Source organism: Pseudomonas sp. 1 R 17, assembly GCF_900067035.1.
GTDB lineage: Bacteria > Pseudomonadota > Gammaproteobacteria > Pseudomonadales > Pseudomonadaceae > Aquipseudomonas > Aquipseudomonas marginalis.
Map to the genome: position 1 here is coordinate 111,089 of NZ_FKLB01000018.1, position 57,002 is coordinate 168,090.

Sequence of the window (57,002 nt, forward strand, 5' to 3'; positions counted from 1 at the left end):
TTCATCGCGGTGCAGTCCAGGGTTTCCCGGCTGACGTCGGCGGCAAAGCCGTTGCCCGGCAGTTCGACGACGGTCAGGCACACGCCGCTGACGGCGATGCTGTCGCCCAGCTTGACGTCGCCGAGGTCGAGCTTGCCGGTTTCAACCAGCAGGCGCACGTCGCCGCCCTTGGGGGTCATGGCGCGGATGCTGCCGATGGATTCGATAATGCCGGTGAACATGGCCTTCTCCTGGAAAACGGTGCGGGCACTTGAGCGCCCGGTCAGAATTATACGCTCGCTGCTGGCACAGGGATGGCAGTGACTCGCCAGTCGTCGCCTACAGCGCGCATTTCAGTGATCTTGAGTTGGGGAGCGTCGGCCAGCTTCTCAAGTGGCCAGTCCAGCAAAGGCCGGGCAGCGGAGCCGAGGAACTTGCCGGCGACGAAAATCACGTATTCGTCCACCAGGCCCTGCTGGGCAAACGCGCCCGCCAGGCTTGGGCCGGCTTCCACCAGTACGTCGTTGACGCCACGGGCGGCCAGCGCCACCAGCGCCGAGCGCAGGTCGACCTGGCCGTCCACGCCCGGCACCACCAGGCACTCGGGGCCACGGGGGAACTGGTTTTCCGCAGTGACACAGGTGATGACCAGCGCCGGGCCGGCTTTAAAGAACGGTGCGTTGAGCGGCACGCGCAAACGGCCGTCGATCAGCACACGCAGCGGCGGGCGCGACATGGCCAGGGCCGTGGTGGCGTCGTCCAGGCCGAGTTCGGCGGCGCGTACGGTCAGGCGTGCGCCGTCGGCCAATACGGTGTCGGCACCGGTCAGCACCACGCTGGCCTCGGCACGCAGGCGCTGCACGGCGGCGCGGGCGGCGGGGCCGGTGATCCATTGGCTTTCGCCGCTGGCCATGGCAGTGCGGCCGTCCAAACTCATCGCCAGCTTGACCCGCACAAACGGCAGGCCATGCTCCATACGCTTGAGGAAGCCCTTATTCAGGGCCCTGGCTTCACCTTCCAGCACGCCGCTGCGCACCACGATCCCGGCCTGGGCCAGGCGCTGCATGCCGCGCCCGGCGACTTCCGGGTTGGGGTCCTGCATCGCTGCGACCACCCGCGCCAGCCCGGCACTCACCAGCGCATCGGCGCACGGCGGGGTGTGGCCGTAGTGGCTGCAGGGCTCGAGGGTTACGTACGCCGTGGCGCCGCGCGCCTTGTCACCGGCAGCCCGCAAGGCATGCACTTCCGCATGGGGCTCGCCGGTGCGCACATGCCAGCCTTCGCCGACAATCTGCCCAGCGCGGACAATCACGCAGCCCACACGCGGGTTGGGGTGGGTGGTGTACAGGCCGTTGCGCGCCAGTTCGAGGGCGCGGGCCATGTAATGGGCGTCCAGCACAGCCTGTTCAGCAGAAAGTGGGTTCATTCTTTGACCGGCTCACGGGCCAGGCGGTCGATCTCTTCGCGGAACTCGTTGAGGTCCTGGAAGCGTCGATACACCGAGGCGAAACGGATATAGGCGACTTCGTCGAGCTTTTGCAGCTCGCCCATCACCAGCTCTCCCACCACCAGGCTCTTGACCTCGCGTTCGCCGGTGGCGCGCAGCTTGTGCTTGATATGCGCCAGCGCCGCCTCCAGCCGCTCGACACTCACCGGGCGTTTTTCCAGGGCGCGCTGCATACCGGCGCGCAGTTTTTCTTCGTCGAAAGGCTGGCGGCTGCCGTCGGACTTGATCAGGCGCGGCAATACCAGTTCGGCGGTTTCGAAGGTGGTGAAACGTTCACCGCAGCCAGAGGCCAGGCATTCGCGCCGGCGACGCACTTGATCGCCCTCGGCGACCAGACGCGAGTCAATGACCTTGGTGTCGTTGGCACCGCAGAAGGGACAGTGCATGGTGGCAGGCAACAAAAAAAGGGAGGGCCATGGTAGCGCATCCCTGTGGCAAGACAAGCCATAGCCTTTACGGTATATAGGCAGGCCTATATGTTTCTTATATTTCAAGCCACGGATTTTGTCCTTTTCTGGAGCCGTACATGCAGTTACGACCACTTGTTTTGCTCACCGTGTTCAGTGTCCTGGTCGCCTGCAGCAGCGAAGCCCCCAAGCCGGCCGCCCCTCAACCGACGCCCGCACAAGAGAAAAAAGTCCCCGGCATTGAAGACCTCGGTCCCCTGCCCGCCTATCAACGCGAAATCAGCGGCAGCCTCACCAACGTGCCGGCCGGCGCCGAAGTCGAGATGGCGCTGCTGGTGATCGATGACCGTTCGCGCCCGCAACAACTGTTGGCGAGCAGCGTCTTGACCGGCAATGGCAAGCCCCTGGCCTTCCGCCTGCGCTACAACCCCGAGGCGTTCCCAGCCGGTGCGCGGGTTGAATTGCGTGGCCGTGCCAGCCAATCCGGCCAGTTGATCCTGCACCTGCCTGCCGTACGCATCACCCAGGCGATCACCCAGACCACCGGCCCCCTGGAACTCGTCAAGGCACCATGACGCCGCCGCTGGACTTGCAGCGCGCCCTGAGCGCGCTGATCGGCGACGCCCAACTGCTGCCCTGCCCGCTGCCGGATACCACGCTTTCATTGTGGCTGCTGGATGCGGACAACATGGACCGCGCCTTCAGCCCCGAGGAAACCCGGCGCATCCTGCATGAACCGCCCTACTGGAGTTTTTGCTGGGCCAGCGGCTTGGCGCTGGCGCGGTATCTGGCGGCGAACCCGCAATGGGTGAAAGGTAAGCGCGTGCTGGATTTCGGCGCGGGCTCCGGTGTGGCCGGGATTGCGGCGGTTAAAGCCGGCGCGCTGGAAGTGGTGGCCTGCGACCTGGATCCGCTGGCGTTAGCGTCCTGCCGGGCGAATGCCGAACTCAACGGTGTGGAACTGAGTTACTCGCAGGACTTTTTCGCCGAAGCCGACCGCTTCGACCTGATCCTGGTCGCCGACGTGCTCTACGACCGCGCCAACCTGCCGTTGCTCGACCACTTCCTCAGCCGAGGCCGCGAAGCGCTGGTGGCGGACTCGCGCGTGCGGGACTTCCAGCACCCGGCTTATCGGCGGCTGGAGATACTCGATGCACTGACGTTGCCGGACCTGGCCGAGCCTTGGGAGTTTCGCAAGGTGAGCCTGTACCATTCGCGGCGTTAAAGCTGCACCTTACAAATGTTCAGCAATAGATTGGTTAAGACAACGAAAAGAGGCGCATGGAAAATGCCCTCCTTTCGCACGCGGCTTGGACAATCGACCTGCATGCTTTTCCAAACAGTTTCACTCATTGCTGACCACGCAACCCGCTTGCAAAAAAACGGGCAGCTCACTAATCTTTGCGGCAATACACCCGCCATGCCTCTGGTTGCGTCAGTAGCCAAGCACAAATTGTGCGGGTTTTTTATGCCCGGTATTTTTTGGGTATGAGGACATTCAGCAAACCCGCCATTGACGTTCCTGCCCAGCTTGAGCTGCTCAAGCACCGCGGATTGAATGTTCAGGACGAGGTTGGCGCCGCGTCTTTTTTGCAATCGGTCAGCTTCTTTCGGCTCACCCCCTATATGCGGCCGTTTCAGCAGCCGGAGGATGTCAACCATCGTTTTCGTGACGGTAGCCAGTTTGAACAGTTAACTCGTCTCTACGACTTCGACCGACAGCTTCGCTTGCTGACCATGGATGCCATCGAGAGAGTCGAAATAGCATCGCGCTCGGCCATCAGCAACCACATGGGGCCCGCCCATGGCAGTCACTGGTATATAAACTCGCAGATGTTCCATCAGATGTTCGATCATCAGCGGCTGCTTACGACGCTGTCCCTCAAACAATCCACAGCCATGCGTCACTTCCAGCGCGAATGCGAGAGCATCGATCGATTGCGCGCGGACGACATGAGAAAACGCCTCCTTAAACGCCAAAGAGCTAAAGAAAGCTACGCCCGTTACTACCCAGCAACCTACGTCCACCCACCTCTTATGCCAGGCTGGGCCATGTTGGAGGAACTGACGCTGGGTGATTTATCCCACTTATATAAGGGCTTGGCGAAAGACGCGGATAAAAAGGCCATTGCCAAGCGCCTGGGACTTGCGGCCCCCCTCATGCAGTCCTGGCTGCACACCCTGACCACCATTCGAAACATGTGCGCCCATCATTCACGACTGTGGAACCGAGAGTTAGGCATTCGTCCCGAACTGCCAAGGAAAGCCAACTTCTTATGGCCGGGACAGCTCTTTCAGCCAGGGCCACACACCCGCATTTTTGCAGCACTCTGCATTCTGAATCACTTGATGCATCAGGTGAGCCCCCACAGTCACTGGGATCAACGCCTGCATCGCCTTATTTACGAATTTCCGGAAGTTAGCCTGAAAGCGATGGGCTTCCCTCTCGATTGGTATCAGGACCCTTTTTGGCATGCGCTTTGAAACAGAACACCCCGCTGCTTCCGGTAGCCTTCGCCAGCCCTTATAGTTGCCCCATTCCCGCTTTATTCGAGACGCCCCATGAGTGAGCCCACGCCGTACATCTTCGACGTCACCAGCGCCAATTTCGACCAGGCCGTGATCCAGAACTCCTTCGAAAAACCCGTGCTCGTGGATTTCTGGGCCGAGTGGTGCGCGCCGTGCAAGGCGTTGATGCCGATGCTGGCGCAGATTGCCCAGAGTTATCAGGGCGAGTTGCTGCTCGCCAAGGTCGATTGCGAGGCCGAGCAGGACATCGTCGCGCGCTTTGGCATTCAAAGCCTGCCGACGGTGGTGCTGTTCAAGGATGGCCAGCCGGTGGATGGGTTTGCCGGGGCGCAGCCGGAGTCGGCGGTGCGGGCGCTGCTGGAGCCTCACGTGAAGATGCCACCACCGGCGGCGGCTGACCCACTGGAGCAGGCCCAGGCGCTGTTTACCGATGGCCGCATCAACGACGCCGAGGCCGTGCTGGTGGCGCTGCTGGGTGAAGACAACACCAACGCTGCCGCGTTGATTCTGTACGCGCGCTGCCTGGCCGAACGCGGTGAGTTGGGTGAAGCCCAAACCGTGCTCGATGCAGTGAAGAGCGATGACCACAAAGCCGCCCTCGCCGGCGCCAAGGCGCAACTCACCTTCCTGCGCAAGGCCGCCGACCTGCCGGACACCGCCGAGCTGAAAAGCCGCCTGGCGCAAAACCCGCAGGACGACGAAGCCGCCTATCAACTGGCCATCCAGCAGCTGGCGCGCCAGCAGTACGACGCGGCGCTGGAAGGCTTGCTCAAGCTGTTTATCCGCAACCGCAGCTACAGCGAAGGCCTGCCGCACAAGACCTTGCTGCAGGTGTTCGAGCTGTTGGGCAATGATCACCCGCTGGTGACCGTGTACCGCCGCAAGTTGTTCGCCGCGCTGTACTAATCGCCGATCCAACTGTACAGCGGCGTATCCCCGCCGCTGGCCACCTTGACCTTGGCGCTATGGCGCAGGCGCACCAACAGGCGCTTGCCCGCCGCGGCATCCCCCGCCAAACCTTCCAGTCGATCAAGCAGTTCCAGGCCGCTGAGTTGCCCGGCGTTGCGCAACAGGTCCTGGGCGTTCTGCCACAGATCATCGTTCGGCTTGACCGGCGCTGCCGGCGCGGCGGTCGCGCTTGCCACTGGCGTCGCCTGCAGCTGCGCGCCGAGTCGTGCCCAATCGCCGTCGTCCAGCTCCAGGGTCAAGTCCACCGGCAGGTCGCCGATGGTTCCACGAATTCGCAACATCGTCCTTACTCCTGCATTTTTTCTGACGAGCATGCTCCCATGCGGCTTGCGCAACGCCAAGCGGGCGGGCAAACTCTCGGCACTATTGTTATAAGATCACATAACAAAACTTTCATCTCCTGGAGCTTTCCCATGCGCCGTCTGTTGCTTGCTTTGCCGTTTGCCCTGTTGCCACTCGCCATCGCTCATGCCGCCGACGAGCATGACCACGATCACGAACACGGCAGCCTCGGCGCCCACGAGCATGGCGTAGGCCGCCTTAACGCGGTACTCGACGGCCAGGCCCTGGAGCTTGAACTGGACAGCCCGGCGATGAACCTGGTGGGCTTCGAACACCTCGCCACCAGCGCAGCCGACAAAGCCAAGGTCGCCGCCGCCCGCAAACAGCTGGAGAACCCACTGGCCCTGTTCAACCTGCCCAAGGCCGCGGGTTGCGTGATCAGCTCCCAGGAACTCAACAGCCCGCTGTTCGGCGACAAACCGGAAGCCGACCACGACGACGATGATGATGACCACGACGCCAAAGACGGCGCCCACGAGCATCATCACGATCACAGTGAAATCCACGCCCACTACCAATTCACCTGCGCCACGCCGACCGCCCTGGGCAACCTGGACCTGACCCAGGTGTTCAAGACCTTCCCCGCCACCCAGAAAATTCAGGTACAACTGATCGGCCCGAGCGGCCAGCAAGGTGTTGAAGCGACGGCCACAGCAGCCACCCTGAAGTTCTGAGTGCCCATGACCCACCCATTGATCGAACTGTCTGACCTGGGCTTTAACTGGCCCGGTCACCCACAGTTGCTGGACATCCCCGCGTTCCGCCTGGAAGCGGGGGAAACCCTGTTTCTCAAGGGGCCGAGCGGCAGTGGCAAAACCACCTTGCTCGGCCTGCTCGGCGGTGTGCAGAAGCCCAGCCTGGGCAGTATCCGCCTGCTCGGCCAGGAGCTGACCGAACTTTCGGCCGGCGCCCGGGACCGCTTTCGCGTTGACCACACCGGCTATATCTTCCAGCAGTTCAACCTGCTGCCGTTCCTGTCGGTGCGCGAGAACGTCGAGCTGCCCTGTCACTTTTCCAAGCTGCGCGCGCAACGGGCAAAGCTGCGCCACGGCAGTGTCGACACAGCCGCCGCCACATTGCTGGCGCACCTGGGCCTGAAGGATAAGGACTTGCTGGAGCGCCGCGCCGACTCGCTGTCCATCGGCCAACAGCAACGGGTGGCCGCCGCCCGTGCGCTGATCGGCCAACCGGAGTTGGTGATCGCCGACGAGCCCACCTCGGCCCTGGACTACGACGCCCGCGAAGCCTTCATTCGACTGCTGTTCGCCGAATGCCGCGAAGCCGGCGCCAGCCTGTTGTTTGTCAGCCATGACCAGAGCCTGGCGCCGCTGTTCGACCGTAACCTGTCGCTGGCCGAACTCAATCGCGCCGCCACGCCCGCAGAGGTTTGAGATGTATCTGTTTCGTCTAGCCATGGCCAGCCTGGCTAACCGCCGCTTTACCGCGATCCTCACCGCCTTCGCCATCGCCTTGTCGGTGTGCCTGCTGCTGGCGGTGGAACGCGTGCGCGTTGAGGCGCGCAACAGTTTCGCCAGCACCATCAGCGGCACCGACCTGATCGTCGGCGCCCGCTCCGGTTCGGTCAACCTGCTGCTGTACTCGGTGTTCCGCATCGGCAACGCCACCAACAACATTCGGTGGGACAGCTACGAGCACTTCGCCGCCAGCCCCCAGGTGAAATGGGCGATCCCGATTTCCCTCGGCGACTCCCATCGTGGCTACCGCGTAATGGGCACCAACGAATCCTACTTCGAGCACTACCAGTACGGGCGCAAGCAAAACCTGGAACTGGCCAGCGGCCGCGCCTTCGCCACCGACCCGTTCGAAGTAGTACTCGGCGCCGAAGTCGCCGATGCCCTGCACTACAAGCTCGGCGACAAGCTGGTGCTGGCCCACGGCGTGGCGGTGGTCAGCCTGGTAAAACACGATGACAAACCGTTCACCGTGGTCGGTATTCTCAAGCGCACCGGCACGCCGGTGGACCGCACGCTGCATATCAGCCTCGGCGGTATGGAGGCGATCCATATCGATTGGCACAACGGCGTACCGGCCCAGGGCAAAGGCCGCATCAGTGCCGACCAGGCGCGCAACATGGACCTCACCCCGCAAGCCATCACGGCCTTTATGCTCGGCCTGAACAACAAGATTTCCACCTTCGCCCTGCAGCGGGAGATCAACGAATTCCGTGGCGAACCGATGCTGGCGATCCTGCCCGGCGTGGCGCTGCAAGAGCTGTGGAGCATGATGGGCACCGCCGAAAAAGCCTTGTTCGTGATCTCGCTGTTCGTGGTGCTGACCGGTTTGATCGGCATGCTCACGGCGATCCTCACCAGCCTCAACGAACGCCGCCGCGAAATGGCGATCCTGCGCTCGGTGGGCGCGCGGCCGTGGCATATCGCAACCTTGCTGATTTTCGAAGCCTTCGCCCTGGCCCTGTCCGGCGTGATCGCAGGCGTGGGCTTGCTGTATGTGTGCATCGCCGCATCGCGCGGGTATTTGCAGGCCAATTACGGCCTCGACCTGCCGATGTCGTGGCCCAGCGAATATGAATGGACCTTGCTCGCCGGTATCCTGGCGGCAGCGCTATTGATGGGCAGCGTGCCCGCCTGGCGCGCCTACCGACAATCCCTGGCCGATGGCCTGTCCATAAGGCTGTGAACAGCAGCTGTACGTTTCAAGCTACAAGCCTCAAGCGAATCGGCTTTTACTTGAAGCTTGCAACTTGCAGCTACCCACTGAGGAGTCTTCATGCGTCGCGCTCTGTTTGCGTTATTGCTGCTGGTGGCCGTGCCGGCCTGGGCGGAGGACCAGCCCAGGGATTTGTCCTGGCAGGAGATGATCCCGCCGGACGCGCCACCGGAAATCCCCAATATGAAACCGCTGCACAATCTGTCGAACATGGCCGATGCCTTGTCCGTCGAAGCGGCACCAGCGGCCAAGCAGGATCTGCCCAATGCGCCGGTGGTGCAGAGCCTCGATGGCCAGCACATCCGCCTGCCCGGGTATATCGTGCCGCTGGAAGTCAGCGAAGAAGGCCGCACCACCGAGTTCCTGCTGGTGCCGTATTTCGGCGCGTGCATCCATGTGCCGCCACCGCCATCGAACCAGATCGTGCACGTGAAAAGCGAACTCGGCGTGAAACTCGATGAGCTCTACCAGCCGTACTGGATCGAGGGTGCGATGCAGGTCAAACCGTCCACCAGTGAACTGGCCGACGCCGGCTACCAAATGGATGCCGAGAAAATTTATATCTACGAACTGCCGGAATAACGCTGATCGCCCTTTCATTGAGCTGAGTCAACAGACCGGACGGAACGATCTTTACCATTGGACGTACAACTTCTAAACGTCCTCTGGAGCTCCCATGAACAAGTCTCTGCTCGGCGCGTCCCTCTTCGCCCTCGCACTCGCCGCCCCTGCCGTCCACGCTCACGAAGCGGGCGACATTCTGATTCGTGCCGGTGCAATCACCGTGAACCCGAAGGCAGACAGCGGCACCGTCAAAGTTGACCAGGGTCCACTGGCCGGCGCCAACCTGGGCGGCAAGGCGACCATGAGCAGCGACACCCAGCTGGGTTTGAACTTCGCCTACATGCTCACCAGCCATGTCGGTATCGAACTGCTGGCGGCCACGCCGTTCGAGCATGACGTGAAGCTTAAGAACACCGCCCTCGGCGCCGCCAACGGCAAGCTCGGTACGCTGAAACACCTGCCGCCGACCCTGAGCGTCGTGTACTACCCACTGGACAATAAATCCCCGTTCCAGCCGTATGTAGGCGCCGGTATCAACTACACCTGGATCTACGACGAACACGTCGGCAGCCGCGCCTCCGAAGCCGGTTTCAGCAACTTCAAGGCCGAGAACTCCTGGGGCTGGGCTGCGCAGATCGGCGCGGACTACATGATCAACGACAAGTGGATGATCAACGCCCAGGCGCGTTACATCGACATCAGCACCAAGGCCACCGTGGAAAACAACGCCGTGGCGCCTGGCACCCGGGCCAAGGTCAATGTGGACGTGGACCCAATGGTTTACATGGTGGGTATCGGCTACAAGTTCTAAGCAACACTGCATAACCAATGTGGGAGGGGGGTTGCTGTGGTGAGGGACAAGTCCCCATCACCACAGCAACCCCCCTCCCACATTTTGCTTTGTGTCGTGTCAGCTATGGCGGTAGAACCGGTCCAGCAACGCCGGTAACCCCGCTCGCCACGCCCGCGGCTTGATGCCGAAGGTGTGGAGGATTTTCTTGCAGGCCAGCACCGCATGCTGCGGTTCGTCTGCCGCATCCGGCCGTGCCGCGTGGGCCTGGGCGGTGGGCGCTTCGATGGCCAGCGCATGGTAGCTGCGCGCTTCGGTGAGGATCGCCTGGCCCAGCGCCAGCGGCGTGGTCGCCTCATGCCCGGCGTAGTGGTAAGTGCCCCACAGCGGCGCCGCGCAATCGAGTTGCTTGAGCACCGAGATGATCACCCGTGCGGCATCGTCCACCGGCGTCGGGTTACCGCGGCGGTCGTCCGCCATCAACAACTCATCCGGTTTCTCGGCCCGGGCCAGGAAGCGCCCGAGGGTGCCGTCGACGCTGTCATCCAACAGCCAGCCAAAACGCAACAGCACATGTTGCGGGCACGTCGCGCGCACGCTCTGTTCGATCCGCCATAACGCCTGGCCGCGCAGGCCCAGGGGCACCGGCTCGTCCTTTTCGCTGTAGGCGGTGGCGCGGGAGCCATCGAACACGCGGTAGCTGGACGGTTGCAGCAGGGTAATGTTGTGGTGCTGGCACAGTTCAGCCAGGCGCTCGATGGCGAACTCCTGGGCGGCCAGGCGGGTTTCGCTGACGGCTTCGGCCTGGAACCAGTCGAAATAGTAGGCGAGGTTGATCAACGCATCGGGACGGGTGTCGTCGAGCAATTGGGTGAGGCTTGCGGCATCCCAGCCGTCTTGGGGCGGTTTGGGTGCGAGGAAACCAATGTCTTCCTCTGCACCGAGGCGAATCAGCGCCTGCCCGAGGGCATTCCCGCCGCCCAGTAACATAAGGCGCATTCGCATAGATTGAGCAGGCCCGGTCTGTTTGGAACGATGGTTATGGTCGGCAAGCCCGTGAGGCGTGCCGTAGGTTTATTCCAGAATCGTTGCATTTTGCGGGTTTGTAGCGCAACCGTCACGGATAAAGTGCGGGGTTGCAACTTGTTGGAGTGGGCTGCATAACTTAGGCATGAACCTTCCTGAATCAACCGACACGGTCTTGAACGGCTTCCACCCCGCCGTCAGCACCTGGTTCCGCCACACCTTCCCTTCGGTGACCAGGGCCCAGGCCCAGGCGTGGCCGCTGATCCGCCAGCGCCGCTCGACGCTGATCGCAGCGCCCACCGGCTCCGGCAAGACGCTGACGGCCTTCCTCGCGGTGCTCGATGACCTGGTTCACCAGGGCCTGGCCAACGGCGGGCAACTGCCGGACGAGACGCTGGTGGTGTATGTGTCGCCGCTCAAGGCGCTGTCCAATGACATCCAGATCAACCTGCAAACCCCGCTGGCCGGGATCACCGAGCATTTGCAGCGCCTGGGCCTGCCGCCACTGGTGATCCGCACCGCCGTGCGCACCGGCGATACCCCGCAGAAAGACCGCGCACAGATGCGCAAGCGCCCGCCGCATATCCTGGTGACCACGCCGGAATCGCTCTACGTGCTGCTGGGCTCGGACTCCGGCCGGCAGACGCTGGCCAGCACGCGCACGGTGATCGTCGATGAAATCCACGCCATCGCCGCCAGCAAACGCGGCAGCCACCTGGCCTTGAGCCTGGAGCGCCTGCAAGGCTTGTGCGCCGAGCCGCTGACCCGCATCGGTCTGTCGGCCACGCAAAAACCCATCGAAGCGGTGTCGCGCTTTCTGGTGGGCACTGAGCGAACGTGCGACATCGTCGACATCGGCCATGCCCGCCCCCGTGACCTGGATATCGAAGTGCCTCCGGTGCCGCTGTCGGCGGTGATGGCCAACGATGTCTGGGAGCTGGTCTACAACCGCCTCTCCGCCCTTGCCCGTGAGCACCGCACCACGCTGATCTTCGTCAACACCCGGCGCCTGGCCGAACGCCTGGCCCGGCACTTGAGCGAGCGCCTGGGCAAGAGCGCCGTCGCCGCCCACCACGGCAGCCTGGCCAAGGAGATGCGCCTGGACGCCGAGCAACGGCTCAAGGCCGGCGAGCTGCAAGTGCTGATCGCCACAGCGTCCCTGGAACTGGGGATTGATATCGGCGATGTCGATTTGGTGTGCCAGATCGGTTCGCCGGGCTCCATCAACGGCTTTCTGCAACGGGTGGGCCGCTCCGGGCATCAGGTCGGCGGCACGCCCAAGGGGCGCCTGTTCGCCACCACCCGCGACGATCTGATCGAATGCGCCGCCCTGCTCGATTGTGTGCGGCGGGGAGAACTGGACACCTTGCAGATCCCGGTGGCGCCCCTGGACGTGCTGGCCCAGCAGATCATCGCCGAGGTCAGTGCCCAGGAGTGGCCGGAGCAGGCCCTGCTTGACCTGATCCACCGCGCCGCGCCCTACGCCACCCTGGATGAACGCCACTATCAGGCGCTGCTGCAGATGCTCGCCGAGGGCTACAACGGGCGCCAGGGTATCCGCAGCGCGTACCTGCACCGCGATGCCCTGACCCGCACCCTGCGCGGTCGCCGTGGCGCCAAGCTGACCGCCGTGACCAGCGGCGGCACCATCCCCGACAACGCCGACTACAGCGTGTTGCTCGAACCCCAAAGCCTGAACATCGGCAGCGTCAACGAAGACTTCGCGGTGGAAAGCATCGCCGGGGATATCTTCCAGCTCGGCAATACCTCCTACCGCATCCTGCGGGTCGAGGCCGGCAAAGTGCGGGTCGAAGACGCCCACGGCCAGCCGCCGACCATTCCGTTCTGGCTCGGCGAAGCGCCGGGGCGCAGCAATGAGTTATCCGCCGCTGTCGCGCGTTTGCAGGGGCAACTCGACACCCTGCTCAGCGCCAGCCCCGGCGACCTGCAACCGGCGCAAGAGTGGCTCACCGGCACCCTTGGCCTGAACCGCACCAGCGCCGAACAGATCCTCGACTACCTGGCCCGCGCGCGCCTGGCCCTCGGCGCGTTGCCGTCCCAGGACACGTTGATCATGGAGCGGTTTTTCGACGAATCCGGCGGCACCCAGTTGATCATCCACACGCCGTTCGGCAGCCGCATCAACCGGGCCTGGGGCCTGGCCTTGCGCAAGCGTTTTTGCCGCACCTTCAATTTCGAATTGCAGGCGGCAGCCAGCGAAAATGCGATCGTGCTGTCGCTGTCCACCAGCCACAGTTTCGAGCTGGATGAGGTGTGGCGTTACCTCAACAGCAACAGTGCCGAACACCTGCTGATCCAGGCGGTGCTGGATGCGCCGCTGTTCGGCGTGCGCTGGCGCTGGAACGCCGGCGTGGCCCTGGCGCTGCCGCGCTTTACCGGTGGGCGCAAGGTGGCGCCGCAGATCCAGCGCATGAAGAGCGAAGACCTGATCGCCAGTGTGTTCCCCGACCAGATCGCCTGCCTGGAAAACCTCGCCGGTGAACGCGAAGTACCCGAGCACCCGCTGGTGGAACAAACCCTCGATGACTGCCTGCACGAAGCCATGGACAGCGACGCCTGGCTTGCCTTGCTGCGGCGCATGGAGCGCGGCGAAGTGCGCTTGATCAGCCGCGACCTGCCGGCGCCCTCGCCCATGGCCGCCGAAATCCTCAGCGCGCGCCCCTACACCTTTCTCGACGATGCACCGCTGGAAGAACGCCGCACCCAGGCCGTGCTCAACCGTCGTTGGAGCGACCCACAGAGCACCGACGACCTGGGCGCACTGGATGCGGACGCCATCGCCGGCGTGCGCGAAGAGGCCTGGCCGGCGCCCCATGGCGTGGATGAAATGCATGAGGCACTGATGAGCCTGGCGTGCATCGCCAGCCACGAAGTCACGGCGCAATGGGCCGAGTGGCTGAACGCCTTGGCCAAGGCTGGCCGCGCCTTTCAGTTGTCCAATGGCCTGTGGGTCGCGGTGGAGCGCCTGGGGTGTTTGCAGGCGATCTACCCCAACAGCTTGCCGTTGCTCCCCGGCTTCAATGAGCCCTGGACCTTTGACGACGCGCTGGTGGAACTGCTGCGTGCGCGCCTGGGTGGCTTCGGCCCGCAGAGCATTATCGAGATCGCCGCGCCACTGGCCTTGCCGCTGGCCGACATCACCCAGGCACTGGCCCGCCTGGAGCAGGAAGGCTACGTGCTGCGCGGTCGCTTCAGCCCCGGCGCACTCGAGGAACAATGGTGCGAACGGCATCTGCTCGCACGCATTCATCGCTACACGGTCAAGCGCCTGCGCCGGGAAATCGAGCCGGTGGCGCTGCAGGATTTCATGCGCTTCCTGTTCGATTGGCAGCATCTGTCCGATAGCACACGTGGCCAGGGCAGCGCGATGCTGCCGCAGATTGTCGGCCAGTTCGAAGGCTACGCCGCCGCCACGTCGGCCTGGGACAGTGACCTGCTCAGTGCGCGGCTCAAGGATTACTCATCGACCTGGCTCGACGAGCTGTGCCGCAGCGGCAAGCTGGTGTGGACGCGCTTGAGCAACAAGTCCGGCGCCATCGCCCTGCGCAGCACGCCGGTGGTGCTGTTGCCGCGCAGCCAGGTGGCATTGTGGAGCGGGCTCACCGAACCCACCGATAGCACGACGCTGTCGCCCAAGGCGCAGAAAGTCCACCTGGCCTTGCGCGAACACGGCGCGCTGTTTTTCGATGAGCTGGTGCACGAAGCCCATCTGTTGCGCAGCGAACTGGAAACCGCCTTGCAGGAACTGGTCGGCGCCGGCCTGGTGAATGCCGACAGTTTTGCCGGGTTGCGCGCACTGACCACCCCGGCCAGCAAGCGCCAGGCGCGCAGCAGTCGGCGCGGGCGTGGGGCGTTTATCGGCGGCATGGACGATGCCGGACGCTGGGCGCTGATTCGCCGCCCATCGACCGCCGCCGGCCCGCACTCGGCCGAAACCCTGGAACATGTGGCGATGACCTTGCTGCGCCGTTATGGCGTGGTGTTCTGGCGTTTGCTGGAGCGCGAGGCGGATTGGTTGCCGAGTTGGCGCGAACTGCTACGCACATTCCATCGGCTGGAAGCCCGGGGTGAGATTCGCGGCGGGCGGTTTGTCAGCGGGCTGGCGGGTGAGCAGTTTGCGCTGCCGGAGGCGATCCCATTGCTGCGCGAGGTGCGGCGCCGCCCCCATGACGGGAGTTTGATCGCCGTGTGCGGGGCTGACCCGCTGAACCTGGTGGGCACACTGTTGCCGGGCAGCAAGGTGCCGGCGGTGAGTGGGAATCGTGTTGTGTATCGGGATGGGTTGCCGGCGGCGGTGATGGTGGGGGGCAAGCAACAGATATTGCTGGATGTGGATCAGCAGTCAATACGGGACAAGCTGATCCAGCACCGCGCAAATCCGTAGCAGCTGTCGAGCCCCGGCGAGGCTGCGTCGGCCGCGACTCGATTCTGAATCGGCAGCGCGCCTGACGCAGCCTCGCTGGCGCTCGGCAGCTGCTACGGGGTGGAGGATTATTGAGTACGCGGCTGCTCCGTCAACACCACCGACGCCGGCACCTCTTCATCCGGCTCATCCACCTGGGGTGTACGCTTGGGCAACAAAACCTGCTGTGGATAAGTCTGCGCGAAGTGCACCTCATCACAGTTATCCACAAGCTTTTTCAAACGCTGGTTGAACGCACGGCTCACCGCATATTGCCCACCCGACACGGTACGGAACTGCGCCGTGAGCACCACGCCATTAAGGTCCATCTTGTCGACGCCAAACACCTCCAGCGGCCCTTGCAGGTTGTACTTGAGGAACACATCGTCGCGGATCGACTGCCCGGCCTCGCGGATCAGTTCCACGGCCTTGTCCACATCGGTGTCGTAGGTGAACTGCACCGAGAAGAACGCATAGGCAAATTGCCGCGACTGGTTGGTGACCGCCTTGATCTGCCCGAACGGCACCGAATGCACAAAGCCCTTGCCGTCGCGCAGGCGCAGGGTACGGATGGTCAGGCCTTCGACGGTGCCGGCGTGGCCGGAATCAAGCACCACCCAGTCGCCGATGGACAAGGTGTCTTCGATGATGATGAACAGGCCGGTAATCACGTCCTGCACCAATTGCTGGGAGCCGAAACCAATCGCCAGGCCGACCACACCGGCCCCCGCCAGCAACGGCGCGACGTTGATGCCCAGGTTGGCCATGGTGGTGATTGCGCAGATCACCACCAGGATGATTTTCACCGCATTGCGCAGCAGCGGCAGGATGGTCTTCACCCTTGTGCTGGGCTGGCGATTGGAGCGTTTGTTCACCGGCGGTTTCAGCGCTTCCTGGATCGCCGTGTCGAGCACCACCCAGAACAACCAGGTCATCAGCAGGATCAGGCCGATGCTGCTGAGGGAATCGCTGATCGCGCGTCCCACCGAGTTGCGCTGGGCGAATTCGAACAGCGACACGCCCCAGATCCGCCCGAGTATTTCGATAAAGGCGATGGCCATGACAATGCGCAGGATCGCGTGCAACAGGCTGAGAAAACGCTCCTTGTAGGCACTGCTGCGCTGGATAGCCACCTGGCTGCGGGACTTGAACAGGTGTTGCAGCACCGTGCTCAGGAATACCGTGCCGATCAACAGAATCGTGGTGAACAGCGCGCAGCGCAGGGCTTTCTGGTTGTCGTCGCCGGCGCCGATCAGGTTGATCGCCGAGACCAGCACCATCAACAGGATCGGCCAGTACCAAAGGCCGGAAAATATCCGCAGCGACTGCTGCAACGCCGGGTGTTTCAGGCGCTGGGCCAGCGGTCGATTACGGATCAGGTGGGCCACCGGGCGGCGCAGGCGCACCACCAGCACGCCAAAGATCACCGCCGCGAACAGGCCGGTAAACACCGCGATACTGCTGGTGATATTGCCCCCGAGCTGGCGGGCGATCTGCGGACTGGTCAGGGCGTCGCTGAGGGCGGCGAGGAAGCCGATCAGGAACAGGGGCTTGGGGCAGTAGTCGCGAATGATCTGCACCGCCGGCCGCTTATGGCCGACGTTGAACATCACAATCACGCACAGCAGCATCGACGTGGAGAAGATGCCGCTGCTGGTCGCATAGGCAAAGCACAGCGCCAGTGCGCGACCTATGGACGTGGGCAGGAAGTGACTGACATAGAGCGTCAGCGGCAGGCAGATCAGCGCCGGGATCGTGTAGGGCACCACATAACCCAGCACGCCTTGCAGGCGCCCCCGCCGTTCGATGAAAGGACGACGACTCAGGCGCAGCACGATAAACCGCCCCAGCAGCGTCAACCCAACGAAGGCACCGACCCACACCCCGGACAGCAGCAGGAAGTCGCCGGCCACGCTCCACGGCGAACGCTCCGACGTCTGGTCAACCAACCGGCCGACCTCATCTGCCGCGCGGTCCGCGCGCAGGCGCCAGGCATCAACAAGGTTCTGATTGAGGTCGAGCTTGTTCTGCACATCATCGATGCTGGAACTGATGGCACCGAGCAATCCGCCCTCTACCAGCAACTCCGGTTTGGCCGGTGCTTCGGCTTCCGGCGCGGTGGCAGCGGCGTACAGTGCGCCGCTGCCGCAGAACAGCAGCGCGCCGAGCAGTAATGCAGTCTTTAGATTCAGCAAAACACCGGGCTCCTTCAGAAGGGTCTGTAAGGAACTGACGAATTTGAGCACTGATCGTTCCCCTGTTTCAGCATCTTTGCCGCTTGGGCAACTATCAAATGCGGCCTGCATGCCGGGGTGAGGCGTGGTGGCCTTCGGCACAGTTTTGAACCTGCACCGTCTGTAGGACGGTGGAAACTTTCGCGCAAATTGCACGGTCATCCCAAAACGGAGGTCAATCGACCCACATCGACGGGAGTAACCATGGCGGCGATTCATATCGGCATTTCCGGCTGGCGCTACACGCCTTGGCGGGGGGATTTCTACCCCGAGGGGCTGACCCAGAAACGCGAGCTGCAGTTTGCGTCACGGGCCGTCAACAGCATCGAGATCAACGGTTCGTTCTACGCTCTGCAAACTCCCAAGCGTTACGCCGAGTGGTATGCCCAGACGCCTGAAGACTTCATGTTCAGTGTCAAGGCACCGCGCTACATCACGCATATCCTGCGCCTGCAGGATGTGCACAAGCCGATGGCGAACTTCTTCGCCTCCGGAGTGCTGGAGTTGAAAGACAAACTCGGCCCGATCCTGTGGCAGTTTCCGCCCAGCTTTAAATTCGATCCGCTGCTGTTCGAAGCCTTCCTCGCCGAATTGCCCACCGACACCCGGCAGGCCGCCACCCTCGCCCACCAGCATGAGCCGCGCCTGAACGGCAAGGCCAGCCTGCAGGCCCACGGCAAGCGCGCCCTGCGCCACGCGGTGGAGATTCGTCATAACAGTTTTGCGGTGCCGGAGTTTGTGCAGATGCTGGATAAGCACGGCGTGGCGTTGGTGGTGGCAGACACCGCCGGCAAGTGGCCGTATCTCGAAGATGTTACCGCCAACTTCATGTACTTGCGTTTGCACGGCGACAAGCAGCTGTACGCCAGCGGTTATACCGATGAAGCCCTCAAGCGCTGGGGCGATCGCATCGAACGTTGGGCCCACGGCAAGCAACCGGCCGATGCGCACCTGGCCGCCCCGCAGCACAAACCGCGCGCCCGCAAACAGCGGGATGTGTTTTGCTTTTTCGACAATGACATCAAAGTGCGTGCGCCCTTCGATGCACGCCACTTGCTGCAGCGTTTCGGGCTGGACAGGCAGCTTTCCACCGAGCCCGGCAAGTTGCCTGAACCGGGGGTGTTGCCATGACGCATCCGGAATGGGTCCCCATTACGCCCACCGTCGCCATCACTCGCTTCACGGTGCTGACGGTCAATATCCACAAGGGCTTCACCGCCTTGAACCGACGCTTCATCCTGCCCGAGCTGCGTGAAGCGGTACGCAGTGTGGGCGCTGATATGGTGTTCCTGCAGGAAATCCACGGCACCCACGAGCGCCATCCCCAGCGCTACAGCGACTGGCCGAACATGCCGCAGTACGAGTTCCTCGCCGACAGCATCTGGCCGCAGTTCGCCTACGGGCGCAACGCGGTCTACCCCCATGGCGACCACGGCAATGCGTTGCTGTCGAAATTCCAGATCGTGAGTTACGACAACCTCGACATCTCCCAAAGCGGCCATGAAAACCGTGGCCTGTTGCATTGCGTGCTGCGCTTGCCTGGCACCGGACAGGAAGTGCATGCGATCTGCATCCACCTGGGCTTGCGCGAGGTGCATCGCCAGCAGCAATTGCGCTTGCTGGAGCAGCGTATCAGCGAGATCCCGGCGGATGCGCCGTTGGTGGTTGCCGGCGATTTCAATGACTGGCGCCAACGCGCCGACCTCAGCCAAAGCGGCCTGCAGGAAGTCTTCATGCAGGCCCACGGTAAACCCGCACGCACCTTTCCGGCACGCCTGCCGCTGCTGGCACTGGACCGCATCTATGTGCGCAATCTAAAGATTCATCACCCCAAGGTGCTGACCACCCGCCCCTGGTCCCATCTGTCAGACCACGTGCCCCTGTCGGTGGAGATTGAACTATGAACATTGCCGTTGAGCACATTTCTACCGACCAGCCGCCGGATGAAGCCAAGGCTCGCGACCTCGATTACGGCTGGCAGCCTGACAACCGGCTCGAGTTGCTGGAGAACGGCGAGGCGTACTTTCCCAAAGTATTCGACGCCTTGCGCGGGGCGCAGCGGGAGATCCTGCTGGAGACCTTTATCCTCTTCGAAGACAAGGTCGGCCATGAGCTGCAACGCATCTTGATCGACGCAGCGCAGCGTGGAGTCAAGGTGGTGGTCAGCCTGGATGGCTTTGGCTGCGGCGAACTGAGCCGCGCTTTTCTCGGCGAATTGGCCCAGGCCGGGGTGGCCGTGCAGATGTTTGACCCGGCGTCCAAGACCCTGGGTATTCGCACCAACTGGTTTCGCCGCCTGCACCGCAAGATCGTGGTGGTGGATGCCACCGTGGCGTTTATCGGCGGGATCAATTTTTCTGCCGATCACCTGGGGGATTTCGGCCCCGAGGCCAAGCAGGATTACGCGGTGCAGGTGATAGGCCCGGCGGTGGCCGACCTGCATCATTTCGCCCTCGCCCAAAGCGGCCGCCAGGTGCGTACGCGGCGCGGTTGGCGACGGCGCCAGCAACGGCCATCGCCTTGGCCGACCGATACAGGCGAGGGCCTGGTGCGCTTGATTTACCGCGACAACCTGCAGCACCGCGACGACATTGAAGAGGCCTACATCCATGCCTTGAGCAAAGCCCGGGAACGCGCGGTGATTGCCAATGCCTATTTCTTCCCCGGTTACCGCCTGCTGCGTGAGATCCGCAATGCGGCGCGCCGTGGCGTGAAGGTGCAATTGATCATGCAGGGCCAGCCCGATGTGCTGCTGGCCAAGCTGGCCGCGCGCATGCTCTACGACTACCTGCTCAAGGATGGCGTGGTGATTCATGAATATTGCCAGCGCCCGCTGCACGGCAAAGTCGCGCTGGTGGATGACGAGTGGAGCACCGTGGGTTCGAGCAACCTCGACCCGTTAAGCCTGTCGCTGAACCTGGAGGCCAACGTGCTGATTCGTGACCGGGCGTTCAATCAGCACCTGTACAAACGCCTGGACGTACTCGCCAAGGAGCATTGCCAGACCATGCCGGAAAACCGCAAGCCGCGCCTGTGGCTATGGCGACTGACCGTCGGTTTCCTGGTGTTCCATGTGATGCGCCACTTCCCCGCGCTGACCGGCTGGTTCCCGGCGCACAAGCCACGGTTGAAACCCTTCGAGGCTCGAACCCATGACATCTGAAGCCAACGGTTCACGCTTAAAGCGCTGGAAGAAACCGCTGACCGTGGCGTTCTTCCTGTTGCTGATCGTGCTGTTCACTCTGCTCGCAAGGCGTATCGACTGGAGCGAAGTGTTCCACACCCTGGGCGATTTCAAGCTGCGCACCCTGCTGATCGCGGGCACGCTGACGTTATGCAGCTTTATCGTCTACGCCTGCTTCGACTTGATCGGCCGCACCTACATTCGCCAACCGCTGCGCTGGAAGCAAATCCTGCCGGTCGGAATCATCAGCTATGCGTTCAATCTGAACCTGAGTGCCTGGGTCGGCGGAATCGCCATGCGCTATCGGCTGTATTCGCGGCTGGGGGTGAGCACTGGCAATATCGCCAAGATTCTCGGGCTGAGCCTGGCCACCAATTGGTTCGGTTATATGGCATTGGCCGGGGTGGTGTTCAGCAGCGGCCTGGTGACCATGCCGCCGGGCTGGAAGCTCAGCAGCGGCGCCCTGCAGGGCGTGGGTGTGCTGTTGGTGCTGGCGAGCCTGGGCTATCTGGCGGCGTGCCAATTCTCGACAAAGCGTGCATGGTCGATTCGCGGCATCGAGATCAACCTGCCGTCGCTGCGCATGGCGTGCCTGCAGTTGGCATTGGGCGCGTTGAACTGGTCGCTGATGGCCGCGGTGATTTTCACCTTGTTGCCCGCCAAGCTGGACTACCCGCTGGTGTTGGGCGTGCTGCTGATCAGCGCGATCGCCGGTGTCATCACCCATATCCCCGCCGGGCTCGGGGTGCTGGAAGCGGTGTTTATCGCACTGCTGCAACATGAAGCGTCGCGCGGCAGTTTGCTGGCCGGGCTGATCGCCTATCGGGCCATTTACTTTATCCTGCCGCTACTGATCGCCCTGGTGATGTACCTCGGTGTCGAGGCCAAAGCCAAGGCACTACGGGTGAAGAAAACACCAGCATGATCGCGTTACTGGGACTGGATGATGCTCAACCGTTCCCCCACTACCATCTCGGTGATCCAGTCCACCAGGATCGAGGTGTAGGCCTGTTGTGACACTGGATCGCTCAGGGAGTGGTCGGCACCATCGATGATGCGGTGCGTCAGGGAGTGCGTGTGCTGGCACGCCGCGCGGTAGCTCATGATGGTGGCGTGGGGCACATGGTCATCGGTTTCCGATTCGACAATCAGCACATCACCGGTAAATTGCGCGCAGGCCTGCAGTGCGCGGTTGGTTTCGGCGTGCACCAGCGTGCTGCGGTAATCCATCAGGTCGGCCTTATCGAGGTCACGCTTGGGCTTGAGCCATTCCTGGTCGCGGTACAACGCAGGCACGCGCAGCGCCAGCCAGCGCACCGGGCGCAATGAGGTGAGAATCGCCGCCAGGTAGCCGCCATAGCTGGTGCCCACCACCGCCACCGCCGAGGTGTCGATGGCCGGGTGCGAGAGCAGTCGGTCGTAGGCCGCCAGCAGATCGCGCAGGTTGTCTTCACGGGTGACGCGGGACAACGGGATACCTGTGCCCGCGTGGCCACGCAGATCGAACGTCAGGCACACGCATCCCAGCCCGGCGATACCTTTGGCGCGCTCCAGGTCCCGCTCCTGGCTACCGCCCCAGCCGTGCACGAATAACACCCCCGGCACCTTCGATTTGGGGCTGAGGAACGTGCCGCTCATCTGTTCGTCGTCGATGTCGATCGCAATGCTTTCGCTTCTAGCCGTCATAAGATTTAACCGTCACGTACTTGAGAAGAAAGTCGCTGTGTTCCGCCGGGCCTCGGTACACCTCGATAGCATCCGCGGGCAGCGCCTGGTCCACGTAGGTTTCTACCGAAGACACCTGAATGGCCTTGAGGCCCGGGTGGTTGATAAAGCTCTGCAGCGCCGCGACTTCCGCGCTGCTGGCGCCCCCCATGCGCCAGGATTGTTCAAGCACACCACTGCGCCGCTGGCCGTCGCTGTCCAGGCCCTGGGCGATATCGTAGTTGCGCCGGGACGCGTAGAAACCCGGGTAAGCCTCATCGGCGGCCGCGTCGAAGACCTGGGCTTGCTCGATGGCTTGGCGCACGTCGCCGGGCAGCTCGAGCTTGAGCAAATCGTCATAACCGCCAGGCACCACCAGCAGGTTGGAGCCACCGTAGACCTCCTCGCCCTGTCCGTCCTGGGTCAGGTATTGCTCGCCGCAGTAGCTGATGACGTGATCGCCGATAAAACTCTGGCCCACACTATGGGTGACCACATCGTGCAGGTCTTGTTCCAGCACGACGCCTTCGCTGAACATCCGGGCCGCTTCGGGGCGCGCCAGCACGGCCTCGAACTCATCCAGGCTGTGGATAACTTCCTGGCCGCGCCCGGCGCAGGCATGCACCGGTTTCAGGCGGATCGGCCCGCTGTAGAGCAAGCGTTTGGCGGCTTCCTGTGCATCGTTGAGCGCAAATACGCTCAGGCCGTCCATCAAATTCATGTTACGACTTTTCTGCACATAACACTGAAAACGCTGGGTTTTATACGAATTTACTGACTGTGCAATCATGATATTGCACAGTCAGTCAGCACGCAAGCCCGGATACCCCTCCATCTGGCCAGCAGAAGGCAAATGGGCGAACGAGATGATTCTCTGCTCTCCCGACCATGACAGCCCTAAAGGTTTCGGAGATTCCGCTATCGCAAACGGTGCCCTGATGGCCTGGCAGCAAGCAGTAGGCTCACTGCCTTCCCGTCAAGAAACCCTCGCAAGCCGAGGCACTCCTCGCGTCCGTAGCATCATGCAATGTACCCATCCCCTTCTGGGTGTACTCATCGGCTGCCGACAGGCTAGGCTACCTTTCAGCCAAGGAGGGAGTTGATGGATAAAGACGTGCTTACAACTCTTGAAGCTAATGAGCCGCTGATGACCAGTGCGCTTGACACCCTGAGGCACGCACTGGATGCATTGCAGCAAACCTTAAACACTCTGAAGCAATATCAAGATGATATGGATTCTGGGCTGCCGGCTGCCGAGCTCGAAACATTAAGACTTGCGGCGGAGGCACTCTTTCAGGCAATTTCTGCTTATCAGTTACTGGTAATTTGCTGCCCCTCCCCAACACTCCAGTAGCTTCCATAAGTTTATGCTTAATGAGGTGACCGATGGATAACGTACAGCGAGTTTGGTTCCGGGCCGAAGAGGTTTTTGGCAACAAGGCGAAAGCGGCGACATGGCTGAGTCAGCCACGCACGAGCTTCGGAGAAATATCAGCGCTTGAGTACGCCTGCACTGAGGCTGGATACCTACTTGTGATGGACATGCTTGCACAGCTCGATCATGGATTTGGTCTCTGACCCCAGGAAAATCAGGCTGCTCAGGCTTCATTCCTTGCGTAAAAAGCTAACTGCCAGAAAGTCTCAGCACCTATATTCATAAGCGGCTCAGAGACGTTTACTTTCCAGATCGCGCACCTCCTCAATGGCGAATTTAGCGTATTCCCGCCGAAACGCCAAAAGAGACACCCCGACTACTTTTCCAGCATAGGCTTTTGCAAGCTCAATGCCTGAATAGCTGCTATGCAGTATTCGGGGTTTACGCAATACTCGCCGTGCTGTCTAATTTTAAATTAGTGCCGGTTTAACTCCAAAAAGTTTACCTTAATTTTTTCATGGCATGGATTGCTATATGGAATTGGCAGGAATTGCCAAGTTAAATTTACTTTACCGGCGTAGCCTCAGTAGCTTTCTTGTTTAGAGGTTTCGGCTATGAGTCAGGTAACCATCCTTGCAAGCGTAGAAGCATTTCTGCGCCGCCCACATGGCCTATTCATTGATGGACAGGCGACACCGGTAACGAATACTGACGAACTGCCCGTGACCAACCCGGCGAATGGGCGTGTTATCGCCCGCGTCGGGGTCGCAAATAAGGCGGACATCGATGCTGCTGTCGCGTCGTCTCGAAAAGGCTTCAAGGCTTGGGGGCAGGCCACCCCAGCCCATCGAGGCGCAGTCCTGCTGAAGCTGGCTGACCTGCTGGAAGCCAACAGCGAAGAATTGGCTCAGCTTGAAACCCTCCAATCCGGAAAGCTCATCAACATCTCCAGAGCGTTTGAGGTGGGACAAGCGGCACATTTCCTGCGCTATTACGCTGGCTGGGCAAGCAAAATTACGGGTCAAACGATCACCCCGTCGATCCCTTCATTCAACGGCGAACGCTACACGGCATTCACTCTTCGAGAGCCGGTAGGTGTAGTGGTAGGCATCGTTCCGTGGAATTTCTCGACCATGATTGCGATCTGGAAGCTGGCGTCAGCGCTGGTGACCGGATGCAGCGTGATCATCAAGCCTAGCGAGTTCACCCCGCTTACCATCCTGCGGATTTCGGAGCTTGCGATCGAAGCAGGCCTGCCTCCAGGCGCTCTCAACGTTGTCTGTGGCGATGGTGCTGTCGGGAAAGCTCTGATTGAGCACCCTGACACTGACAAAGTGTCCTTCACCGGCTCGGTGCCCACTGGTTTGGCAGTAGGTTCCACTGCCATGCAGGCCAAGCTGACTCGTGCCACGCTTGAGTTGGGCGGCAAAAACGCTGCTGGCTTCCTCCGCGATGTGCCAGTCGAAAAAGCGGTGGCAGGGATCATTGAGGCTGGCTTCTTGCACTCCGGCCAAATCTGCGCTGCAGCTGAACGGTTTTATGTTCATCGGTCTCAGATCGATCACCTACTTGAAAGTTTGGTGACACGCCTGAAGGCCTTGAAAATTGGCTCGCCAATGGACGAAGCCAGTGAGTTCGGCCCTGTTACAAATGCTCAGCATCAGCAGAAGCTTTCTGGGTATTTTGCGCAAGCCAGGGCTGAGAACAACACCATTCTTCATGGCGGACGGCTACTGGATCAACCAGGTTGCTATGTCGAGCCAACCGTAATTCTTGCAAACAGCGCCACAGATACGCTGATGACTCAAGAGACTTTCGGGCCTGTTGCGACGTTCCTCGCTTATGACGACGAGGACGAGCTTGTTTCGTTGATGAATGACAGTCCGTATGGGTTGAGCGCCAGTCTCTGGACTAACGATCTCAGCAAGGCACTGCGCATGATTCCGGAAATTCAAGCAGGAACTCTTTGGGTCAACATGCATACCCTTCTTGATCCAGCAGTTCCATTCGGCGGAATCAAAGCGTCTGGGATTGGGCGCGAATTCGGCAGTGCTTTCATCGAGGACTTTACTGAATTGAAGTCCGTAATGATTCGATACTAAAGCCAATAGGACTGACCATATTACACTTCAGATGGCAGGATCTCCCAGCGGTGACTTGACGCCACCGCATCAACTATCTGTCGGCATTAGTGTTCAGTTTCAATAAAAAATAACGACCAAGCCTGGTCGAGCTAACAAGGAGAACATTGATGTCCCAAAGCTTAAATGAGTTGGTGCATGGCGCTCTGTTCGGCATTGCGCTGAACTATAAGGGTTTGCTGAACCAGCGTCTCGCGGAATTCGAACAAGCGCCGTACAAGCAACTACCCGTTAAGCCTGTGTTGTTCATCAAAACGCCAAACACCCGCAATGCTCACAATCGCGCGGTTGTATACCCGATTAATGTAGAGCGCTTGCAGGCGGGCCCGGCGCTCGGCGTTCTGATCGGCAAGACCACTAGCCGCGTCAGCGTCGAAAATGCGATGGAGCACGTGGCCGGCTACACCATCGTCAATGAGTTCAGTTTGCCGGAAGACAGCTATTACCGCCCGGCGGTCAAGGCCAAGTGTCGTGACGGCTTCTGTTCATTTGGGCCGGAGGTGGTACCCGCTAGCGAGATCGCTGATCCGCACAATTTGATGATCACCCTTCGGGTTAATGGTGAAGTGCATCAGCAGAACTCCACGGCCAATTTTGTGCGCAGCATCCCTCAGCTGATCGCCGAGCTCAGCGAGTTTATGACACTCCATGAAGGTGACCTCCTAATTACCGGCACTCCAGAAGGCAGGGTCGACATTCGACCTGGCGACCAAGTCGAGGTTGAAATCACTTCACTTGGCCAGCTTGCCAACCACATTGTCGAAGAGCAGGAGATCCGCTGATGAAACATGCCCGCATCCGTTTCGAAGGCCAAGAGCACGACGTCACCGTCGAGACTGATAACGCAGTGCGATTGGCCGACGGACGCCTGATCGCAGAAGCACAGGTGGAATGGTTACCTCCCGCCAATGGCAACATGTTTGCCCTGGGCCTGAACTACGCCGACCACGCCGCTGAGCTGGCCTTTGCGCCACCGACCGAACCGCTGGCCTTCATCAAGTCGCCTGGTACGTACACCAGCCACAACCAGGTCACTTGGCGCCCGGATGGCGTTACCTACATGCACTACGAGTGCGAGCTGGTGGCAGTTATCGGTAAACCTGCACGGAACGTCAAACGCGAAGACGCCCTGCAGTACGTGGCTGGCTACACCGTCTGCAACGACTACGCCATCCGTGACTACCTGGAAAACTACTACAGGCCCAACCTGCGCGTGAAGAACCGCGACGCCACCACCCCGGTAGGCCCGTGGATCATCGACACCGCCGATGTACCCGATCCGAACAATCTGACCCTGCGCACCTGGGTCAACGGTGAGCTGAAGCAAGAAGGCTCCACTGCGGACATGATTTTCGATATCCCCTACCTGATCGAATACTTCTCCAGCTTCATGACCCTGCAGCCCGGCGACATGATCGCTACCGGTACACCCGAAGGCTTGGCTGACGTGGTGGCGGGCGATGAGGTAATCGTGGAAGTAGAAGGCGTAGGCCGCCTGGTGAACCGTATTGTCAGCGAGGCGGAGTTCTTCGCTTCACGAAATAAAGAGGCGTAATCATCATGATCAAACATTGGATCAATGGCCGCGAGGTCGAAAGCAAAGACACCTTCGTCAACTACAACCCGGCTACCGGCGAAGCGATTGGCGAAGTCGCCAGCGGCGGCGCTGAAGAGGTCGCCCAGGCCGTAGCGGCTGCGAAGGAAGCGTTCCCGAAATGGGCCAATACCCCGGCCAAGGAACGCGCCCGTCTGATGCGCAAGCTCGGTGAGCTGATCGACCAGAACGTGCCGAAGCTGGCCGAACTGGAGACCCTCGACACCGGCCTGCCGATTCACCAGACCAAGAACGTGCTGATCCCACGCGCTTCGCACAACTTCGACTTCTTCGCCGAAGTCTGCACACGCATGGACGGCCATTCGTACCCGGTCGATGACCAGATGCTCAACTACACCCTGTACCAGCCAGTGGGTGTGTGTGGCCTGGTTTCGCCGTGGAACGTGCCATTCATGACGGCTACCTGGAAGACCGCGCCGTGCCTGGCGCTGGGTAACACCGCCGTACTGAAGATGAGCGAGCTGTCGCCGCTGACCGCCAACGAACTAGGCCGTCTGGCCGTCGAAGCCGGCATTCCTAATGGCGTGCTCAACGTCATCCAGGGCTACGGCGCCACTGCCGGCGACGCTCTGGTTCGACACCCGGATGTGCGCGCAATCTCCTTCACCGGTGGCACCGCCACCGGTAAGAAGATCATGCAGACCGCCGGCCTGAAGAAGTACTCGATGGAACTGGGCGGCAAGTCGCCGGTGCTGATCTTCGAAGACGCTGATCTGGAACGTGCCCTGGACGCTGCGCTGTTCACCATCTTCTCGCTGAACGGCGAGCGTTGCACCGCTGGCAGCCGGATCTTCATCCAGGAGAGCGTGTACCCGCAGTTCATCGCCGAATTCGCCGCCCGCGCCCAGCGCCTGATCGTCGGTGACCCGACCGACCCGAAGACCCAGGTCGGTTCGATGATCACCCAGCAGCACTACGACAAGGTCACCGGCTACATCCGCATCGGCATCGAGGAAGGCGCGCGGCTGGTCGCGGGTGGCCTGGAGCGTCCGACCAACCTGCCGGCACACCTGGCCAAGGGGCAGTTCATCCAGCCGACGGTGTTCGCCGACGTGAACAACAACATGCGCATCGCCCAGGAAGAAATCTTCGGCCCGGTGGCGTGCTTGATCCCGTTCAAGGACGAAGCCGAAGCCCTGCGCCTGGCCAACGACACCGAGTACGGCCTGGCCTCCTACATCTGGACTCAGGACATTGGTAAGGCCCATCGTCTGGCACGTGGTATCGAGGCCGGCATGGTGTTCATCAACAGCCAAAACGTACGCGACCTGCGCCAACCGTTCGGTGGAGTGAAAGGCTCGGGCACCGGTCGCGAAGGCGGCCAATACAGCTTCGAAGTCTTTGCAGAAATCAAGAACGTCTGCATTTCCATGGGCAGCCATCACATCCCACGCTGGGGCGTGTAGCAATTTTCCCAACGCACTGGGGGAGCTTGCTGTTCTGACGACCGCCAAGCTCGCCTGGTGCTGCGGGATCTAACAAGAATAAGGATTCCACTCATGGGCAAAGTAGCACTAGCAGCTAAAATCACACACGTTCCGTCTATGTACCTGTCCGAACTGCCTGGCCCGCGACAAGGCCTGCGACAGTCCGCCATTGATGGGCACTACGAAATCAGCCGCCGCTGCCGCGAACTGGGCGTCGATACTATTATCGTCTTCGATACCCATTGGCTAGTGAACGCGAATTATCACGTTCTCTGCGGCCCGCACTTTGAAGGTGTTTACACCAGCAACGAGCTTCCGCACTTTATTAGCAACATGCATTATGAGTTCCCTGGCAACCCAGAGCTTGGGAAAATCCTAGCTGAAGAATGTAATCGCTTCCAAGTCGAGACGATGTCTCACGATGCTACAACCTTAGGCCCGGAATACGGAACTTTGGTGCCGATGCGTTACATGAACCAAGATCAACACTTCAAAGTAATTTCGGTGTCAGCGCTGTGCACCTCTCATTACCTTGCTGACAGTGCGCGCCTTGGCTGGGCGATGCGGAAAGCTGTCGAAGATCACTATGACGGAACCGTCGCATTCTTGGCCAGTGGCTCTCTCTCTCATCGCTTTGCTCAAAATGGCCAAGCCCCCGAATTCGCCGAGAAAATTTGGAGTCCTTTCCTCCAGGTTCTTGATGAGCGCGTGGTGAAGATGTGGGAAAACGGTGAATGGGAAGAGTTCTGCGGAATGCTGCCTGAGTATGCCGCGAAAGGTCACGGCGAGGGCTTCATGCACGACACAGCCATGCTGCTGGGCGCGCTTGGATGGTCAGACTACGACGGCAAAGCAGAAGTCATAACGCCTTACTTCGGCTCTTCCGGAACTGGGCAAATCAACGCCATCTTCCCAGTGACTCCGCAAAGCGGTACTCGTATCCCAGCAGCGCAAGCCGCGAACCTCGCTGCTGTCGTATCCACCAGTCGACTATAGGAAGCGCCGTCATGCCTCACCTGGTTCTGCTCTACACGCCCGATTTGGAGGCTGAAGCAGACTTGTCAGCTCTATGCCGTGCTCTTGCTGACACCATGCTTGAGCAAAAAGACGAAACAGGCCAAAAAGTCTTCCCAACGGGGGGAACTCGTGTACTTGCCTACCCTGCAGCGCATTGCGCAGTTGCCGACGGGCAAGGTCAGTACGGATTCCTCTATGCCAATTTACGAATTGGCGCCGGACGCAGCCCTACCGTGCATCAATCGGTCGGCCAAGCACTACTGGGAACATTACGTAGTCACTTGGACGCCCTTTTACAAAAACGCCCTATCGGCCTAACTCTGCAAATAGATGAAAGCGTTGGACAGGTGTTTGATGCAAAACACAGTAGCCTGCACTCGCTGTTCAACAAAGCAACTTGAGGTTTGCCATGCTCAACAACGATATCATCCAACAGTGCGCAGAGTTGCTCGACCAAGCTGAACGCACGCGCGAGCAAATTAGTCAGTTCTCGATTTCACAACCGGCAATTACAATCGAAGATGCTTACGCTATTCAGCGGGCCTGGGTGGCAAAAAAAATTGCCTCTGGCCGGAAGTTGGTGGGCCACAAAATCGGACTGACATCACGTGCCATGCAGGTCTCGTCGAACATCACAGAGCCCGACTACGGCGCACTGCTCGATGACATGATCTTCGAGGAAGGTACTGACATCCCGTTTAACCGCTTTATCGTCCCACGGGTAGAAGTTGAACTGGCCTTCATCCTTGGTAAGCCTCTCAAAGGCCCTAATGTCACTGTATTCGACGTCCTCGATGCGACTGAGTGGGTCATTCCTGCACTGGAAATCATTGACGCCCGTATCCACCAGGTCGATCCACAGACCAAGGTGACCCGGAAGGTATTCGACACGATCTCCGATAACGCAGCGAACGCCGGCGTCGTAATGGGCGGTCGTCCAGTACGCCCTACTGACGTCGACCTCCGGAAGATCCCTGCAGTTCTATACCGCAACGGCGTGATCGAAGAGTCCGGTGTGAGCGCCGCTGTGCTCAACCATCCAGCTAAAGGTGTTGCGTGGCTGGCAAACAAACTGGCTCCGTACGATGTCACTCTGGAACCTGGACAGATCATCTTGGGCGGCTCATTTACCCGGCCAGTTGCCGCAAGCCCTGGTGATACGTTCCATGTCGACTACGACCTGCTGGGTAGCATTACCTGCCGGTTCATTTGAAGACGAAGGAGCTTCAATCATGCAGCAGAATCTCTTCAAATCTCGCCTCAAGAAGGATGAACCGCAGATCGGCCTCTGGCTCGGGTTGGCAGACCCTTACTGTGCAGAGCTTGCGGCGAACGCGGGCTTTGACTGGCTTTTGATAGATGGTGAGCACGCTCCGAATGACCTTCGCAGCACTCTGGGGCAGCTTCAAGCCATAGCCCCATACCCATCGCAGCCGATCATCCGCCCAGTGGTGGGTGATGCGGCCCTGATCAAGCAGATGCTTGATGTGGGTGCGCAAACTCTATTGGTTCCGATGGTGGAGACATCAGAGCAGGCGGAGCATCTGGTGAAGGCTGTGACGTATCCCCCTAACGGGATTCGCGGTGTGGGTAGTGCATTGGCACGCGCTTCACGCTGGAATTCGATTACTGACTATCTCGACAAAGCCGATGCGGAAATCTGCCTACTGGTACAAGTGGAAAATCAGGTGGGATTGTCCAACCTGGATGCGATCGCTGCCGTCGAGGGAGTAGACGGCGTCTTCATCGGGCCTGCTGATCTTTCCGCTGCTTTAGGGCACCGGGGAAATCCTGGTCACCCCGAAGTTCAGCGCGTAATTGAAGATGCCATCTTACGTGTAAAGAGCGCAGGCAAGGCAGTTGGGATCCTGAGTGCAGATGAGAAACTCGCTCGGCGCTATCTTGAGCTGGGGGCGACTTTTGTGGCGGTCGGTGTAGATACATCGATTCTGATGAGGGGACTGAAAACCCTGGCCGGAAAATTCAAAGGCACTGACAGCCCTGAGGTGCCGGCTAGCACTGTGTATTAGTGCCTTTAGGGGTGACTGTCGCTGGGGACAATGCTCTCCAGCGGCAGCACGAGTCGATCTAACTCATCTATCAGTAGAAGTAACGAACTCCAACGGTCGTCACCTAGACTTTCCTTAAGCTCTCTCTGATTGATAGCCATGTCATTGGACAGCTGCAGAAACAGATCTGCCCCTGGCTTCTTTAGCGCAATGATTATCCGCCGTCGATCTGAGCTTGATTTTTTTCGAGAAATGTAGCCTGCACTTTCCATCCTTACCAGGATAGAGCTAAAACTTGCCTTAATTATGCAGCACTGATGGGCGAGTTGGCTGAACTCCATTGGGCCGTGGTGGCTGAGGGCATGAATAACTCGCCACTGTTGCTCTGTTACGTTATAGCGATTCAAGGCAGGCCTTAAGTTCCGCATAAAAAATTCACGAACATGCGAAAGTCTCAAATTCATATAGGTTGGCGAATCAATCATACGCAAGCCTTTTATGCAAATTTAAATAATAATTTTCTGATCGCAAAAAACCATACGATACTCACGTGGCGCCAATCCAAAATGGCGCTTGAAAGCGCGGCTAAAGCTAGCTGAGTCTGAAAACCCCCATTTGTAGGCAATATCAGTAACAGATACTCTTATTGAGCCAGCGACTGTAAGCTCCGAAGCGCAGTGCTTTAATCTGCTTGCTAGTATGTATCTGTACACAGACCCCCCACCTTCCTCGAACGATCGGTACAGCTGTCGCAGGGAGACATTTAGAACGCTAGCAATTAATGCAGGACTGAGCTCGGGAGATGCGATTGAGTTTTGGATAAAGATCTCCGCTTCCACTCGCAATTCTGCAGATGTTCTTCGAGTTAATTTTTTTGATGGCTGTACGTTCTGTTTTTGGAGTGCTGAGCCGAGCAGGCATAGAATTGCAGATAGCACTCCATGCTGTTCAAGTTCAGAAAGCTTATGATCCTCTTCAGACAGCTGGGCCAGCAATAAACGCAACAGGCGACCGGAAGTAGAATTCAGATCCACCATCCCTTGAAGGCGTCGACCAGGGCTGATGTGCCGAGCGACCATGGGTTTCGGAAGAGAAATAGCCATGTGCTCAATCAAACCTTTCGGTTCAATTTCGCACTCCCCTGCGCTGTCGAGGAGCACAATGTCTCCAGGCATCAGGTGGTAAGTGAAACCATCGTGAACTACCCGGGCCTGGCCAATGCTCTGACTGAGGAGTACGCAGCGCTGATCATTATCTCGATCCGCTCCACGAGCACACCGCCTGACACGAGCTGCGTTGGTTCGTAACCGAGCGAATGGTAGCCCACCCCGCGTCCCGGACACGACATCACCAACGAATTTGGCGTACTTTCGATTAACCTCTGTCTCGTATGGCCCACAAACGGCACGCACTGCAAAATTCCACTGAGACACCGAGTTTCCACATTCTTGGAGGCCAGCCATCACGACACCTCGTTGTTGAGCACATGAAATACCTGTGCAAACGCCTGAAGTAGATATATAAAAAAAGCGCCCCTAAGGGGCGCTAAGAGGTAACTTCCTAACGAAGAACTTATGACTCTGCAGCAATTGCAGTGGCTACTTTGGAGACGTTGAACTCATTGAGACCAGCGATGCAGATCCGACCATTGCGAATGAAGTAGATGCCATGCTTGTCACGGATTCTGTCAACAGCTTCTGCGCTCAAGCCACTGAAGCTAAACATTCCTTTCTGGGTGACGAGATACTCAACATCGGCTTCCGGACGGATTGTTTTGATCTGGTCATACAGGGCATGCCGCATGGTCACCATGCGCTCACGCATCGACTCCAACTCAGCTCGCCACTCAGCCCGAAGGTCGGCGTTCGACAGAATAATGCTCACCAATTCCGCTCCAAAACGTGGGGGATTGGAGTAGTTGGTACGGACGGTACCTTTCAGTTGACCGCCTGTCCGCTCCGCAATTTCTGATGACTCACAAATGATGGACAACGAGCCGACCCGTTCACCATACAGAGAAAAGACTTTCGAGAATGAGTTGCTGATCAGTCCCGTGATGCCAGACCCTGCGAGAGCTCGAATGCCGTAACTGTCCTCATCCAAACCCTCCCCCATCCCCAGATACGCTGCATCAAGGAACGGAATCAAAGATTTGCTGGAGAACAGCTCGATCAAGGTGTCCCACTGCGAAGGCGTCAGATCCAAACCGGTCGGGTTATGACAGCACGCATGCAAGAGAACGATCGTGTTTTCTGGGAGAGACTTGAATGTCTCCAGCATACCTTCGAAGTTGACCGATCGCCCACCATCTTTCAGGTAGGAGTATCGGTGCACATCGAAGCCCACACCTTTGAAGATAGCGTGATGGTTGTCCCAGGTTGGATCGCTCACCCACACTTGTGAGTCAGGGTAGTAGCGCTTCAAAAAGTCTGCGCCTACCCGGATCGCACCAGACCCACCCACAGTTTGGATTGTGGCAATCCGTGCGCCGTGGGAGCTATTCGCTTCACCGAACAGATATTCCTGTACCTGGGTACGGAAGGAGGGCAGACCATCCATAGGAAGGTAGAGGTTTGGCTCCTCAACACGGCCATCCAGAATCTCTTTGGCTTTCTTCACGGACGTAAGCACGGGTACATTGCCGTTTTCGTCGTAGTAGAAGCCGATGCTGAGATTCACTTTTTCAGCTCGTGGATCTTTATGGAAATCATCCATCAGCGAGAGAATGGGGTCGCCCGGATAAAGCTCTACTTGTTCAAGCATTTTGAGTTTCCTTTAGATTCAGTTGAAAGTCGGGTGCAAGAAAGTCCAAGGGCTGGTATCTCCACCACGAGGAACCACGACTTCAATCAGAACCGGCTTATCAGCAGCGAAAGCTTTTTCCAGGACGGGACGAAGCTGGGCCGGGGTATTGACTCGGTGGGCTTCTACGCCGAAGGATTCAGCGAATTTCACAAAATCCGGGTTGACCAGCTCGGAGCCGAGCAGGCGGCCACCGAAGCTCTCCTGCTGATCCCGATACACGTTCCCATAAGCACTGTTGTTGAAAACGATGGTGACCAGGTTCAGCTTGTACTGAACAGCGGTGGCAAGCTCTTGGGCAGCAAACATGAATCCGCCATCACCGCAGATCGAGACCACTGCTTTGTCTGGATGAGCCGCCTTCACACCAAGTGCAGTTGGGAAACCGAAGCCCAGCGTGCCTTGGTGACCCGATGTGACGAGGGTGCGAGGCTTGTATACCGGGAAGCCGAAAATCGAAGTGAAACCAACCTGCGAGATTTCTTCGATGAAGAAGCCATCACGTGGCAAGACATCTCGAATAACGCGCAAGTAGCTCAATTGTGGCTGTACAGACTGAATAGCCTGCTCAGCCGACGCTTTTGCCTCGGCCAGATCTGCATCTCTGTGCTTAGGCGCTCCTACTCGCAGTACGGCCTCAGCGAGTGCTTTGGAGCCTTCGCCTGCATCAGCCAGCAGGTTGACCTCAGCGCTGATCCGGCGTACCTCGGCAGGATCGATGTCGATACGGATGATCTTCAAGCCTTCTGGGCGATGCCTCCAGCGAATGTCCAGAAGCTCAAATCGCGAGCCGATGACGATAGCCACATCGGTTTGCGGCCAAAGGCGAGAGCCGGAGGCCACAGTGAAGCCCAGAGGATGATCATCGCTTACCACACCACGACCACCACGGAAACTTACAACCGGTGCACCCAGAACCTCTGCCAGTTGACTGACTTCATTGCTGGCCTCAAGCGCGCCAGAGCCAACAAAAATCATTGGCGCTTTGGCTTTGCTCAGAATTCCAGCCGCGCGCTCTACCGCGTCAGAATCGACTGGTGGAGTTGGCTTCAGCGGGAGCGGCGCCTGGGGAGCGACAGCAGCTGGCTTGGTGAAGTAGTCCCAAGATGCTTGAAGAGACACGACGCCTGGCCGGCCCGAGCACATCTCCTGGAACGCTCGGGCGACATGCCAGGATGTATCAGCTGGCTGCTCAATGTGAGCAGCGTACTTGCCCACACTTTGCAGAATTTCCAGTTGGCGAGGGAGCTCATGCAGCTGGCCACGACCACGATCTTTGAAGGCGCTCATCACGTCGCCAGTCAAAGCGAGCACTGGCGCATTGCATCCATGTGCCGTAAGCATCGCGGCACTGGCGTTCAGAATGCCTGGGCCAGGCACCACAGTGAACACGCCTGGGCGGCCAGTGGAGCGAGCATAACCAAATGCCATGTAAGCGCTGGTCTGCTCGTGGCGGGCACCGAAGATACGCAGCGAGTCGGTGTTACGAGCGAGCGCATCGGTCAAACCGTAGATTTGAGCACCAGGGAGTGCAAATACAGTATCAACACCGTGAGCCTTAAGGCCTTGGACGATAGCATCGCCGCCAGTCATGGTTACAGCTGTAGAGTTCTCAGTTTTCATTTGTATCACCTAATGCAATTTACTCAAAGCTAACTGCGCGAGTCGCACCAACTTGGGTTTTTTTATAGCTGGCATAAATCACCATCAGCCAGAGAGGAATAAGCCACACAGCAATCCGAATTGAAGGAATGAAAGCCATAAGCACGAGCAGCCCGACAATGAAAGCGATGCACAGATAGTTACTGTAAGGATGCAAAGGGGAGTTGTACGCCAGCTCCTCGCCTGCTTCGGCCTTAGCTTTCTTGAACTTCAGATGTGTATAGCTTGTGAGCAACCAATTGATTACAGTGGCCGACACAGTCAACGACATCAATATTTCAATAGCTCCATTTGGAGAGAAATAGTTGATTACAACGGCAATGCCAGTAATAAGCGCTGTTGCAAATAAAGCATTCACAGGCACGCTATTACCGTTCAGTTTCAAGAATCGCTTAGGCGCTTGATTTTGCTGTGCGAGAGCGAACAACTGGCGCGCATTGCAATACACGATGCCGTTGTAGACAGACATTGCCGCAGTCAGAACTACAAGGTTAAGTAGGTTCGCCGCGAAGTCACTACCCAACAGGCTCAAAATTTTAACGAACGGGCTAGCGCTGTAGGGATCACCCGCGTTATCCAGGGAACTGACCAAGGTATCCCAAGGGGTGAGCGCCAAGAGGATAGCCAAGGCAGCGATGTAAAAAATACCAATACGGTACAGGACACGGTTGATGGCCAATGGGATGGTCTTTTTCGGCTCACGAGCTTCACCAGCAGTGAAGCCAATCATTTCCAGGCCACCAAACGCGAACATTATGAATGGCAAAGCCATCAGCAATCCGCCAACCCCGTGAGGGAAGAATCCACCATGCGCCCAGAGATTCGAAACAGCAGCCTCAGGTGGGGGCGTAGGGCCAAAGAGCAGCCAGCTTCCGAAGCCGATCATGGCAACGATGGCGGTAACTTTAACCAACGAGAACCAAAACTCCGTTTCGCCGTAAAAGCGAACGTTGAGTAGATTCATGGCATTGATAATCACAAAGAAACACGAGGCCGTGATCCAGGTGGGAACCTCTGGCCACCAGAACTGAATAAACTTACCAATTGCCGTAAGTTCTGCCATGCCGACCAGGACATACGCCGCGATGTAGTTCCACCCAGTCAAGTACCCTAAGAATCCGCCGCAGTACTTCCGAGCAAAGTAACTGAGAGAGCCAGACACAGGCTCATCCACAAGCATTTCGCCGAGCTGGCGCATAATAAGAAATGCAATCATTCCAGCGAAAGCATAACCAATTAGCAAACTGGGGCCAGCTGATTTAATAACACCCGCGCTACCCAGAAAAAGACCGGTACCAATGGCACCGCCCAATCCGATCATTTGAATGTGACGATTCGACAGGCCGCGCACGAGCGCCTGCCCAGACTCTTGATCTCTGCTCATCATATTTTTCTCAATTGTGATGCATCAGCCTAAGGCGCCACCAAAGTGACAGGCCAGATGTGATTTTGGCAGATTGAAGTGCAGGCTACCCATTTTGTAATTATTGGGTACCGCTTTTATCGAAAAGCAATAGCTCATCGATTGATACCCAAGGTATCACCTAGAAGATGAGATGGCAGTAATCATGCCTGCATAGCAGCTATTCAGATTGTAGATACATCAGACCCCAGCAGCGACGGTGAGCGATCACCAGGACTCAGGAAGTGAGATGCTCGGCAATGCTGGTATATAAAATGCCTGAACCACTGCTGCTCTGGAGATGACTGGGTTCGGGAGTGCCATACCACCCAGTATCGGAATTGGTGTTGCAGGAACGATATCGGGCGATAGCACACCAGGCCCATCTCTGACCATTTACGGGCAATGTGTTCAGGCAGCGTAAGCAATGCATCACTCTGCTGAACGACCATCAATGCAGCCGAGTAGTATGGAACCGTCAATTTCAATTTGCGATTGTGCTGAGATTTGCGAAGGAACGAATCAATAAAGCTATCCTTGTCCCCGCCTGTTGTGATCTTGACGTGAGGCCACTTTAGATACGCCTCTTGATCAACGGATTGAGCCAAAGAAACAGGATGGCCAAGCCGCATACAACAAACGGCATGATCCTCCCCGATCATACGACCGTGATAATCCGCTGGCGTTTCGGCGACCATGCTAACCGCAAGATCTACCTCTCCATTGGCAAGCCAATCATAATGGTTGGCTTGCCAACTGCGGTAATCGACGCTGACCTTCGGAGCAACCAGCGCGAGATCCTTCATCAAATCAGGAAGAATGTACTGCGCAACGTAGTCCGAACCTGCGATGCTGAAGCGGCGATCACATTTTTCAGGAGAAAAGTTAATGGTAGATGTCATGCCCTCAAGGCGCACCAAGATGTCCTTGAGCGGCTGAATTACCTCGACTCCTCGTTCGGTGAGAACGTACTGACGACCCTTGCGAACCACCAATGGGTCGCCCAGGGCCTCGCGAGCATGAGCAAGATATCTACTGATCGCTGGCTGACTAGTACCCAAAATATCCGCAGCCTTGCTCAGGTTACGCACATCAAGGATCGTCACCAATGCCCTCAATTGCAGTATGGTCAGGCTACTGAAGGCAGGGTTCATCGGCTATCCCAGGTTAACGTTCATCGTGGAGTTCTTAGCGTCCAGTATGGCGTATCCCACGCATTCGCCGCCGCAGAATTTACCGACGAGCTGGATCAGATCGGCGATGGCAGACCTCACATCCGCCAGACCTGTGGGGGCCAAGCCATCGATATCGAAGAAGACACAATTTGTCTCAGCAAGAGTCCTGGTATCAGCCGCCTGCCGCCATGTCCACCGACGAGTCAATACTCGCCCGCCAGCGGCCAACACCACTTCTCCAGGTGCAATGAACTCTGGATCTTTCTCTGACTCTGCCAGGAAGGTGTCTGAGGTTTTGGATTTACGAAGCTCGATCTCATGGGATCCTGAACCGATCGGGTGAACCCCCGCAGGCAGGACGTATCGCAGGGACAGAAGGTTGCCGATGTCCACCAAAGCGTTGATATCGGGCAGGGAGTCCGGCTTTAGAACGCGCCTGCTAAGGGCCTCGATCGAGCTCCTGTGCTCCGACGGCTTCGCGCCAAATTTGCGATAAGCATCTCGCCAGGCGGCAATCTGTGGGAATTCTGCAGGGTTGCCTTGGATCCGTTCGCGCAGCGCTCCCTCACTGGCGCGGAGCTCCTGCGTGATCTCAGCGTGGAGCGCAGCGTTATCTAGCCCTCTAAATACAACGACCCCTCGAACGTAGTCGGGGTGGTCAGAAAAAATTTCGGGCTTGATCGTATAAGAGAACGCTGTCACTGGCGGTTCCTTTCCTTAAAGGTGATTTCGCCTTGGACTATATCACCCCCCTTAGCACCATCTACTATACAGAATCCGAAATCCAGGTATTCAGATTCCGAATAGCTAGAACCCCCCCCAGGCCTCATGCGTAATGATTCGACTGAGCCTATTCGAATCCTGAAGACCAAGTATTCAGAAATCAGATATTAGAATCGAGAAAGCTTTGATAGCTTCGACGAATCAGAAATGCCAGCAGTAACGCCCTTGGCTTCACCCAAAAAATAACAAAAACTAAAGAGACCGCCCGATGCCCAGTCATAGCCATATAACGAATAATAGATAAATTGTTTCCTCTTCGCGCGCCCGGAGACTACGCCCTGGACGCCGAAGATAACTACAAATCTATCGCCCTATAATCGCAACAGGGACAATTAGCCCTTGCGACAGCCAGCGCATCACAAACACAACAAGGGATAATAATGAAAAAAACAATATTTATGGCAGCCCCTCTGGGACTGGCCCTGAGTCTCAACGCGCTTGCGAGCGATCAGTCGTCAGCCAATGGCTTCATAGAAGATAGCCATTTAAAAGTCCTTCTTCGAAACGCCTATATCAATCGAGATTACAATAATCAGCGCCAAGACAAGGCAGAATGGGGTCAAGCAGTAATGGGCCAGTTCGAGTCTGGTTTTACCCAAGGGACTGTAGGGTTTGGAGCTGATGCATTCGGTTTCTACGCACTGAGACTGGATGGCGGTCAAGGTAAATCGGGCGCTGGGGGTATCGATTTCTTCAAGCAAGGTGATAGTGGCGAAGCTGCAAGTGATCTATCGCGTGCAGGCGGCGCAATCAAGCTACGGGCCTCAAACACCGTTCTTAAATATGGTGACCTAAGGCCAACGCTCCCTGTTTTGAATCACGATGATGCTCGACTATTACCAGAAACCTATACCGGATGGATGGTGACATCGAAGGAACTGAAGGGGCTTGAAGTCAATGCCGCACACTTAACTGCAGAGGTGCGGAAAAGTGCTGAGGGGCGTGACAGCGGCGGCCTGAAGAACATTGACTTAATTGGCGGCAGCTATGAGTTCAGCGATAATTTCAGCGCCGCTCTCTACACATCCGACGTTGAAGACCGGCTCACCAAGCACTATTTGGGCGCAGTGTATACCCTTCCGTTCGAAGATAACACTTCGCTCACACTTGACCTGAACGCATATAAGTCCCGACTGGACAAGGCATACTCGGAACAGCTCGGAACTGGTCGTGACAACATCATATGGAGCTTGGGCGCCACGTTTGCGTTCGGCCCTCACGCCGTTACTTTAGCCCACCAACGTAGTTCGGGGGACACGGGCTATAACTATGGCAGATACCAGAATGTTGGCGGTGTCGGAGACGGCGGCAGCACAATCTTCCTCGCCAACTCTTACTGGTCGGACTTCAATGCGGAGGATGAGCGCTCTTGGCAAGTTGCATACTCCCTCGATTTCGCTGAGTACGGTGCACCCGGACTCTCATACAGAATCGCGTATGTTCACGGTGATAACATTCGCACCAATGACGGCGATGGTAGCGAGCGGGAAATCTTCAACCAAATTCAATATGTTGTCCAAAGCGGCCCTGCTAAAGATCTGAAACTAAAGTTGCGAGGCTCCTGGTTGCGCGTATCAAACAATGCTCGCGACTATAATGAGGACGGCAATGAAGTAAGGGCATTTGCTGAGTACCCGATCAACATCTTCTAATCAAGCCGTCAGATTAAACCTGACATTGCCTTGCGGCGATGATAGCTTAGTTAAAGATCGCCGCTTTTGTTTCGCGCCATGGAGTGGCGCAGTGAAATTCGATGACTTTTGTTCTCCTCTGTTACGCGCGCTCCTTTACTCCCGACAGCCTCGGGAGTTTTTTTCCTTCTAGGCCAGCCATTTCCTGCTAATTACGGGCCTGCAAGCATGGCTTTATTCCCACAGCTAAAAAACTAAGAATTCGCGCTGGAGAAATCATGAGCATCAAGCAGAAATTAACATGGGTATTTTCAGCAATAGCCTGCCTTCCAGTGATTTTGGTCGCAGCGCTTGTCATTATTAATCTACGCGGAGACGCGGAGGCCCATTTCTTTGAAAATAGCACCCGCGAAATTCTCCATGTCGACAACGGAATCACGCAATTCTTCGACAGCATCACTCAGAACGTTGAGCATCTTGCTAAAGACCCTCAGATCACCAGCGCAAAGTTATTAAAAAATTATAGTTCTGCCAACGCTAAACAAATTTCCTTTACCGAAAATGATCGCTTGGTATTGGGCGTCTTCGACAGGTTCGCCACCACTCATCCAACGACATTTTCTGTTACCTTAGGTCTCAATGATGGCGGGTTCGTCGGTTGGCCAAGAGACCTCAAACTGTCCAATTACGATCCAAGAGCTCGCCCTTGGTACAAGGCCGCCATAGCAGCAGCACCTAATTCAACTATTCGTACGAGCGCCTACTATTGGGCGGTGGATAATGTAGTACTTGTTGGCACAGTTCGAGCTATTGCCGATACAGATGGCAACCCAATAGGCGTTGTCGGAGTGGAGGTCTCTCTCAAGCAATTAACCGACTTGATTAAAACCATTAAAATTGGGGATAGCGGATACCTGATGGCGGTGGAAGCCAATGGAAACATACTGGTCGACCCCGCAAATGAGAAAAACAACTTCAAACCACTATCTGATCTAGGGCCAGGATACTCCACTCTGGCAAAGAACAGAGATGGAGTTACCAAAGTCGAAATCGACGGTGTGACCTACATCGCCAACGTGGTCAGCTCCCCTAGTCTAGGGTGGCGTTTTATTAGCTTGATAAAACTTGAAGACGTGATGGCCCGAGCCAACGACATGACGGCTATCATTGGACTCATTGCATTCCTATTAGCAGTCATCTTCGCCATTGTCGGCGTAAGGTTTGCTAATACGATTAGCCGCCCTATTCGAGGTGTGGCCGATGGCCTTCAGGAAATCGCTGAAGGTGAGGGCGACCTCACGCGAGAACTAGCAGTGCGGGGTAAGGACGAAACAGCGACCTTGGCAGCCTGGTTCAACCAGTTCCTTGGCATGATCGCGCAACTTATGCGCCGCATCGGCAGCGCGTCCACCAACCTGCAAGAGGTGGCGGCTGACACCACCGAAGTGGCAATCAATATGTCAAAAGCTGCGACGCGGCAGCGCGAAGCGGTGGAGTTGGTAAGTACCGCCTTCAACGAAATGTTGGCAACCGCTAACGAAGTGGCTCGTTCTTGCAGTCATGCTGCCTCCAGCGCTGACATCGGTTTTCGTGAAGCTCATGATGGACAGCAGCGCGTCGCCGAAGCTACGGGTAGCGTCCTCAAGTTAAGTGATGACCTGCAGCACTCAGCACAAACTCTGCAAACGCTTGAGCAAGACAGCAAGAATATCAACACCATCCTCAGTACCATCCGCTCTATCGCCGAACAGACAAATCTCTTGGCCCTAAATGCTGCCATTGAAGCGGCCCGGGCCGGCGACCAGGGTCGAGGGTTTGCTGTAGTAGCGGACGAGGTACGTGCCCTGGCACGGCGTACTGCTGACTCAACCGGCGAGATCGACAGCCTGCTCGCTAACCTCGCGCGGCGAACTCAAGAGGTGAGTCAGCAGATGCAGAAAAGTCTGGAGGGGTCGCAGGCCAGCGTAAAATTCATCCATCAGGCACGCGAGAGTTTCGACAAAATTCGCAATTCAGTGGACTCAATCCGTGACCAAAATGCTCATATCGCTACAGCTGCGGAGGAGCAGCACCAGGTGGCTGAGGAAATCAATCGTCACGTCGCTCAAATCCATTCTGACGCACAGCTGGTCGAAGTCTTCGCCAAGTCGGCGCAAACAGGTTCGAGTCGCTTAACGGAGACCTCAGCTCAGTTGAAAGGGCTGGTCGGACGGTTCAAGTTTTGACCTGTACTGCCAGGATCGCAATCGTTGCATGTGATGCGCGTTTGTGAGACGTGATAACCAATGCTAAGCCCTGTTATTGGTGCCATCGGCACCTGAAAGCGACTGAAGCGGCGGATAACACACGTGAGCAGTTAGTCATTCTCAGGTGCTGCCCGTGGTCAGGTGATGCGAGCTGGTTACGGTACCGTATCGCCCACTTGAGAATGACGTTTCCATGGGGATTTACCTTGCCGTGGTCGCAGGTCATGATGCCCTCAAAGGGCTCACGGGATGGGCCACGGGAATGCATACGGAAAACGAGATCAGTCATGGCTGAGCAGTTCCATTACCCACACGACATCTTCGAGCTCTTGGTCGATACCATCCCGCGCCTAGTGAGACGAAAAAAGGACGTTGTCCTGTTCTTCGAGGGGGCAGGAGTAGACGAAAGTGACTGGTCAGATATCCTCAAGAAACTCGACACCGCCCCGGACTCTATTGGCAAATATGACATCGCTCGCACTGTGCTCACCCGCCTGAATCGGCGCGGGGACAGCGGGCTGGCTCCCCGGCGAGAAATCATCAAGCGTGTCATCCAGTTTGAGAGCTTCGAAACGTGTTGGGAGAACGAACGCCTCAAGGCAAAAGGCTTGGTGGCAAGTGTTCGCGAAGCCGTCAATGCAAAGGATGCGTTCACACGCATGAAGAATGAACGTGACTCCGAACGTGAGCAGGCACAAGCGCGCCACCGCGAAGAGCAACAGCAGGCAACACAAAAGCGCAATGAGATCGACAACATCAAGGCCCGGCTCTTCGGCCTGTTCAACCTTGATGACAGGCCGCACGAACGAGGGAAGCTTCTTGAAGGGGTTCTAAATGACCTTTTTCGCTCCTACGGCATCCACGTGAGGGAAAACTTCGTCCGCAAGGCACTCGACAGCGCAACCGTGCTGGAGCAGGTCGACGGGGTAATTGAGCTTGGGGGGACAATCCACTTGGTGGAAATGAAATGGCTGAAAGATCCTGTTGGGGTAGCCGATTTTGGGCCGCACTTGGTCAGGGTCATGGGCCGAGCAGACGCCTCGGGCATCTTCATTTCCAATAGTGAGTTCACTCAGCCGGCCATCACGCAGTGCGCCGAATTCCTGAACATCCGAACGACATTCCTTTGCTCGCTGGAGGAAATCGTCATCCTCCTCCAGCGCCAGGGAGATCTAGTGGATCTGCTGAAGCGTAAATCTCACGCAGCGATCATCAATAAGCAGCCGTTCGTGAAAATTCTCAGTTGATCACCAAGCTTTTGCCTTGGCTAACCTATCCGCCCATAGAGTCAGCTCTGGATGGGTAGGCCTGCAGAGATGACCGCTATAGAAGCAGGTAGTCTGGCTGATGCAGCATGGGCAAGCACGCCGGGGCGAAACGTAATGCGACCATCGCCCCCACAGCGCTGCCCATTTAGATCGAGCAACCAAGCCACCCAAATGAGCATGCTAAATGGGGACGCATCGCTCGAACGCTGGCTCAGGCTAGGCTGATTTTGCGCGCTTGTGATCGACCCCGCTGATCTGCAGCAGAACAGCAACATCACCCTCGTTGTTCCAGATCGACGTGTTCATGCTCCAGTAGACCCGGTGCCACTTGGTTCCACCGGAGAACCCTGATTCATCAGTTCCTGCCTTCGTCCAAACAGAGACCTTGTCTCCCTTCTTAGCCTGGACAGCAGGCAGCCATTTGACGTGACGATGCTTGTTCGAAACGTTGCCCTTCTTATCGTACGTTGTGTCCATAAGGACATACGCGCTCAGGTTGCAGTCCTCCAGCACGCTTAGCACAACGTGCTCCTTGTCCAAGGTGCCATGGTTGTAGATATTTTCGATTTTCAGCTTCATCTTCGTCCTTAAAAATCACAGAAAAATGGGCCGCGATCGTAGCATCACAAGGCCATCATGCGAAGGCGACGCCCAGTAAAAGTGCCATCTTGACCTGCTCAGCCAAGAGCACTCCGCACCCCAGCCGCTCATTAGCTCACTCAGCCGATGGTCAGGCGCCAAGAAGCAAACAGCAGGGAGAATTGATGCGCCTAGACCAAATGCCCTACCACTCAATGCCCACCTTGGCCGTCCTTCCGTTCCGGCAATTCGGCATAGGATGGATGTGGCAGATGCGGGCACTCAAGCTCTTCCCCGATTCCCAGCTGTCCTGGAAGCGCTACTTCTACGATAACGGCAGTGGCCATGCGAGGGCGGCTGTTTTCGCCTCCTACGAGGAGGCTATAGAAGCGGCAGACGAGTTCAACAGCCGCACCAGTGAACTGGTCGTCCAGGCGGTACCAGATCCTGTGCTTCAGAGCTCGACCACCCTGAAGGTCGAGAAAGCACTGACAGCGGCGCGCCGTATCTAGGGAGAAGAAGAGCTCATGGAGCGTGAGGCGATCAAGCGGAACGCCCATCTGCCCCGGCTCTCGGTGCAAGAGCTGAAACTGCACAATACGATGGAGAGCTTGCGGCAACCGCTCCACGAGGAGCTTGAGCGTGCGCCTTACCTCGAAATAGTTGCCTTGCCGAGATTCAACACGTGCCTTCGCCGTGTCGATGACCAGACATGGGAGCAGATCGGAGCCCTGTCTCCCAAACGCTCGCAGATCTGTCTGCGCGAAGTGACAGCCAAAGGGTTTGGTCTTTCGGGAGCTGACCACCGGTGACAAACGCAACTTTCTTGGACATGACGTAACCCTTATAGTTTTTGTAGGGACGTTGCTGACGCTGGAGGTGCATTTCAGCTCCAGACTCATCCTAGAAAGAGCTAAGAAAAATTGAAATTGGTCTTTAGGAAAGACAGCGTTCTCAAGCCGAGAACGCTGCACATCTGGAAAAAATGTCGATAGGTAGTTTGTTACGAGATATTAAATGGCGAGGCTTCGCTCTCTTAATTCACTATTGAGAATGCGGTCGTTTTCACTGTAATCGACCGGACAGTCGATCACATGCACGCCTGGATTTGAAATACAGTGATCCAGCAGCGGCAGCAATGCATCCGCACTCTCCACGCGGTAACCATTGGCTCCGTAGGCTTCGGCGTATTTGACGAAGTCCGGATTGCCGTAGTCCAGGCCATAGTCGGTGAAGCCCATGTTGACCTGCTTCCAACGGATCATGCCGTAGCCGTCGTCACGCAGGATCACCACGGTGATGTGCATACCCAGTCGGACTGCAGTTTCCAACTCCTGGCTGTTCATCATGAAACCGCCATCGCCACACACCGAAATCACTGGACGATCCGGATGCACCAGGTGCGCCGCCATTGCCGATGGCAGGCCGGCGCCCATGGTCGCGAGGGCGTTGTCGAGCAGGACGGTGTTCGGCTTGTGCGCCTTGTAGTTGCGGGCGAACCAGATCTTGTAGATGCCGTTGTCCAGGGCGACGATGCCTTCGGACGGCAGGACACGACGGATGTCGGCTACCAGGCGCTGCGGATACACCGGGAAGCGGTTGTCGTCGCCACCTTCGGCGATCTGTGATTCGTTGGCTTCACGAATGGCCATCAGACGGGTGAAGTCCCAGTGTGCGGTATCGTTCAGCGCCTCGCCGATCTGCCACACGGCATTGGCGATGTCGCCGATCACTTCGACCTGTGGGAAGTACACAGCATCGACTTCAGCCGAACGGAAGCTGACGTGGATCACTTCGGTGCCACCACGCACCATGAAAAATGGCGGCTTCTCGATGACGTCGTGGCCGATGTTGATAATCAGGTCAGCGGCCTCGATGGCGCGGTGCACGAAGTCACCGGACGACAGCGCAGCGTTACCCAGGAAGCGTGGGTGACGTTCGTCGACCACGCCTTTACCCATCTGGGTAGTGATGAACGGAATGTCGGTCTTGTCGATCAGTTGCTTGAGCACCTTGGCGGTCATCTTGCGGTTGGCACCTGCACCGATCACCAGAATCGGACTGCGAGCCTTTTGCAGCTTCTCAACAGCGGCTTCGATCGCCTTGTGTTCGGCCAGCGGCCTGCGGTGCAGGCTAGGCGGGATTGGCAGAGCGTCGGTCTGCTCGGCAGCGATGTCCTCGGGCAGCTCCAGGTGTACGGCGCCCGGTTTCTCTTCTTCGGCCAGGCGGAAGGCTTCGCGCATGCGTGCCGGAATGTTATCCGCCGAAGCGAACTGGTGGGTGTACTTGGTGATGGGATCCATCATCCCGCACACATCAATGATCTGGAAACGCCCCTGCTTGGATTTCTTGATTGGCTTCTGACCAGTGATCATCATCATCGGCATGCCGCCCAGATAGGCGTACGCACTGGCGGTGACCAGGTTGGTGGCGCCGGGGCCCAAGGTAGAAAGGCTTACGCCAGTCTTGCCGGTCAGGCGACCATAGGTGGCGGCCATGAAGCCCGCCGACTGCTCGTGGCGAGTCAGTACCAGCTTGATCTTCGACTTGCGCAGGGATTCCAGCAGGTCGAGGTTTTCCTCACCAGGGATGCCGAACACATACTCGACACCCTCGTTTTCCAGGCATTGCACAACGACATCAGCGGCCTTGGCCATTTCATCACCCTAAACACGGCGGGCATTTATGCCCTTTACTTCAAAATACGAGAGGCCGTCTCCGGCCTCTTCCACTTAGCACTTCGGTCTACGGTGCAACCGTCACGTCCGACTGACCGCTCTGAGCCAGAGCCTCATGAACGAAACCTTCGCCTTTCTTACGCTCTACAAATGCTCGGACGTAAGCAGCGCCGGCATCCCGTCCTCGGGGCACAGCCATCGCCTGACGGATGGACGTGAAGGCGTCATCCAGCACGCGATAGCGTGGGTCGAGATCCGCGACTTTCTGGAGGGGCTGACGAACGCCAGCGGCAGCATCCAACTTTTGTTCAAGGAACAGATCAACTGCGCCTGCCGAGGTTTCAGCGCGTTCGAGATGGGCATGCTTGAGAGTGCGACTCAGGAACAAGTCATAGGCAGCCCCTTTGCCAACTGCCAATCTCAAGCCGTCCTGATCGAGGTCTGCCACGGACTGGTACGGAGAATCACGGTCAACCAGATACGTGCCTTCAATGATGACGTACGGTTCACTAAACGAAATCTGCGCTTCTCGCACCGGCTCGATAGCCAAGAACGCCAGATTCCACACGCCTTCTTCCAACGAAGCGAATACCTTGCCGGCAGCGTCGAAGGTTCGCATTTCCAGCGATGCACCCAATTCCTGTGCCAAGGACTTGGCGAGCGCTACTGATACCCCTTGAGGCTCACCGTTCGGGCCACGCTGAGCCAGAACGGGATTGCCGAAGTTGATCGCAGCATAGAGAACGCCTGTTGGCGCCAAATCATCAAGTACCGCAGGGGTAACGGCTGTCATGTGGTTCTCCTGAAGATGGAATTACCAAATTGGCAATGTGTAGGAAACGATCAAGCGATTCTCATCAGCGCCACGGGCGAGGTTTGAGCGGTAAGCGGCATTGCGCCAACGGATACCAACATTTTTCAAGGCTCCCGACTGGAAGACGTAGGCGATGTCGGTATTGCGTTCCCACTCTCGCCCCTCGCCGACATGAGTAGCGGCATCTGCGTGATCACCTTTGACATAACGAGTCATGAAGGTCAGCCCGGGAATACCGACAGCGGCGAAATTGTAGTCGTACCGTAGCTGCCAGGAGCGCTCACCTGGCTCAGCGAAATCGTTGATCTGGATGTAGTTCGTGAGATACGGATCAGTGCCGTTGAGGAATGGCATTGAAGTATCGCCATTCATCTTTTGGAGCCCAAGGCCAACTGCATGGCCGCCCAGGCTATAGGTGAACAAACCACTGAGAGCACCACTGTCGATGGCACCAGCGTTCGCGTTGCCAGCATCGTCGCTCAGCATGTACCGCAAGTCGCTTTTGAGCTTACCGGGGCCGATGCTCCACGTGTGGTTGATACCAAAGAAGCTCTGCCGGTAAACGTCCTGAAGCTCGGCGTACTGGTAGCTAATCGTTAGCCCTTTGTTGAGGGCGTAATCGAATCCGCCAACCCAATAGTCATCACCTTCCACAGCACCGGCAAAACGACGGTTCTTGTTGTTCAGGGTGATTTTCTGAGCGTCGGTAGAGTCACGATCAGTCACGCGATTGAAGCGTGCGCCTGTCAGTGTGAGGCCCTCGATTTCGTTACTGGTTACCAGGCCACCTTCGAATGTCTGCGGAAGAATCCGCCCGGTATTCGCCTGTATCGTCGGCAGCTTAGGAATGAGTGTTCCGTACTTCAGCTCGCTTTCGGAAACCTTCACCTTGGCAGTCAGGCCGAGACGACTGAACTCATCGGCAGCACGCCCATCATCATGTACCGGCAGCAGGCCGGAACCGGATCGGTCAGGGCTTGAATCCAGCTTGATACCCAGCATCCCGAGCGCATCGAGGCCAAAGCCTACAGTGCCAGGGGTGTAACCAGAGCGGAAATCGAACAGGAATCCCTGGGCCCATTCTTCTCGTTTGGATTGGCCGGCACCATCGCGAAAATCGCGATTGAGGTAGTAGTTCTGCAGTTGCAGGCTTGCCTTGCTGTCCTCAACAAACCCCTCTGCGCTGGCAGTGCCGACGACCAGGCAAGGGGACAGAGTGATCAGGGTACGCATGATGTTTTTGTTGTTGTGCATCTGGCGATTCCATTTAGGTGGCATGACGCTGCCCAACTCATGATTGAGCTAGGAAGAATTTGCTTGATACGGGGATTGCTTCGCTACTGCGAGCCGCTTCGACAAACTGGGCAGGAACTGTCGAAGCGACCCTGAGCCTTGGGCAGGCCGCTATGCGGCCAGGAGCATCAGTGGGCCGAGGCGGCCACTGGTTGATCAGGCTCGCTGTTGGTGACACGCATCAAGGCTGTCATCAGGAAGGCGATGACCAGCAGTGCGCTTAGGAAAAGCAAGCCAGTGGCAGCACTCTGGCTGCTGCCCTTCACAACGCCGATCAGCGAAGGCCCAACGAAGCCGCCGAGGTTACCGATCGAGTTAATCACAGCAATCGACACCGCTGCGGTAGCGCGGTCGAGGAACAGCGTCGGCAATGCCCAGAACGGCGATTTGAAACTGTAGAGCCCCGAAAGCGCGACGCAGATCATCGCCATCGACGCCACGGCACTGGGCAGCATGCCTGCACCGATCAAGCCGATTGCTGCGACTGCCAGCGGAATGGCTGAGTGTATTTTGCGCTCGTTACGGCGGTCGGAGCTGCGCGACCAGATGATCATCGCTGCTGTGGCAACGATGTAGGGCAGCATGGCGATGAGGCCGATCTGAGTGTGGGTCAGGTCGCTGGAGAAGCCCTTGATGATCTGCGGCATCCAGTAACCGACGCCCAGGCTGCCGCATTGATAGACGAAGTAGATGAAGGCCAAGTACAGCACCTTCTTGTTGACCATCGTCTTGAACACACTCAGGCGCTTGACGTTCTTGCGGCTCTGGCGGTCGCGCTCAAGCTCGGCGAGCAACCAGTCTTTCTCCTGCTGAGTCAGCCATTTGGCCTGCTCGGGTTTGTCAGTCAGGAAGAAGAAGCAGGCAACGCCAAGGAATACGGCAGGAACACCTTCAAGGAAGAGCATCCAACGCCAGCCGCTCCAGTCGAACCACTTGATGTTGTCCATGATCCAGGTAGAAAGCGGCGCGCCAATGATGTAACTGACCGGGATTGCCGCCGTGAACAGCGCGACTGTAGTGGCCAACTCCTTTGAGCGGAACCAGTAGGTCAGGTAGACAATCACGCCTGGGAAGAAGCCCGCCTCAGCCACGCCCAAGAAGAAGCGCAGCACGTAGAGCTGGTTGGCGGTTTGGGCAAAAGCAGTGGCGGCGGCAATCGCACCCCAGGTGACGAGAATCCGAGCGATCCAAACCCGCGCGCCGAACTTGTTGAGCATCACGTTGCTCGGCACTTCGAACAGGAAATAGCCGATGAAGAAGATCCCAGAAATGAAGCCGAACGCCTCGCTGGTCAAGGCGAGCTCCTTGTTCATCTCCAGCGCGGCATAACCGATATTGGCGCGATCCAAATAGGAGACGATGTACAGCAAGAACATGAACGGGATGATCCGCAAGGTAACCTTGCGAACGATGGCCTGCTCATCGACAGTTTTGTTGTTGTTCATAGAGACCTCATCTAGGGCGAACCGTAGTCCGCCCTTTAATTGTTATCGTTGCAGCAGGTATCAGGCGGAAAAGATCATGCAGACTGGACTACCGGTCGAAGTCAAGAAGCCTGTCTTGCTCAACCCTCCGCTGTTTTGATCGACAGCGAAGGACACGATGCTGTCGCTGTCTTCGTTAAGGGCAAACAGGAAACGCTGGTTCGGCGTGAGGGTGAAGAAGCGCGGCGTCTTTCCTTCGCTCGGTACGAAATCGACCGGGCTCAGCAGGCCACTTCCTTGGTCAATCTTGAACACAGCAATGCTGTCGTAGCCGCGATTGGAGGCGTATAGGAAACGTCCACTGCGATCCACTTCGATCTCGGAAGCTCGGCTGTTGCCGGTATAGGTTGCTGGCAGGGACGGCAATACCTGGAACGGTTGCAGGGCACCACTGCGGGAGTCGAAACGGTAGCTGGTTACGGTTGAGTCCAGCTCGTTAATCACATAGGCGAAACCGGCTTTCGGGTGCATTGCGATATGGCGCGGGCCAGAACCCTCGCGCGCAACAGCGAATGGCTGGTCAGCGGGATGCAGCTTGCCATTGTCGAAGCGGAAGCTGAACACGCGATCCAGGCCCTTATCCGGTACCAAGACGTAGTTGCCTGTTGCATCAAATGGGTTGAAGTGCGGTTTGGCGAAAGGCTGCTCCACTCGGTGAGGGCCAGTAGGGCCTTCAAGCTTGAGCAGTTGGTTGATACCGCCCAGAGCGCCATTTTCTTCCACATTGACCACTGCCAAGGTGCCGGTGATATGGTTGGAAACCACCATGAACCGCTCGCTAGGATCCAGGGCCAAATGCACCGGATTCTTTCCTTCGCAGCTTTGGCGGTTGAGGAAGGTCAGCTTTCCACTTGCCTTATCTACGCTGAAGGCACTGACCTCACTACGGTCGCCATGTACAGTGTAGAGGCGATCACCGGCACGATTGAGGGCAAGAAACGAGGGGTTCACCAGGTCGTCGACCAGTTGCACCTGCTCCAGCGTGCCGGCTTCCTGATCCACCCGATAGACCGTGATGCCATCACCACGGGCATTACGCTCCCGGGTTGTGCGCGATCCGACATACGCGAACATAGGGGTATTACTCCCGCTTACAGAATTGTTTGAAGACATGGCACTCGCGGCGCTGACCAGCCCTGTAGGCAGCAATGAACCCAGAATACCGAGCCCTGCGGCTGTACCTAAGTGTTTGATCAGCGTGCGACGGCATAACCCAGCGTGCGTGATGCTCACAGGGTCAGGCGCAACAACGTTGAATTGTTCGCGATCCATGGACGTGTCCTTCTTATTGTTTTGGCCAAGTAGGGCCCCGCATGGAGCCCTTGAATGATCAAGCCCGAGTGCGGGCAACAACCTTGCGGATTACGAACGGGAGCACACCGCCGCTGACCAGGTAGCGCACTTCTTGCTGCGAATCCACACGCGCAATAACCTCAGCTTCATCACGACGGCCATCGGCGCGATGAATGATCAGCTTGATTAGGTTCTCGCCTACAACCAGCTCATCAAGGCCCAGGAAATCGAATTGCTCGCTACCATCCAAACGAAGGTCATCAACGCTTTGGCCAGGCTTGAAGACCAAAGGCAGTACGCCCATGCCAATCAAGTTGCTGCGGTGAATACGCTCAATGCTTTGCGCAACCACTGCCTTTACGCCAAGTAGGGCCTGCGCCTTCGCGGCCCAGTCACGGCTGGAGCCAGCGCCGTAGTTGATACCGGCAAAGACCACCATCGGCGTCTTTTGCAAGGCGTAGCTTTTGGCGGCCTCGTACAGAGGTAAGCATTTGCTGTGGTCAGCATTCCACGCCCAAGCGCCAAGCCCTGGCTGCTGATCGCCAAGGAGACGGTTCTTCACCGACTTGTTGGTGAAGGCGCCCCGCAGCATCACTTCATGGTTACTACGACGAGTGGAATACTGGTTGAGATCCTGTGGATCCTCTCCCCGCTCCAGCAACCACTGGCCGGCCAAGCTGTTGGCAGGGATCGCGCCTGCAGGTGAGATATGGTCAGTAGTGACGTTATCGCCAAGCACCATCAGTGTACGAGCACCACTGATAGCCAGGGACGCTTTGGGTTGCGCCTGGATATCCGCCAGGTATTGCGGACGACGGAGATAGGTAGACTCCGGGCTCCAGGGAAACTGCACGCTGCCCTCTGCAGAAAGAGCCTGCCAATGATGCGTACCATCCCAGACTGTCGCCAGGCGATGCTGGAAGAACTCCGGCTTCACGACTTTGGCGACCTCATCGGCAATGTCAGCATCGCTTGGCATGAGATCCTGCAAGAATACGGGCTGGCCATCAGCACCCGTGGCAAGCGGCTGCGAAGTCAGGTCGATATCGATGGTACCGGCGATGGCATATGCAACGCACAATGCCGGGGACGCCAGATAGCCTGCTGGTACTTTAGGGTTCACCCGGCCTTCGAAATTTCGATTGCCGGACAACACGACCACGCCTTTGAGGCCCTCGTCGGCGAAATGCTCAACGTGCTCTTCGAGCTTTCCGGAGTTACCGATACAGGTCATGCAACCGAAGCCAGCTAGATCGAAGCCCAGGGCAGAGAAGTCTTCAAGCAGGTTGGCCTCAGCCAAGTAGTCGGCGACCACCTGCGAACCAGGCGAGAGCGATGTCTTTACCCACGGCTTACGCTGAAGACCCAGGCTCCGGGCCTTGCGAGCCAGCAAACCAGCTTGAATCATCTGTGCCGGGTTGGCGGTGTTGGTGCAGCTGGTAATGGCGGACATCACCACAGCACCGTGAGTGATCGACTGACCGAATGAAGGCTCGAAGAAGCTCTGCTCTTGTGGAGCTGTGATGAGCTTGCCACCACCCAGCACTTCATCTTGGAATGACGCTGCAGCCTTGGAAAGGGGCTGACGTTGATGCGGCTGGTGAGGCCCTGCAACACTTGGCTCGATGCTCGCCAGATCAAGCTCAATGAGCTCGTCAAATTCCGGCTCAGCCAGCTCGTCGCGGCGCCAAAGCGGTTGGGCACTCATGTAGGCGATGACTTGCTCGCGCAACTTGGCCGAACGACCGCTGAGTTCGAGGTAAGCCAAAGTCTCATCGTCGAATGGGAAGAATACGACGGTCGCACCGTACTCGGGTGCCATGTTGGAAACCGTGCCACGGGCTGCCCAACTGAGCGTCGAGAGCCCTGGGCCGGTGAACTCCACGAACTTGCCCACGACCGAGCGCTTACGCAGAATTTCGGCCACATGCAGGGACAGGTCGGTGGCTGTAACACCCGGGCGCATGGCATTTGTCACACGGATACCGATCACTTTCGGGAAACTGATCGGTACCGGCTCACCTACCATGGCGGCCTGGCCTTCCAGACCACCGACACCCCAGCCCAACACACCAATGGCATTGATCATCGGCGTGTGGCTGTCGGTGGCGACCATGTCGTCAGGATGGAGCAAGCGTTCGCCGTTGGCTCCGCGACTTTCCCAGACGACCTGGGCCAATGCCTCCATGTTCATCTGGTGAATGATCCCGGTACCCGGTGGGATTACACCGAAGTTGTCCAGGCTCTTCTGTGCCCATTTGATGAAACGGTAGCGCTCGCTGTTGCGGCGGAAGTCGATATCCAGGTTCTGCTCGACCGCATCTGCCTCGGCGTAGCGCTCGACGATCACCGAGTGGTCGATAGTCAGTACAGCCGGGATCAGCGGGTTCATCGCCTGTGGATCGCCACCCAGTTCGGCGACAACATCGCGCATACCGGCGAAATCGGCCAAAGCTGGCAAGCAGGTCGTGTCATGGAACATCAGGCGGTTGGGCTGGAAAGGCACTTCGCAGTCAGGGCCGTTACCCACGGCCCTAGCCAGTACCGACGGCAGTGCTTCAGGAGAACAACGCGCAACGTTCTCCAGCAAGATACGAATGGAATACGGCAGCTTTGCAAGCTGGCTGTGATCAAGCATCTTGCTCAAATCGACAATCGTGAACGAGTCATCACTGATTGTCAGGGGAGTAAAGAGGTCGCAGGCAGTCTCGGTCATGCTCATTTCGCTCGGCTTTTTATAGTGCTCGCAGGCATGCACGGAGCCATGCCTTATGCGGTTGAGCCGATACTAAGAGCAGTCTGTGGGGATGAAAATTGGTCAATTGCCATAGCAGCGTTCTCCAAACGAGAACGCTCTCGAACAGCTTTACTCTGGCAGTTTCAGATGATCGATGAATGTTTTGAGTGTGGGCGACGCAGCCTCGTACTTTCGCACCACCAGTAAAAGCGTGCGGTGCGCCCATGGCTCATCCAGGGTCACTGCCTTTAGCTTGTGGCTGCGCAAGTACTGATTGATGACACTGCGAGGCAGCACAGCGATACCCAATCCCGTAGACACCATTCGACACATGCAGTCGAAGCTGCTGATTCGGATACGCAGTTTGAGGCTCAATCCTAGCTTCGCGGCCTCTCCTGTCAGCAAGGTGTGCATCGAGCTTTCGAGATGAGGGCCAACGAACTCATGCTCCAGCACTTCCTTGAATTTGATGGCCTTACGCGTAGCGAGCTCATGGCCACTGGGAACTACCAAGGTCAACTCATCATGCCTGTACGTCAGGGTCTCAAGGCCCTCAGAGGCTGTTTGTGCTGCGATGATCCCAAGGTCAGCTCGGCCATCAGCTACTGCTCGAATCACTGCGGAGCCTACTCGCTCCTCGATATCGAATTTGATCTGCGGGTAGAGCTGGGCAAAACCATCAACGTCCTGAGGCAAAAATTGGGACAACGCGGAGGTGATCGCGTGGATTCGAATATGCCCCTTGACCCCGCTAGCATATCCACTCAATTCGGTATCGAGCTGGGCCATGGTTTGCTTGAGTTGCCTGGCGTAGAACAACAGGGATTGACCTGCAGGGGTCAGCTCCACCCCCCGAGCATTCCGCAGAAGCAGGGGGGAGCCGATCTGCGCTTCGAGCTCAGTAATCCTTTTGCTGATGGCCGAGACTGCGACGTGCTTGATTCGACCCGCACGAGTGAGGTTCCGCTCTTGGGCAACAGTGATGAAAAGGTCAAGGCTGGTAAGGTCGTAGCGCAATGTTCAATTCCTGATTGGTAGCGTCTCAAGCTCCGCGAATGCGGTCACAGATCGCTCTTGAATCGACTCATCCAACCAAGCGTATCCGTAGTCACACCAGAAGGATGGTACTCGCAGCCCACCCAGCCGCTATAGCCGAGCTGTTGCAACATGTTGAATAGGCTCAAAAAATCCATACTCCCTTTACCTGGTTCATGCCGTCCAGGCC

At 57.9% G+C, this 57,002-nt stretch carries 52 protein-coding genes and 2 pseudogenes (2 of these 54 running past the window's edge); 30 read left to right on the top strand and 24 right to left on the bottom strand.

Going from position 1 to position 57,002, the window contains the following annotated elements:
* The 3 genes in view from BFP99_RS02575 to nrdR are tightly spaced (at most 47 nt apart) and all read right to left on the bottom strand, a layout consistent with a single transcriptional unit that may run on beyond the window.
* Positions 1-221: the 5' portion of a riboflavin synthase gene (locus tag BFP99_RS02575; RefSeq protein ID WP_065946586.1), read on the bottom strand. 442 nt of this gene lie to the left of the window's left edge; 221 of the gene's 663 nt are visible here — the first part of the coding sequence; its start codon is at positions 219-221; the stop codon falls past the left edge of the window.
* A gap of 47 nt (positions 222-268) precedes the next feature.
* Positions 269-1,405: a bifunctional diaminohydroxyphosphoribosylaminopyrimidine deaminase/5-amino-6-(5-phosphoribosylamino)uracil reductase RibD gene (ribD, locus tag BFP99_RS02580; protein WP_065924909.1), complete on the bottom strand. Its 1,137-nt coding sequence runs from the start codon at positions 1,403-1,405 to the stop codon at positions 269-271.
* Entirely contained in the window at positions 1,402-1,872 is a 471-nt protein-coding gene (gene nrdR / locus BFP99_RS02585) for a transcriptional regulator NrdR (protein WP_027605190.1), read from the bottom strand. Before nrdR ends, ribD begins: the two co-directional genes overlap by 4 nt.
* Positions 1,873-2,012: 140 nt before the next feature.
* On the opposite strand from nrdR, the gene BFP99_RS02590 reads away from it, so the two are divergent.
* From BFP99_RS02590 to trxA, 4 genes are all read left to right on the top strand, one after another.
* Positions 2,013-2,468, top strand: coding sequence for a YbaY family lipoprotein (locus BFP99_RS02590; RefSeq protein ID WP_027605189.1), 456 nt, complete (start codon positions 2,013-2,015; stop codon positions 2,466-2,468).
* On the top strand, positions 2,465-3,118 hold the full coding sequence (locus BFP99_RS02595; RefSeq protein ID WP_065946587.1) for a class I SAM-dependent methyltransferase: 654 nt from the start codon (positions 2,465-2,467) through the stop codon (positions 3,116-3,118). Before BFP99_RS02590 ends, BFP99_RS02595 begins: the two co-directional genes overlap by 4 nt.
* Before the next feature lie 263 nt (positions 3,119-3,381).
* Positions 3,382-4,377, top strand: coding sequence for an Abi family protein (locus BFP99_RS02600; RefSeq protein WP_065946588.1), 996 nt, complete (start codon positions 3,382-3,384; stop codon positions 4,375-4,377).
* A 78-nt stretch (positions 4,378-4,455) separates the two neighbouring features.
* On the top strand, positions 4,456-5,328 hold the full coding sequence (gene trxA / locus BFP99_RS02605) for a thioredoxin (RefSeq protein WP_065946589.1): 873 nt from the start codon (positions 4,456-4,458) through the stop codon (positions 5,326-5,328).
* Here the strand turns inward: trxA and BFP99_RS02610 are convergent.
* Entirely contained in the window at positions 5,325-5,672 is a 348-nt protein-coding gene (locus BFP99_RS02610) for a hypothetical protein (RefSeq protein WP_065946590.1), read from the bottom strand. The genes trxA and BFP99_RS02610 overlap by 4 nt on opposite strands.
* 132 nt (positions 5,673-5,804) lie before the next feature.
* Here BFP99_RS02610 and BFP99_RS02615 point away from each other — a divergent pair, with 132 nt between their 5' ends.
* From BFP99_RS02615 to BFP99_RS02635, 5 genes are all read left to right on the top strand, one after another.
* Positions 5,805-6,407: a DUF2796 domain-containing protein gene (locus BFP99_RS02615; RefSeq protein ID WP_065925134.1), complete on the top strand. Its 603-nt coding sequence runs from the start codon at positions 5,805-5,807 to the stop codon at positions 6,405-6,407.
* Between the two features lie 6 nt (positions 6,408-6,413).
* Positions 6,414-7,124, top strand: a complete 711-nt coding sequence (locus BFP99_RS02620) for an ABC transporter ATP-binding protein (RefSeq protein WP_065925133.1) — start codon at positions 6,414-6,416, stop codon at positions 7,122-7,124.
* A gap of 1 nt (position 7,125) precedes the next feature.
* Positions 7,126-8,391, top strand: a complete 1,266-nt coding sequence (locus tag BFP99_RS02625) for an ABC transporter permease (protein WP_027605183.1) — start codon at positions 7,126-7,128, stop codon at positions 8,389-8,391.
* Between the two features lie 90 nt (positions 8,392-8,481).
* Positions 8,482-9,003 (top strand): DUF3299 domain-containing protein, encoded by a 522-nt coding sequence (locus BFP99_RS02630; protein ID WP_065925132.1) that lies wholly within the window; start codon positions 8,482-8,484, stop codon positions 9,001-9,003.
* A gap of 94 nt (positions 9,004-9,097) precedes the next feature.
* A complete protein-coding gene (locus BFP99_RS02635) occupies positions 9,098-9,796 on the top strand; it encodes an OmpW/AlkL family protein (protein ID WP_065925131.1) in 699 nt (232 codons plus the stop codon).
* 99 nt (positions 9,797-9,895) lie between these two features.
* Here the strand turns inward: BFP99_RS02635 and BFP99_RS02640 are convergent, their stop codons facing one another.
* The gene (locus BFP99_RS02640; RefSeq protein ID WP_027605180.1) at positions 9,896-10,780 is read right to left on the bottom strand and encodes a sugar nucleotide-binding protein; all 885 of its coding nucleotides are present in this window, start codon (positions 10,778-10,780) and stop codon (positions 9,896-9,898) included.
* Positions 10,781-10,946: 166 nt separating this feature from the next.
* Here BFP99_RS02640 and BFP99_RS02645 point away from each other — a divergent pair, with 166 nt between their 5' ends.
* The gene (locus BFP99_RS02645) at positions 10,947-15,206 is read left to right on the top strand and encodes a DEAD/DEAH box helicase (RefSeq protein ID WP_065946591.1); all 4,260 of its coding nucleotides are present in this window, start codon (positions 10,947-10,949) and stop codon (positions 15,204-15,206) included.
* 107 nt (positions 15,207-15,313) lie between these two features.
* Here the strand turns inward: BFP99_RS02645 and BFP99_RS02650 are convergent, their stop codons facing one another.
* The gene (locus BFP99_RS02650) at positions 15,314-17,419 is read right to left on the bottom strand and encodes a mechanosensitive ion channel family protein (RefSeq protein WP_065925129.1); all 2,106 of its coding nucleotides are present in this window, start codon (positions 17,417-17,419) and stop codon (positions 15,314-15,316) included.
* A gap of 243 nt (positions 17,420-17,662) precedes the next feature.
* Here BFP99_RS02650 and BFP99_RS02655 point away from each other — a divergent pair, with 243 nt between their 5' ends.
* From BFP99_RS02655 to BFP99_RS02670, 4 genes are read left to right on the top strand one after another with little or no spacing between them, the layout of a single operon-like run.
* On the top strand, positions 17,663-18,589 hold the full coding sequence (locus BFP99_RS02655; RefSeq protein ID WP_065925128.1) for a DUF72 domain-containing protein: 927 nt from the start codon (positions 17,663-17,665) through the stop codon (positions 18,587-18,589).
* Complete coding sequence (locus BFP99_RS02660; RefSeq protein ID WP_065925127.1) at positions 18,586-19,362, top strand: endonuclease/exonuclease/phosphatase family protein; 777 nt, start codon at positions 18,586-18,588, stop codon at positions 19,360-19,362. Before BFP99_RS02655 ends, BFP99_RS02660 begins: the two co-directional genes overlap by 4 nt.
* Entirely contained in the window at positions 19,359-20,621 is a 1,263-nt protein-coding gene (gene clsB / locus BFP99_RS02665; RefSeq protein WP_065946592.1) for a cardiolipin synthase ClsB, read from the top strand. Before BFP99_RS02660 ends, clsB begins: the two co-directional genes overlap by 4 nt.
* Entirely contained in the window at positions 20,611-21,567 is a 957-nt protein-coding gene (locus BFP99_RS02670) for a lysylphosphatidylglycerol synthase domain-containing protein (RefSeq protein WP_065925125.1), read from the top strand. Before clsB ends, BFP99_RS02670 begins: the two co-directional genes overlap by 11 nt.
* A gap of 5 nt (positions 21,568-21,572) precedes the next feature.
* On the opposite strand, the gene BFP99_RS02675 is transcribed toward BFP99_RS02670, so the two are convergent.
* A complete protein-coding gene (locus tag BFP99_RS02675; RefSeq protein WP_027605173.1) occupies positions 21,573-22,328 on the bottom strand; it encodes an alpha/beta hydrolase family protein in 756 nt (251 codons plus the stop codon).
* A pseudogene (locus tag BFP99_RS02680) lies at positions 22,318-23,061 on the bottom strand (DUF3182 family protein); the annotation flags it as partial. The gene BFP99_RS02675 and the pseudogene BFP99_RS02680, both read right to left, overlap by 11 nt.
* Before the next feature lie 387 nt (positions 23,062-23,448).
* Between BFP99_RS02680 and BFP99_RS02685 the strand changes: the two are divergent.
* The 10 genes from BFP99_RS02685 to hpaI all read left to right on the top strand — a co-directional run bounded on the left by BFP99_RS02685 (position 23,449) and on the right by hpaI (position 31,951).
* On the top strand, positions 23,449-23,700 hold the full coding sequence (locus BFP99_RS02685; RefSeq protein ID WP_116643424.1) for a hypothetical protein: 252 nt from the start codon (positions 23,449-23,451) through the stop codon (positions 23,698-23,700).
* A gap of 32 nt (positions 23,701-23,732) precedes the next feature.
* Positions 23,733-23,924 (top strand): MbcA/ParS/Xre antitoxin family protein, encoded by a 192-nt coding sequence (locus BFP99_RS02690; RefSeq protein WP_065925124.1) that lies wholly within the window; start codon positions 23,733-23,735, stop codon positions 23,922-23,924.
* A gap of 411 nt (positions 23,925-24,335) precedes the next feature.
* Positions 24,336-25,823: an aldehyde dehydrogenase family protein gene (locus tag BFP99_RS02695; protein WP_065925123.1), complete on the top strand. Its 1,488-nt coding sequence runs from the start codon at positions 24,336-24,338 to the stop codon at positions 25,821-25,823.
* Between the two features lie 149 nt (positions 25,824-25,972).
* Positions 25,973-26,644, top strand: a complete 672-nt coding sequence (locus BFP99_RS02700; protein ID WP_065925122.1) for a fumarylacetoacetate hydrolase family protein — start codon at positions 25,973-25,975, stop codon at positions 26,642-26,644.
* Complete coding sequence (locus tag BFP99_RS02705) at positions 26,644-27,417, top strand: fumarylacetoacetate hydrolase family protein (protein WP_065925121.1); 774 nt, start codon at positions 26,644-26,646, stop codon at positions 27,415-27,417. Before BFP99_RS02700 ends, BFP99_RS02705 begins: the two co-directional genes overlap by 1 nt.
* Before the next feature lie 5 nt (positions 27,418-27,422).
* Complete coding sequence (gene hpaE / locus BFP99_RS02710; RefSeq protein ID WP_065925120.1) at positions 27,423-28,883, top strand: 5-carboxymethyl-2-hydroxymuconate semialdehyde dehydrogenase; 1,461 nt, start codon at positions 27,423-27,425, stop codon at positions 28,881-28,883.
* A gap of 93 nt (positions 28,884-28,976) precedes the next feature.
* Positions 28,977-29,900, top strand: coding sequence for a 3,4-dihydroxyphenylacetate 2,3-dioxygenase (gene hpaD, locus BFP99_RS02715; protein WP_065946593.1), 924 nt, complete (start codon positions 28,977-28,979; stop codon positions 29,898-29,900).
* 11 nt (positions 29,901-29,911) lie between these two features.
* Positions 29,912-30,322: a 5-carboxymethyl-2-hydroxymuconate Delta-isomerase gene (locus BFP99_RS31645; protein ID WP_083221124.1), complete on the top strand. Its 411-nt coding sequence runs from the start codon at positions 29,912-29,914 to the stop codon at positions 30,320-30,322.
* An 8-nt stretch (positions 30,323-30,330) separates the two neighbouring features.
* Positions 30,331-31,134, top strand: coding sequence for a 2-oxo-hept-4-ene-1,7-dioate hydratase (gene hpaH / locus BFP99_RS02725; protein WP_065925117.1), 804 nt, complete (start codon positions 30,331-30,333; stop codon positions 31,132-31,134).
* Between the two features lie 19 nt (positions 31,135-31,153).
* Positions 31,154-31,951: a 4-hydroxy-2-oxoheptanedioate aldolase gene (gene hpaI, locus BFP99_RS02730; protein ID WP_065925116.1), complete on the top strand. Its 798-nt coding sequence runs from the start codon at positions 31,154-31,156 to the stop codon at positions 31,949-31,951.
* Between the two features lie 5 nt (positions 31,952-31,956).
* Here the strand turns inward: hpaI and BFP99_RS33925 are convergent, their stop codons facing one another.
* From BFP99_RS33925 to BFP99_RS02765, 7 genes are all read right to left on the bottom strand, one after another.
* Entirely contained in the window at positions 31,957-32,415 is a 459-nt protein-coding gene (locus tag BFP99_RS33925; protein ID WP_065925115.1) for a MarR family transcriptional regulator, read from the bottom strand.
* A gap of 21 nt (positions 32,416-32,436) precedes the next feature.
* Positions 32,437-33,393: a transcriptional regulator FeaR gene (gene feaR, locus BFP99_RS31650; protein ID WP_083221125.1), complete on the bottom strand. Its 957-nt coding sequence runs from the start codon at positions 33,391-33,393 to the stop codon at positions 32,437-32,439.
* 109 nt (positions 33,394-33,502) lie between these two features.
* Entirely contained in the window at positions 33,503-34,693 is a 1,191-nt protein-coding gene (locus tag BFP99_RS02745) for an amino acid aminotransferase (RefSeq protein ID WP_065925114.1), read from the bottom strand.
* An 18-nt stretch (positions 34,694-34,711) separates the two neighbouring features.
* Positions 34,712-36,355, bottom strand: a complete 1,644-nt coding sequence (locus BFP99_RS31655; protein ID WP_083221126.1) for a thiamine pyrophosphate-dependent enzyme — start codon at positions 36,353-36,355, stop codon at positions 34,712-34,714.
* A 19-nt stretch (positions 36,356-36,374) separates the two neighbouring features.
* Positions 36,375-37,778 (bottom strand): amino acid permease, encoded by a 1,404-nt coding sequence (locus tag BFP99_RS02755; RefSeq protein WP_065925140.1) that lies wholly within the window; start codon positions 37,776-37,778, stop codon positions 36,375-36,377.
* 203 nt (positions 37,779-37,981) lie between these two features.
* A complete protein-coding gene (locus BFP99_RS02760; RefSeq protein ID WP_065925112.1) occupies positions 37,982-38,950 on the bottom strand; it encodes a LysR family transcriptional regulator in 969 nt (322 codons plus the stop codon).
* A 3-nt stretch (positions 38,951-38,953) separates the two neighbouring features.
* Positions 38,954-39,673, bottom strand: a complete 720-nt coding sequence (locus BFP99_RS02765; protein ID WP_065925111.1) for a B3/B4 domain-containing protein — start codon at positions 39,671-39,673, stop codon at positions 38,954-38,956.
* Between the two features lie 458 nt (positions 39,674-40,131).
* Here BFP99_RS02765 and BFP99_RS02770 point away from each other — a divergent pair, with 458 nt between their 5' ends.
* The 4 genes and pseudogenes from BFP99_RS02770 to BFP99_RS02780 all read left to right on the top strand — a co-directional run bounded on the left by BFP99_RS02770 (position 40,132) and on the right by BFP99_RS02780 (position 44,878).
* Entirely contained in the window at positions 40,132-41,406 is a 1,275-nt protein-coding gene (locus BFP99_RS02770) for an OprD family porin (protein ID WP_065925110.1), read from the top strand.
* A gap of 257 nt (positions 41,407-41,663) precedes the next feature.
* Positions 41,664-42,749: pseudogene (locus tag BFP99_RS33930) on the top strand (cache domain-containing protein); the annotation flags it as partial.
* 93 nt (positions 42,750-42,842) lie between these two features.
* Positions 42,843-43,610 carry a methyl-accepting chemotaxis protein gene (locus BFP99_RS33935; RefSeq protein ID WP_370737628.1) on the top strand — a complete coding sequence of 256 codons (768 nt, stop codon included), beginning with the start codon at positions 42,843-42,845 and terminating at the stop codon, positions 43,608-43,610.
* A 308-nt stretch (positions 43,611-43,918) separates the two neighbouring features.
* The gene (locus tag BFP99_RS02780; protein ID WP_065946597.1) at positions 43,919-44,878 is read left to right on the top strand and encodes a restriction endonuclease; all 960 of its coding nucleotides are present in this window, start codon (positions 43,919-43,921) and stop codon (positions 44,876-44,878) included.
* Positions 44,879-45,115: 237 nt separating this feature from the next.
* On the opposite strand, the gene BFP99_RS02785 is transcribed toward BFP99_RS02780, so the two are convergent.
* Positions 45,116-45,478, bottom strand: coding sequence for a hypothetical protein (locus tag BFP99_RS02785; protein WP_065946598.1), 363 nt, complete (start codon positions 45,476-45,478; stop codon positions 45,116-45,118).
* Positions 45,479-45,663: 185 nt separating this feature from the next.
* Between BFP99_RS02785 and BFP99_RS33505 the strand changes: the two genes are divergently transcribed.
* Positions 45,664-45,990: a hypothetical protein gene (locus tag BFP99_RS33505; RefSeq protein WP_256098062.1), complete on the top strand. Its 327-nt coding sequence runs from the start codon at positions 45,664-45,666 to the stop codon at positions 45,988-45,990.
* A gap of 15 nt (positions 45,991-46,005) precedes the next feature.
* The gene (locus tag BFP99_RS33510; RefSeq protein WP_256098063.1) at positions 46,006-46,290 is read left to right on the top strand and encodes a hypothetical protein; all 285 of its coding nucleotides are present in this window, start codon (positions 46,006-46,008) and stop codon (positions 46,288-46,290) included.
* 201 nt (positions 46,291-46,491) lie between these two features.
* Here BFP99_RS33510 and BFP99_RS02795 read toward each other — a convergent pair whose 3' ends face one another.
* The 8 genes from BFP99_RS02795 to BFP99_RS02830 all read right to left on the bottom strand — a co-directional run.
* A complete protein-coding gene (locus tag BFP99_RS02795; protein WP_065946599.1) occupies positions 46,492-48,135 on the bottom strand; it encodes an acetolactate synthase large subunit in 1,644 nt (547 codons plus the stop codon).
* 88 nt (positions 48,136-48,223) lie between these two features.
* A complete protein-coding gene (locus BFP99_RS02800; RefSeq protein ID WP_065925107.1) occupies positions 48,224-48,949 on the bottom strand; it encodes a transporter substrate-binding domain-containing protein in 726 nt (241 codons plus the stop codon).
* Between the two features lie 21 nt (positions 48,950-48,970).
* A complete protein-coding gene (locus BFP99_RS02805; RefSeq protein ID WP_065925106.1) occupies positions 48,971-50,224 on the bottom strand; it encodes an OprD family porin in 1,254 nt (417 codons plus the stop codon).
* Between the two features lie 167 nt (positions 50,225-50,391).
* Entirely contained in the window at positions 50,392-51,708 is a 1,317-nt protein-coding gene (locus BFP99_RS02810) for an MFS transporter (protein ID WP_065925105.1), read from the bottom strand.
* 60 nt (positions 51,709-51,768) lie between these two features.
* The gene (locus BFP99_RS02815; RefSeq protein WP_065925104.1) at positions 51,769-52,821 is read right to left on the bottom strand and encodes a lactonase family protein; all 1,053 of its coding nucleotides are present in this window, start codon (positions 52,819-52,821) and stop codon (positions 51,769-51,771) included.
* 256 nt (positions 52,822-53,077) lie between these two features.
* Positions 53,078-55,756, bottom strand: a complete 2,679-nt coding sequence (gene acnA, locus BFP99_RS02820; protein ID WP_065925139.1) for an aconitate hydratase AcnA — start codon at positions 55,754-55,756, stop codon at positions 53,078-53,080.
* 150 nt (positions 55,757-55,906) lie between these two features.
* Positions 55,907-56,794: a LysR substrate-binding domain-containing protein gene (locus tag BFP99_RS02825; protein ID WP_065925103.1), complete on the bottom strand. Its 888-nt coding sequence runs from the start codon at positions 56,792-56,794 to the stop codon at positions 55,907-55,909.
* 44 nt (positions 56,795-56,838) lie between these two features.
* Positions 56,839-57,002, bottom strand: partial view of a TIM barrel protein gene (locus tag BFP99_RS02830; protein ID WP_256097719.1) — the 3' portion only. 205 nt of this gene lie beyond the right edge of the window; only the last 164 of its 369 coding nucleotides appear in the window; its start codon lies off the right edge, out of view — the gene reads right to left on this strand; the stop codon is at positions 56,839-56,841.

What these genes read in the sequence shown, in the direction of transcription:
- trxA (WP_065946589.1), top strand. Translation starts at nt 4,456, where the DNA reads ATGAGTGAGCCCACGCCGTACATCTTCGACGTCACCAGCGCCAATTTC.
- BFP99_RS02690 (WP_065925124.1), top strand. Translation starts at nt 23,733, where the DNA reads ATGGATAACGTACAGCGAGTTTGGTTCCGGGCCGAAGAGGTTTTTGGC.
- acnA (WP_065925139.1), bottom strand. Translation starts at nt 55,756, where the DNA reads ATGACCGAGACTGCCTGCGACCTCTTTACTCCCCTGACAATCAGTGAT.
- nrdR (WP_027605190.1), bottom strand. Translation starts at nt 1,872, where the DNA reads ATGCACTGTCCCTTCTGCGGTGCCAACGACACCAAGGTCATTGACTCG.
- BFP99_RS02755 (WP_065925140.1), bottom strand. Translation starts at nt 37,778, where the DNA reads ATGAGCAGAGATCAAGAGTCTGGGCAGGCGCTCGTGCGCGGCCTGTCG.
- BFP99_RS02760 (WP_065925112.1), bottom strand. Translation starts at nt 38,950, where the DNA reads ATGAACCCTGCCTTCAGTAGCCTGACCATACTGCAATTGAGGGCATTG.
- BFP99_RS02590 (WP_027605189.1), top strand. Translation starts at nt 2,013, where the DNA reads ATGCAGTTACGACCACTTGTTTTGCTCACCGTGTTCAGTGTCCTGGTC.
- BFP99_RS02645 (WP_065946591.1), top strand. Translation starts at nt 10,947, where the DNA reads ATGAACCTTCCTGAATCAACCGACACGGTCTTGAACGGCTTCCACCCC.
- BFP99_RS02630 (WP_065925132.1), top strand. Translation starts at nt 8,482, where the DNA reads ATGCGTCGCGCTCTGTTTGCGTTATTGCTGCTGGTGGCCGTGCCGGCC.
- BFP99_RS02810 (WP_065925105.1), bottom strand. Translation starts at nt 51,708, where the DNA reads ATGAACAACAACAAAACTGTCGATGAGCAGGCCATCGTTCGCAAGGTT.
- BFP99_RS02795 (WP_065946599.1), bottom strand. Translation starts at nt 48,135, where the DNA reads ATGGCCAAGGCCGCTGATGTCGTTGTGCAATGCCTGGAAAACGAGGGT.
- BFP99_RS02600 (WP_065946588.1), top strand. Translation starts at nt 3,382, where the DNA reads ATGAGGACATTCAGCAAACCCGCCATTGACGTTCCTGCCCAGCTTGAG.
- BFP99_RS02595 (WP_065946587.1), top strand. Translation starts at nt 2,465, where the DNA reads ATGACGCCGCCGCTGGACTTGCAGCGCGCCCTGAGCGCGCTGATCGGC.
- hpaD (WP_065946593.1), top strand. Translation starts at nt 28,977, where the DNA reads ATGGGCAAAGTAGCACTAGCAGCTAAAATCACACACGTTCCGTCTATG.
- BFP99_RS31645 (WP_083221124.1), top strand. Translation starts at nt 29,912, where the DNA reads ATGCCTCACCTGGTTCTGCTCTACACGCCCGATTTGGAGGCTGAAGCA.
- BFP99_RS02635 (WP_065925131.1), top strand. Translation starts at nt 9,098, where the DNA reads ATGAACAAGTCTCTGCTCGGCGCGTCCCTCTTCGCCCTCGCACTCGCC.
- BFP99_RS02615 (WP_065925134.1), top strand. Translation starts at nt 5,805, where the DNA reads ATGCGCCGTCTGTTGCTTGCTTTGCCGTTTGCCCTGTTGCCACTCGCC.
- BFP99_RS02620 (WP_065925133.1), top strand. Translation starts at nt 6,414, where the DNA reads ATGACCCACCCATTGATCGAACTGTCTGACCTGGGCTTTAACTGGCCC.
- BFP99_RS02655 (WP_065925128.1), top strand. Translation starts at nt 17,663, where the DNA reads ATGGCGGCGATTCATATCGGCATTTCCGGCTGGCGCTACACGCCTTGG.
- BFP99_RS02695 (WP_065925123.1), top strand. Translation starts at nt 24,336, where the DNA reads ATGAGTCAGGTAACCATCCTTGCAAGCGTAGAAGCATTTCTGCGCCGC.
- BFP99_RS02610 (WP_065946590.1), bottom strand. Translation starts at nt 5,672, where the DNA reads ATGTTGCGAATTCGTGGAACCATCGGCGACCTGCCGGTGGACTTGACC.
- BFP99_RS02700 (WP_065925122.1), top strand. Translation starts at nt 25,973, where the DNA reads ATGTCCCAAAGCTTAAATGAGTTGGTGCATGGCGCTCTGTTCGGCATT.
- BFP99_RS33935 (WP_370737628.1), top strand. Translation starts at nt 42,843, where the DNA reads ATGTCAAAAGCTGCGACGCGGCAGCGCGAAGCGGTGGAGTTGGTAAGT.
- ribD (WP_065924909.1), bottom strand. Translation starts at nt 1,405, where the DNA reads ATGAACCCACTTTCTGCTGAACAGGCTGTGCTGGACGCCCATTACATG.
- BFP99_RS02805 (WP_065925106.1), bottom strand. Translation starts at nt 50,224, where the DNA reads ATGCACAACAACAAAAACATCATGCGTACCCTGATCACTCTGTCCCCT.
- hpaE (WP_065925120.1), top strand. Translation starts at nt 27,423, where the DNA reads ATGATCAAACATTGGATCAATGGCCGCGAGGTCGAAAGCAAAGACACC.
- BFP99_RS02815 (WP_065925104.1), bottom strand. Translation starts at nt 52,821, where the DNA reads ATGTTCGCGTATGTCGGATCGCGCACAACCCGGGAGCGTAATGCCCGT.
- hpaI (WP_065925116.1), top strand. Translation starts at nt 31,154, where the DNA reads ATGCAGCAGAATCTCTTCAAATCTCGCCTCAAGAAGGATGAACCGCAG.
- BFP99_RS02685 (WP_116643424.1), top strand. Translation starts at nt 23,449, where the DNA reads ATGGATAAAGACGTGCTTACAACTCTTGAAGCTAATGAGCCGCTGATG.
- BFP99_RS02675 (WP_027605173.1), bottom strand. Translation starts at nt 22,328, where the DNA reads ATGACGGCTAGAAGCGAAAGCATTGCGATCGACATCGACGACGAACAG.
- BFP99_RS02705 (WP_065925121.1), top strand. Translation starts at nt 26,644, where the DNA reads ATGAAACATGCCCGCATCCGTTTCGAAGGCCAAGAGCACGACGTCACC.
- feaR (WP_083221125.1), bottom strand. Translation starts at nt 33,393, where the DNA reads ATGGCTGGCCTCCAAGAATGTGGAAACTCGGTGTCTCAGTGGAATTTT.
- BFP99_RS02670 (WP_065925125.1), top strand. Translation starts at nt 20,611, where the DNA reads ATGACATCTGAAGCCAACGGTTCACGCTTAAAGCGCTGGAAGAAACCG.
- BFP99_RS02640 (WP_027605180.1), bottom strand. Translation starts at nt 10,780, where the DNA reads ATGCGAATGCGCCTTATGTTACTGGGCGGCGGGAATGCCCTCGGGCAG.
- BFP99_RS33925 (WP_065925115.1), bottom strand. Translation starts at nt 32,415, where the DNA reads ATGATTGATTCGCCAACCTATATGAATTTGAGACTTTCGCATGTTCGT.
- BFP99_RS02780 (WP_065946597.1), top strand. Translation starts at nt 43,919, where the DNA reads ATGGCTGAGCAGTTCCATTACCCACACGACATCTTCGAGCTCTTGGTC.
- BFP99_RS02800 (WP_065925107.1), bottom strand. Translation starts at nt 48,949, where the DNA reads ATGACAGCCGTTACCCCTGCGGTACTTGATGATTTGGCGCCAACAGGC.
- BFP99_RS02745 (WP_065925114.1), bottom strand. Translation starts at nt 34,693, where the DNA reads ATGCTTGAACAAGTAGAGCTTTATCCGGGCGACCCCATTCTCTCGCTG.
- BFP99_RS02785 (WP_065946598.1), bottom strand. Translation starts at nt 45,478, where the DNA reads ATGAAGCTGAAAATCGAAAATATCTACAACCATGGCACCTTGGACAAG.
- clsB (WP_065946592.1), top strand. Translation starts at nt 19,359, where the DNA reads ATGAACATTGCCGTTGAGCACATTTCTACCGACCAGCCGCCGGATGAA.
- BFP99_RS02660 (WP_065925127.1), top strand. Translation starts at nt 18,586, where the DNA reads ATGACGCATCCGGAATGGGTCCCCATTACGCCCACCGTCGCCATCACT.
- BFP99_RS02625 (WP_027605183.1), top strand. Translation starts at nt 7,126, where the DNA reads ATGTATCTGTTTCGTCTAGCCATGGCCAGCCTGGCTAACCGCCGCTTT.
- hpaH (WP_065925117.1), top strand. Translation starts at nt 30,331, where the DNA reads ATGCTCAACAACGATATCATCCAACAGTGCGCAGAGTTGCTCGACCAA.
- BFP99_RS31655 (WP_083221126.1), bottom strand. Translation starts at nt 36,355, where the DNA reads ATGAAAACTGAGAACTCTACAGCTGTAACCATGACTGGCGGCGATGCT.
- BFP99_RS33510 (WP_256098063.1), top strand. Translation starts at nt 46,006, where the DNA reads ATGGAGCGTGAGGCGATCAAGCGGAACGCCCATCTGCCCCGGCTCTCG.
- BFP99_RS33505 (WP_256098062.1), top strand. Translation starts at nt 45,664, where the DNA reads ATGCGCCTAGACCAAATGCCCTACCACTCAATGCCCACCTTGGCCGTC.